The 51,909-nt window shown below is 74.2% G+C and carries 64 protein-coding genes and 3 tRNA genes (2 of these 67 cut by a window edge); 46 read left to right on the plus strand and 21 right to left on the minus strand.

Annotation, left to right across the window (positions count from 1 at the left end; translation table 11 throughout):
- Both GA0070622_RS00900 and GA0070622_RS00905 read left to right on the plus strand, forming a co-directional pair.
- On the plus strand, positions 1-199 hold the 3' portion of the coding sequence (locus GA0070622_RS00900) for a hypothetical protein (protein WP_091565469.1). It extends 95 nt beyond the left edge of the window; only the last 199 of its 294 coding nucleotides appear in the window; its start codon lies off the left edge, out of view; its stop codon occupies positions 197-199.
- A 120-nt stretch (positions 200-319) separates the two neighbouring features.
- Entirely contained in the window at positions 320-688 is a 369-nt protein-coding gene (locus GA0070622_RS00905) for a DUF5713 family protein (RefSeq protein WP_245666091.1), read from the plus strand.
- Positions 689-763: 75 nt separating this feature from the next.
- Here GA0070622_RS00905 and GA0070622_RS00910 read toward each other — a convergent pair whose 3' ends face one another.
- Positions 764-1,288 (minus strand): SMI1/KNR4 family protein, encoded by a 525-nt coding sequence (locus GA0070622_RS00910; RefSeq protein WP_091565474.1) that lies wholly within the window; start codon positions 1,286-1,288, stop codon positions 764-766.
- A gap of 71 nt (positions 1,289-1,359) precedes the next feature.
- Here GA0070622_RS00910 and GA0070622_RS00915 point away from each other — a divergent pair, with 71 nt between their 5' ends.
- From GA0070622_RS00915 to GA0070622_RS00935, 5 genes are all read left to right on the plus strand, one after another.
- The gene (locus GA0070622_RS00915; protein WP_091565477.1) at positions 1,360-1,725 is read left to right on the plus strand and encodes a hypothetical protein; all 366 of its coding nucleotides are present in this window, start codon (positions 1,360-1,362) and stop codon (positions 1,723-1,725) included.
- Between the two features lie 171 nt (positions 1,726-1,896).
- Positions 1,897-2,073, plus strand: a complete 177-nt coding sequence (locus GA0070622_RS32320) for a hypothetical protein (protein WP_176710400.1) — start codon at positions 1,897-1,899, stop codon at positions 2,071-2,073.
- Positions 2,073-3,617 (plus strand): multicopper oxidase family protein, encoded by a 1,545-nt coding sequence (locus GA0070622_RS00925; RefSeq protein WP_091565485.1) that lies wholly within the window; start codon positions 2,073-2,075, stop codon positions 3,615-3,617. The genes GA0070622_RS32320 and GA0070622_RS00925 overlap by 1 nt, the downstream gene beginning before the upstream one ends.
- Positions 3,610-4,794 (plus strand): sensor histidine kinase, encoded by a 1,185-nt coding sequence (locus GA0070622_RS00930; protein WP_091565489.1) that lies wholly within the window; start codon positions 3,610-3,612, stop codon positions 4,792-4,794. Before GA0070622_RS00925 ends, GA0070622_RS00930 begins: the two co-directional genes overlap by 8 nt.
- The gene (locus GA0070622_RS00935) at positions 4,794-5,471 is read left to right on the plus strand and encodes a response regulator (RefSeq protein WP_091565492.1); all 678 of its coding nucleotides are present in this window, start codon (positions 4,794-4,796) and stop codon (positions 5,469-5,471) included. The genes GA0070622_RS00930 and GA0070622_RS00935 overlap by 1 nt, the downstream gene beginning before the upstream one ends.
- A gap of 91 nt (positions 5,472-5,562) precedes the next feature.
- Here GA0070622_RS00935 and GA0070622_RS00940 read toward each other — a convergent pair whose 3' ends face one another.
- From GA0070622_RS00940 to GA0070622_RS00965, 6 genes are all read right to left on the minus strand, one after another.
- Positions 5,563-7,026 (minus strand): endo-1,4-beta-xylanase, encoded by a 1,464-nt coding sequence (locus GA0070622_RS00940; RefSeq protein ID WP_091565499.1) that lies wholly within the window; start codon positions 7,024-7,026, stop codon positions 5,563-5,565.
- A 335-nt stretch (positions 7,027-7,361) separates the two neighbouring features.
- Positions 7,362-8,159: an ABC transporter permease subunit gene (locus tag GA0070622_RS00945; RefSeq protein ID WP_091565504.1), complete on the minus strand. Its 798-nt coding sequence runs from the start codon at positions 8,157-8,159 to the stop codon at positions 7,362-7,364.
- The gene (locus GA0070622_RS00950; RefSeq protein WP_091565508.1) at positions 8,156-9,055 is read right to left on the minus strand and encodes an ABC transporter ATP-binding protein; all 900 of its coding nucleotides are present in this window, start codon (positions 9,053-9,055) and stop codon (positions 8,156-8,158) included. The genes GA0070622_RS00945 and GA0070622_RS00950 overlap by 4 nt, the downstream gene beginning before the upstream one ends.
- On the minus strand, positions 9,052-9,423 hold the full coding sequence (locus tag GA0070622_RS00955; RefSeq protein WP_091565513.1) for a hypothetical protein: 372 nt from the start codon (positions 9,421-9,423) through the stop codon (positions 9,052-9,054). Before GA0070622_RS00955 ends, GA0070622_RS00950 begins: the two co-directional genes overlap by 4 nt.
- Complete coding sequence (locus tag GA0070622_RS00960; RefSeq protein ID WP_176558747.1) at positions 9,423-10,028, minus strand: helix-turn-helix domain-containing protein; 606 nt, start codon at positions 10,026-10,028, stop codon at positions 9,423-9,425. The genes GA0070622_RS00955 and GA0070622_RS00960 overlap by 1 nt, the downstream gene beginning before the upstream one ends.
- 40 nt (positions 10,029-10,068) lie before the next feature.
- Positions 10,069-10,521, minus strand: a complete 453-nt coding sequence (locus tag GA0070622_RS00965; RefSeq protein ID WP_091565517.1) for a MarR family winged helix-turn-helix transcriptional regulator — start codon at positions 10,519-10,521, stop codon at positions 10,069-10,071.
- 94 nt (positions 10,522-10,615) lie between these two features.
- On the opposite strand from GA0070622_RS00965, the gene GA0070622_RS00970 reads away from it, so the two are divergent.
- Positions 10,616-11,707: an epoxide hydrolase family protein gene (locus GA0070622_RS00970; protein ID WP_091565522.1), complete on the plus strand. Its 1,092-nt coding sequence runs from the start codon at positions 10,616-10,618 to the stop codon at positions 11,705-11,707.
- A gap of 50 nt (positions 11,708-11,757) precedes the next feature.
- On the opposite strand, the gene GA0070622_RS00975 is transcribed toward GA0070622_RS00970, so the two are convergent.
- Positions 11,758-12,243, minus strand: coding sequence for a carboxymuconolactone decarboxylase family protein (locus tag GA0070622_RS00975; RefSeq protein WP_091565527.1), 486 nt, complete (start codon positions 12,241-12,243; stop codon positions 11,758-11,760).
- 166 nt (positions 12,244-12,409) lie between these two features.
- On the opposite strand from GA0070622_RS00975, the gene GA0070622_RS00980 reads away from it, so the two are divergent.
- The 7 genes from GA0070622_RS00980 (at position 12,410) to GA0070622_RS01010 (ending at position 17,074) form a co-directional block, all read left to right on the plus strand.
- Positions 12,410-13,291, plus strand: a complete 882-nt coding sequence (locus tag GA0070622_RS00980) for an RNA polymerase sigma-70 factor (protein ID WP_091565531.1) — start codon at positions 12,410-12,412, stop codon at positions 13,289-13,291.
- Positions 13,292-13,317: 26 nt separating this feature from the next.
- Positions 13,318-13,611 carry a hypothetical protein gene (locus tag GA0070622_RS00985; protein WP_091565536.1) on the plus strand — a complete coding sequence of 98 codons (294 nt, stop codon included), beginning with the start codon at positions 13,318-13,320 and terminating at the stop codon, positions 13,609-13,611.
- Between the two features lie 109 nt (positions 13,612-13,720).
- On the plus strand, positions 13,721-14,149 hold the full coding sequence (locus tag GA0070622_RS00990; RefSeq protein WP_091565540.1) for a hypothetical protein: 429 nt from the start codon (positions 13,721-13,723) through the stop codon (positions 14,147-14,149).
- A gap of 11 nt (positions 14,150-14,160) precedes the next feature.
- Positions 14,161-14,583 carry a hypothetical protein gene (locus GA0070622_RS00995; protein ID WP_091565544.1) on the plus strand — a complete coding sequence of 141 codons (423 nt, stop codon included), beginning with the start codon at positions 14,161-14,163 and terminating at the stop codon, positions 14,581-14,583.
- 116 nt (positions 14,584-14,699) lie between these two features.
- Positions 14,700-16,268, plus strand: coding sequence for a serine/threonine-protein kinase (locus tag GA0070622_RS01000; protein ID WP_091565548.1), 1,569 nt, complete (start codon positions 14,700-14,702; stop codon positions 16,266-16,268).
- Between the two features lie 57 nt (positions 16,269-16,325).
- Entirely contained in the window at positions 16,326-16,496 is a 171-nt protein-coding gene (locus GA0070622_RS32325; RefSeq protein ID WP_176710401.1) for a hypothetical protein, read from the plus strand.
- Positions 16,493-17,074 carry an FHA domain-containing protein gene (locus GA0070622_RS01010; protein ID WP_091565554.1) on the plus strand — a complete coding sequence of 194 codons (582 nt, stop codon included), beginning with the start codon at positions 16,493-16,495 and terminating at the stop codon, positions 17,072-17,074. The genes GA0070622_RS32325 and GA0070622_RS01010 overlap by 4 nt, the downstream gene beginning before the upstream one ends.
- A gap of 82 nt (positions 17,075-17,156) precedes the next feature.
- Here the strand turns inward: GA0070622_RS01010 and GA0070622_RS01015 are convergent, their stop codons facing one another.
- On the minus strand, positions 17,157-17,930 hold the full coding sequence (locus tag GA0070622_RS01015; RefSeq protein WP_091565557.1) for an SAM-dependent methyltransferase: 774 nt from the start codon (positions 17,928-17,930) through the stop codon (positions 17,157-17,159).
- Positions 17,931-18,045: 115 nt separating this feature from the next.
- Between GA0070622_RS01015 and GA0070622_RS01020 the strand changes: the two genes are divergently transcribed.
- On the plus strand, positions 18,046-18,525 hold the full coding sequence (locus GA0070622_RS01020; RefSeq protein WP_091576698.1) for a hypothetical protein: 480 nt from the start codon (positions 18,046-18,048) through the stop codon (positions 18,523-18,525).
- Here the strand turns inward: GA0070622_RS01020 and GA0070622_RS01025 are convergent.
- Both GA0070622_RS01025 and GA0070622_RS01030 read right to left on the minus strand, forming a co-directional pair.
- Positions 18,501-20,867 (minus strand): glycoside hydrolase family 65 protein, encoded by a 2,367-nt coding sequence (locus tag GA0070622_RS01025; protein WP_091565562.1) that lies wholly within the window; start codon positions 20,865-20,867, stop codon positions 18,501-18,503. The genes GA0070622_RS01020 and GA0070622_RS01025 overlap by 25 nt on opposite strands.
- 118 nt (positions 20,868-20,985) lie before the next feature.
- Positions 20,986-21,759 carry a prepilin peptidase gene (locus tag GA0070622_RS01030; RefSeq protein WP_091565565.1) on the minus strand — a complete coding sequence of 258 codons (774 nt, stop codon included), beginning with the start codon at positions 21,757-21,759 and terminating at the stop codon, positions 20,986-20,988.
- A 590-nt stretch (positions 21,760-22,349) separates the two neighbouring features.
- Between GA0070622_RS01030 and GA0070622_RS01035 the strand changes: the two genes are divergently transcribed.
- From GA0070622_RS01035 to GA0070622_RS01090, 12 genes are read left to right on the plus strand one after another with little or no spacing between them, the layout of a single operon-like run.
- Complete coding sequence (locus tag GA0070622_RS01035) at positions 22,350-22,916, plus strand: hypothetical protein (RefSeq protein WP_091576700.1); 567 nt, start codon at positions 22,350-22,352, stop codon at positions 22,914-22,916.
- The gene (locus GA0070622_RS01040) at positions 22,910-23,860 is read left to right on the plus strand and encodes a hypothetical protein (protein ID WP_091565568.1); all 951 of its coding nucleotides are present in this window, start codon (positions 22,910-22,912) and stop codon (positions 23,858-23,860) included. Before GA0070622_RS01035 ends, GA0070622_RS01040 begins: the two co-directional genes overlap by 7 nt.
- Positions 23,857-24,522 (plus strand): SAF domain-containing protein, encoded by a 666-nt coding sequence (locus tag GA0070622_RS01045; protein ID WP_091565571.1) that lies wholly within the window; start codon positions 23,857-23,859, stop codon positions 24,520-24,522. Before GA0070622_RS01040 ends, GA0070622_RS01045 begins: the two co-directional genes overlap by 4 nt.
- Positions 24,522-25,355 carry a CpaE/TadZ family protein gene (locus tag GA0070622_RS01050; protein ID WP_091565576.1) on the plus strand — a complete coding sequence of 278 codons (834 nt, stop codon included), beginning with the start codon at positions 24,522-24,524 and terminating at the stop codon, positions 25,353-25,355. The genes GA0070622_RS01045 and GA0070622_RS01050 overlap by 1 nt, the downstream gene beginning before the upstream one ends.
- Entirely contained in the window at positions 25,345-26,883 is a 1,539-nt protein-coding gene (locus GA0070622_RS01055) for a TadA family conjugal transfer-associated ATPase (protein WP_091565579.1), read from the plus strand. Before GA0070622_RS01050 ends, GA0070622_RS01055 begins: the two co-directional genes overlap by 11 nt.
- A complete protein-coding gene (locus tag GA0070622_RS01060) occupies positions 26,826-27,782 on the plus strand; it encodes a type II secretion system F family protein (protein WP_369700193.1) in 957 nt (318 codons plus the stop codon). The genes GA0070622_RS01055 and GA0070622_RS01060 overlap by 58 nt, the downstream gene beginning before the upstream one ends.
- A gap of 17 nt (positions 27,783-27,799) precedes the next feature.
- Positions 27,800-28,645: a type II secretion system F family protein gene (locus GA0070622_RS01065; RefSeq protein WP_091576702.1), complete on the plus strand. Its 846-nt coding sequence runs from the start codon at positions 27,800-27,802 to the stop codon at positions 28,643-28,645.
- A gap of 24 nt (positions 28,646-28,669) precedes the next feature.
- Positions 28,670-28,879: a hypothetical protein gene (locus GA0070622_RS01070; RefSeq protein WP_091565586.1), complete on the plus strand. Its 210-nt coding sequence runs from the start codon at positions 28,670-28,672 to the stop codon at positions 28,877-28,879.
- Positions 28,879-29,367 (plus strand): TadE family protein, encoded by a 489-nt coding sequence (locus tag GA0070622_RS01075; RefSeq protein WP_091576705.1) that lies wholly within the window; start codon positions 28,879-28,881, stop codon positions 29,365-29,367. The genes GA0070622_RS01070 and GA0070622_RS01075 overlap by 1 nt, the downstream gene beginning before the upstream one ends.
- Positions 29,364-29,834 (plus strand): TadE/TadG family type IV pilus assembly protein, encoded by a 471-nt coding sequence (locus GA0070622_RS01080; RefSeq protein WP_425412751.1) that lies wholly within the window; start codon positions 29,364-29,366, stop codon positions 29,832-29,834. The genes GA0070622_RS01075 and GA0070622_RS01080 overlap by 4 nt, the downstream gene beginning before the upstream one ends.
- Entirely contained in the window at positions 29,831-30,265 is a 435-nt protein-coding gene (locus GA0070622_RS01085; RefSeq protein WP_091565594.1) for a pilus assembly protein TadG-related protein, read from the plus strand. The genes GA0070622_RS01080 and GA0070622_RS01085 overlap by 4 nt, the downstream gene beginning before the upstream one ends.
- 14 nt (positions 30,266-30,279) lie before the next feature.
- Positions 30,280-31,296 carry a LysM peptidoglycan-binding domain-containing protein gene (locus tag GA0070622_RS01090; protein WP_091565601.1) on the plus strand — a complete coding sequence of 339 codons (1,017 nt, stop codon included), beginning with the start codon at positions 30,280-30,282 and terminating at the stop codon, positions 31,294-31,296.
- 6 nt (positions 31,297-31,302) lie between these two features.
- Here GA0070622_RS01090 and GA0070622_RS01095 read toward each other — a convergent pair whose 3' ends face one another.
- A complete protein-coding gene (locus GA0070622_RS01095; RefSeq protein ID WP_091565606.1) occupies positions 31,303-32,154 on the minus strand; it encodes a Rieske (2Fe-2S) protein in 852 nt (283 codons plus the stop codon).
- A gap of 85 nt (positions 32,155-32,239) precedes the next feature.
- Here GA0070622_RS01095 and GA0070622_RS32330 point away from each other — a divergent pair, with 85 nt between their 5' ends.
- Together GA0070622_RS32330 and GA0070622_RS01100 are read left to right on the plus strand one after the other, a co-directional pair.
- Entirely contained in the window at positions 32,240-32,410 is a 171-nt protein-coding gene (locus GA0070622_RS32330) for a hypothetical protein (RefSeq protein WP_176558748.1), read from the plus strand.
- A gap of 85 nt (positions 32,411-32,495) precedes the next feature.
- Positions 32,496-33,260 carry a crotonase/enoyl-CoA hydratase family protein gene (locus GA0070622_RS01100; protein ID WP_091565609.1) on the plus strand — a complete coding sequence of 255 codons (765 nt, stop codon included), beginning with the start codon at positions 32,496-32,498 and terminating at the stop codon, positions 33,258-33,260.
- A 4-nt stretch (positions 33,261-33,264) separates the two neighbouring features.
- On the opposite strand, the gene GA0070622_RS01105 is transcribed toward GA0070622_RS01100, so the two are convergent.
- Complete coding sequence (locus tag GA0070622_RS01105; RefSeq protein WP_091565613.1) at positions 33,265-34,749, minus strand: dihydrolipoyl dehydrogenase family protein; 1,485 nt, start codon at positions 34,747-34,749, stop codon at positions 33,265-33,267.
- 92 nt (positions 34,750-34,841) lie between these two features.
- Between GA0070622_RS01105 and GA0070622_RS01110 the strand changes: the two genes are divergently transcribed.
- Positions 34,842-35,942 carry a serine hydrolase domain-containing protein gene (locus tag GA0070622_RS01110; protein ID WP_091576708.1) on the plus strand — a complete coding sequence of 367 codons (1,101 nt, stop codon included), beginning with the start codon at positions 34,842-34,844 and terminating at the stop codon, positions 35,940-35,942.
- 41 nt (positions 35,943-35,983) lie between these two features.
- Here the strand turns inward: GA0070622_RS01110 and GA0070622_RS01115 are convergent, their stop codons facing one another.
- Positions 35,984-37,306 (minus strand): cryptochrome/photolyase family protein, encoded by a 1,323-nt coding sequence (locus GA0070622_RS01115; protein ID WP_091565616.1) that lies wholly within the window; start codon positions 37,304-37,306, stop codon positions 35,984-35,986.
- Positions 37,303-38,229 (minus strand): phytoene/squalene synthase family protein, encoded by a 927-nt coding sequence (locus tag GA0070622_RS01120; RefSeq protein WP_091565620.1) that lies wholly within the window; start codon positions 38,227-38,229, stop codon positions 37,303-37,305. Before GA0070622_RS01120 ends, GA0070622_RS01115 begins: the two co-directional genes overlap by 4 nt.
- A 65-nt stretch (positions 38,230-38,294) precedes the next feature.
- Between GA0070622_RS01120 and GA0070622_RS01125 the strand changes: the two genes are divergently transcribed.
- The 8 genes from GA0070622_RS01125 to GA0070622_RS01160 all read left to right on the plus strand — a co-directional run bounded on the left by GA0070622_RS01125 (position 38,295) and on the right by GA0070622_RS01160 (position 43,848).
- Positions 38,295-39,449 (plus strand): polyprenyl synthetase family protein, encoded by a 1,155-nt coding sequence (locus GA0070622_RS01125; RefSeq protein WP_091565625.1) that lies wholly within the window; start codon positions 38,295-38,297, stop codon positions 39,447-39,449.
- 35 nt (positions 39,450-39,484) lie between these two features.
- Positions 39,485-40,963, plus strand: coding sequence for a phytoene desaturase family protein (gene crtI, locus GA0070622_RS01130; RefSeq protein WP_091565629.1), 1,479 nt, complete (start codon positions 39,485-39,487; stop codon positions 40,961-40,963).
- Positions 40,960-41,553, plus strand: coding sequence for an isopentenyl-diphosphate Delta-isomerase (gene idi / locus GA0070622_RS01135; RefSeq protein WP_091576711.1), 594 nt, complete (start codon positions 40,960-40,962; stop codon positions 41,551-41,553). Before crtI ends, idi begins: the two co-directional genes overlap by 4 nt.
- Positions 41,543-42,490, plus strand: coding sequence for a MerR family transcriptional regulator (locus GA0070622_RS01140; RefSeq protein WP_091565632.1), 948 nt, complete (start codon positions 41,543-41,545; stop codon positions 42,488-42,490). The genes idi and GA0070622_RS01140 overlap by 11 nt, the downstream gene beginning before the upstream one ends.
- A 76-nt stretch (positions 42,491-42,566) precedes the next feature.
- Positions 42,567-43,364 (plus strand): polysaccharide deacetylase family protein, encoded by a 798-nt coding sequence (locus tag GA0070622_RS01145; protein ID WP_091565635.1) that lies wholly within the window; start codon positions 42,567-42,569, stop codon positions 43,362-43,364.
- A gap of 155 nt (positions 43,365-43,519) precedes the next feature.
- A tRNA-Glu gene (locus GA0070622_RS01150) sits at positions 43,520-43,592 on the plus strand.
- 33 nt (positions 43,593-43,625) lie between these two features.
- Positions 43,626-43,699: transfer RNA gene (locus GA0070622_RS01155), tRNA-Asp, on the plus strand.
- A 75-nt stretch (positions 43,700-43,774) separates the two neighbouring features.
- Positions 43,775-43,848 (plus strand) — tRNA-Phe (locus tag GA0070622_RS01160).
- An 83-nt stretch (positions 43,849-43,931) separates the two neighbouring features.
- On the opposite strand, the gene GA0070622_RS01165 is transcribed toward GA0070622_RS01160, so the two are convergent.
- On the minus strand, positions 43,932-44,339 hold the full coding sequence (locus tag GA0070622_RS01165) for an ArsI/CadI family heavy metal resistance metalloenzyme (RefSeq protein WP_091565640.1): 408 nt from the start codon (positions 44,337-44,339) through the stop codon (positions 43,932-43,934).
- 76 nt (positions 44,340-44,415) lie between these two features.
- On the opposite strand from GA0070622_RS01165, the gene GA0070622_RS01170 reads away from it, so the two are divergent.
- From GA0070622_RS01170 to GA0070622_RS01180, 3 genes are read left to right on the plus strand one after another with little or no spacing between them, the layout of a single operon-like run.
- Positions 44,416-44,781, plus strand: a complete 366-nt coding sequence (locus GA0070622_RS01170) for an ArsR/SmtB family transcription factor (protein ID WP_091565644.1) — start codon at positions 44,416-44,418, stop codon at positions 44,779-44,781.
- Positions 44,778-45,515, plus strand: coding sequence for an aquaporin (locus GA0070622_RS01175; RefSeq protein ID WP_091565649.1), 738 nt, complete (start codon positions 44,778-44,780; stop codon positions 45,513-45,515). Before GA0070622_RS01170 ends, GA0070622_RS01175 begins: the two co-directional genes overlap by 4 nt.
- A complete protein-coding gene (locus GA0070622_RS01180; RefSeq protein ID WP_091565652.1) occupies positions 45,512-45,913 on the plus strand; it encodes an arsenate reductase ArsC in 402 nt (133 codons plus the stop codon). Before GA0070622_RS01175 ends, GA0070622_RS01180 begins: the two co-directional genes overlap by 4 nt.
- A 6-nt stretch (positions 45,914-45,919) precedes the next feature.
- Here GA0070622_RS01180 and GA0070622_RS01185 read toward each other — a convergent pair whose 3' ends face one another.
- The gene (locus GA0070622_RS01185) at positions 45,920-46,126 is read right to left on the minus strand and encodes a hypothetical protein (protein ID WP_091565655.1); all 207 of its coding nucleotides are present in this window, start codon (positions 46,124-46,126) and stop codon (positions 45,920-45,922) included.
- Between the two features lie 98 nt (positions 46,127-46,224).
- Here GA0070622_RS01185 and GA0070622_RS01190 point away from each other — a divergent pair, with 98 nt between their 5' ends.
- Positions 46,225-46,980, plus strand: a complete 756-nt coding sequence (locus tag GA0070622_RS01190) for a hypothetical protein (protein WP_091565659.1) — start codon at positions 46,225-46,227, stop codon at positions 46,978-46,980.
- On the plus strand, positions 46,977-47,333 hold the full coding sequence (locus GA0070622_RS01195) for a winged helix-turn-helix domain-containing protein (protein ID WP_091565662.1): 357 nt from the start codon (positions 46,977-46,979) through the stop codon (positions 47,331-47,333). Before GA0070622_RS01190 ends, GA0070622_RS01195 begins: the two co-directional genes overlap by 4 nt.
- Positions 47,334-47,346: 13 nt before the next feature.
- On the opposite strand, the gene GA0070622_RS01200 is transcribed toward GA0070622_RS01195, so the two are convergent.
- Positions 47,347-48,171, minus strand: coding sequence for a hypothetical protein (locus GA0070622_RS01200; protein ID WP_091565667.1), 825 nt, complete (start codon positions 48,169-48,171; stop codon positions 47,347-47,349).
- 207 nt (positions 48,172-48,378) lie between these two features.
- Between GA0070622_RS01200 and GA0070622_RS01205 the strand changes: the two genes are divergently transcribed.
- On the plus strand, positions 48,379-48,894 hold the full coding sequence (locus GA0070622_RS01205) for an SRPBCC family protein (protein WP_172967872.1): 516 nt from the start codon (positions 48,379-48,381) through the stop codon (positions 48,892-48,894).
- Positions 48,895-48,911: 17 nt separating this feature from the next.
- Here GA0070622_RS01205 and GA0070622_RS01210 read toward each other — a convergent pair whose 3' ends face one another.
- Entirely contained in the window at positions 48,912-49,634 is a 723-nt protein-coding gene (locus GA0070622_RS01210; protein WP_091565670.1) for a DUF2786 domain-containing protein, read from the minus strand.
- A gap of 37 nt (positions 49,635-49,671) precedes the next feature.
- On the minus strand, positions 49,672-50,061 hold the full coding sequence (locus GA0070622_RS01215) for a hypothetical protein (RefSeq protein WP_091565673.1): 390 nt from the start codon (positions 50,059-50,061) through the stop codon (positions 49,672-49,674).
- A gap of 166 nt (positions 50,062-50,227) precedes the next feature.
- On the opposite strand from GA0070622_RS01215, the gene GA0070622_RS01220 reads away from it, so the two are divergent.
- Entirely contained in the window at positions 50,228-51,565 is a 1,338-nt protein-coding gene (locus tag GA0070622_RS01220; RefSeq protein WP_091565677.1) for an ABC transporter substrate-binding protein, read from the plus strand.
- 53 nt (positions 51,566-51,618) lie between these two features.
- Here the strand turns inward: GA0070622_RS01220 and GA0070622_RS01225 are convergent, their stop codons facing one another.
- Positions 51,619-51,909 carry the end of an enoyl-CoA hydratase/isomerase family protein gene (locus GA0070622_RS01225; protein WP_091565682.1) on the minus strand. 453 nt of this gene lie beyond the right edge of the window, so only the last 291 of its 744 coding nucleotides appear in the window; the start codon falls outside the window, past its right edge; its stop codon occupies positions 51,619-51,621.

Consider the following 51,909-nt stretch of genomic DNA (forward strand, 5'->3'; position numbering starts at 1 on the left):
CGCGGCGATGGTCGAGCGGCGCTACTTCGGCGCCGGCCCCGACGCGTACGCGGACGCCATCGTCCAGGCGCTGCGGTACGACGGCCCGTTGACCGACGAGATCGACACGCCGCACGGCGAGGCGGGGTTCCGTGACTTCCTCGGCCGGCTCGGCACCCGGCTGGAGGCGCTGCGGCCCTGGCCGCAGACTCCGGCCTGACACTCCCCGACTCCGGCTCCGAGTCCGCCGTGCGGCGCGGTGGCGGAGCCGCGCCCGCCGGTCCGCAGCGGCCGCCTTCAGGCGATGAGAAGTGTCGGTCACGTGTCGCAGGATCGGTTCGTGGAATCCCTGAAGGAACAGATGACCGCGCCCCTCGCGAACCAGCAGATGGCCCGCCACGCCTTCCTGGAGGAGTTGTACGCGGACGGCTACTTCCCGGACCACGTCGTCGACAAGGGCCGGGCGATCCTGCTGCGGTTGTGTCAGCGCATCGAGGCGGAGCGCCCGCAGGACCTGACGGCCCTCTACGCGTTGACCGATGCGGCGACCGATGAGTTCAACCTGTTGGAGGCGGAGTTCGAGGCGGCCGGCAGCGAGATCGAGACGGTGGCGCGCGAAGCGATAGGCGAGGATTTCTGGGTCGTCGCGACGAGCTACGGGTTCGCGGACGCGGACACCGAACGGCTGATCGCCAATCGGAACTGGTGAGCGGATGGGGGACCCCACTCGTACGCAACTCGCGCCTTCGGGGGTGTGGTCCCGCTCCTGGTCAGGTGGGGCCACCTAGCGGCAGAGCCCGCCGATCATGTCGTCGAAGTCGGGGAACTCCGCCCTCGCCGCCGCGATGACCTCCTCGGCGGAGGCGCGGCGGTTGGCCGCCCACCGCTGGGCGATCGCGGCGAGGCGGGCGTCCGCGCGGGGCTGATGCTCGTGATCGGGGTACGCCGTTGCCTCCCAGGGGCCGAAGCCGTCGGCGAGCAGCCACAGGTAGGCAGACAGGTCCCGCGCCACGACGGACGTCTCGCCCTCCGAGCCGAGGAACACCACCGGCTGGCGTTCGATCGGCTCGCCGGCACGCACCAGCCAGAACGCGGCCAGGCCACCGGTGCCGTCCTGCCCGAACACCCGGAACTCGGATCCGTCCTGGGCCGCGTTCCCGGTCCAGGCCCGCCACCACTCGGCGGTCTCGCCGGGGTCCAGGAACCGGTCGTACGGCTCGAAGTCGACGCCGTCCCCGTCCCGGTAGTCGAAGCCGACCTCGTGAGCTTCCGTCAGCGCGACCGGCAGGGCGCGACCATCGTCTTCCACGGGCAGCAGCCTAGCGACGGCGACCGACACGGCGAACCGGTGATGCGCCGCGTCGGGTCTAGGGTGTCGCCGTGGACGATCACGCAGTCGAGTCGTACGAGCACGACGACCAGCACGAGGTGTTCCGGTCCCTGCCCTTCCCCTTCACCGACGACCGGTTCCCGGACCAGCTCGGTGCGGTCGTGCAACGCACCGTGCTGGAGGGCGTGGAACCGGCTCGGGAGGTCATCCACACGGACGACAACGCGTGGATCGTCGGCGACGGCGTGAACGATCCGAACGAGCCGGATGCCGTGGTCGTCACGTGCATCCAGCACGTCGCCGAGCGGGACGCGGCCGTGGCCGGGCTGGCCGACCTCCCGCTCGGCCAGGTGGCCTACCGGGAGGACCCCGGCCAGCCGTGGTCGGTCGAGCCCCACTCGTGGCTGACGGAGTGACGGTCCGGACCGTGGTGTCACCCGGGTGGCGGAACCACAGCGTCCCTGGCGGGCGACCCGGATCGCTCTGCGGAGCGATGCGACGCGGGGCGGTGCCGGCATAGCGTCGATCTCATGACGCAACGTCGATCTCGGGCTGTTCCGGTGCGCCGCCTGGCCGGGGTGGCGGTCATGCTGTTCGGTGTCTTCTCGCTGTTCGGGGGCTTGTTCGTACCGATCCGGGTGATCCTGCGAGATCCGCGGGTGGTGCCTGCGCCGGAATCCTGGCTGGCGATCTGGATCATCGCGATGGGTCTGCTGATCGCGGTCTGGCCGACTCGACGGCGGTCCGCCGGCAGCGGTGGGTGATGGGCCTCTCTCGCCGGGCGCTCCTGCGGGGTGCGGCCGTCGTCGGGGCGACGGTGGGGCTGCCCGCCGCCGGCCTGGCCGGCTACGTGTGGACCACCACGCGCCGCAGCAACGTCGGCCGGGTGTCGTTCGACCGGCCGTTGGCCATTCCGCCGCTGGCTGCCGGCGTGCGCGCAGCGGACGGCCGGCTCCTGGTGGACCTACGGTTGCAGAGCGGCCGGACCGAGCTGCTACCGGGCAGGCAGGCGGACACCTGGGGAATCAACGGCAGCTACCTGGGCCCCACGGTCCGGGTGAACCGGGGCGACGTGCTGGCCCCTCGGGTGCGCAACGACCTCCCGGAGGCGACCACCCTGCACTGGCACGGCATGGAGTTGCCGGCCGAGTGCGACGGTGGACCGCACCAGATGATCCGCCCCGGCGCGCTGTGGCAGCCGGCCTGGCGGGTGGACCAGCCGGCGGCGACGTTGTGGTATCACCCGCACCCGCACGGGCGCACCAAGGAGCACGTCTACCGTGGCGTCGCCGGCCTGCTGTACGTGGACGACGGCGAGGCCGACGGTCTGCTCCCCGACGACTACGGGGTCGACGACATCCCGGTGATCGTGCAGGACCGGAACTTCACCCGGCAGGGCCGGCTCGACGAGGACGGCATCGCCTTCGGCGGACTGTCGGTCACCGGCCTGCTGGGCTCGGAGATCCTGGTCAACGGGGTCTGGGGGCCGGTGCTCGACGTGCGTACCGAGCGGGTGCGGCTACGGGTGCTCAATGCCTCGAACGCGCGAATCTACGACCTCGTCCTCGACCACGGGCGGGGCTTCCACGTCGTGGCCGGCGACAACGGTCTGCTGCCGGCGCCGGTCCCGGTCGACCACCTGCGGCTCAGCCCCGGGGAGCGGGCCGAGCTGCTGGTGGAGTTGCGTCCCGACGAGCGGGTCCGGCTGCGGAGCCGCCCGCCGGATCTCGGTGCCAACCTGGCCGTCGACCGACTGGCCGGCGGCGCCGACGAGTTCGACGTCCTGGAGTTGCGCGCCACGCCGTCCCTACGTCCGGCTCCACCGCTACCGGTCGCCCTGCCTGCGCCGCCTCGGCTGGCCCCGCCGCTCGCCGGGCGTCGCGAGCGCGTGCTGCGCTTCGGTGATTTCCTCATCGACGGCCGGACCATGGACCTGTCCCGCATCGACGCGGTGGTGCCGTTGGGGAGCACCGAGATCTGGCGGCTGCGCAACGACGTCGGCACGCCGCACAACTTCCACATCCACAACGCCGCGTTCGAGGTGCTGGATGTCGCGGGTCGGCCGCCCGGAGCGGCGTGGTGGGGACGCAAGGACACCGTGTACGTGCCACCCGACACCGAGGTCCGGCTTCTCGTACAGTTCGGGGCGTACCCGTCGCCCACGCGGCCGTTCATGTTCCACTGCCATCTGTTGGCGCACGAGGACGCCGGAATGATGGGACAGTTCGTCCTCGTCCCGCCAGGCACGGACCCGAGGGTGGTCGCGCCGTCCCCGGTCGTCGACCACAATTCTCCTCACCATGACTGAGCAGACCCGCCGACGCGCCCGGGACGCGGCTCTGGCGGCAGCCGTCGCGGTGTCGGTGTGGGCGGTCACGGCGCTGGCGGAGGAACCCGCGTCGCTTCCGCTCGGCCCGGCCGGCTGGCTTGTCGGAGCGGTCCTCGGCGGACTCCAGCTCGCCCGCCGACGGCGTCCGCTGGCCGTGCTGCTGGTGTCCACCACCGTCGTCGTCGCGTACCACGTGCTCGGATACCCGGCGGTCGGGACGGCGTGGCCGCTGTTGCTGCCGTTCCTGGGTGCGGCCGCCGGGGGCCACCTGCGGTACGCGGTGCCGCTGGTGGCGGCGTTGTCGGTGGCCAACGTCGGGTGGCGGGTGCTGGTCGAGCGGGAGTGGCCGCTCGGGGTGCTCGTCGGTGAAGCGCGGGATCTCGTGGTGCTCGGCCTGGCTCTGGCGGTCGGGGAGGCGGTCTGGCAACGGCGCCGCTGGGCGGAGGAGGTGCGCCGACGCGTGGCCCGGGCCGACGAGGAGGCGCGCCGGGAGGCCGAGCGCAGGCTGGCCGAGCAGCGGCTGTCGGTGGCGGCCGACCTGCACGACGTGGTGGCGCACAGCCTGGTGGTGATCGGCCTCCAGCTGCGGCTCGCCGAGGAGACCGTGGACACGGAACCGGAGGCATGCCGGGCGGCCATCGCCGCGGCGCTGGCCGTACATGACGAGGCTGTCCGCGAGACGTCACGGACGGTTCACCTGCTGCGCGACCCCACTCCGGCCCCGCTGCGGCCCGCGCCCACGCTCGCCGACCTGCATCTGTTGCCGGAGGTGGCCCGGCGGGCCGGGCTGGAGCTGCGGGTGGACATCGACGGGGGGCGCGACGTTCCGGCGTCGGTGGCTCAGGCGGCGTACCGGATCGCCCAGGAGGCGCTGACCAACACGCTGAAGCACGCCGGTGCCGCCCAGGCGTCGCTCACACTGCGCCGGGAGGGCAGGGCGTTGCACCTCCGGTTCGCCGATCCGGGCGGCGTGGGTGTCGTGTCGACGGGTTCGGTCAGGTGCACCTCGGCACCTGGCGACGGCGGGCGGCCGCCGGGCGGTCACGGCATCGTCGGGATGCGGGAACGCGCGCGCGGCGTGGGCGGTCGGTTGGAGGCGGGCCCGGACGGCGGCGGGTTCCGCGTGGACGCCTGGCTGCCGGTGGGGGACGCCTGATGGTGCGCGTGGTGATCGCCGACGACCATCCGGAGGTGCGCGCCGGAATCCGGGCCCTGCTGGAACGGACCGACGACATCGTGGTGGTCGGCGAAGCGACCGACGGGCATGCGGCGGTCCGGCTGGCGGCGGACCTACGGCCGGATGTCGTCCTCATGGACGTGCGGATGCCCGGTCGGGACGGCATCGCGGCCACCCGCCGGATCGTGGCGTCGGATTCGGCGGGCCGGGCGCCGCGGGTCATCGTGCTCACCACCTTCGACCACGACGAGTACGTCTTCGGTGCGTTGCGGGAGAGTGCCAGCGGCTTCCTGACCAAGAACGTGGCCCCCGACGATCTGCGTCGGGCGATCCGGCTGGTCGCCGAGGGTCAGGCGTTGCTCGACCCGGCGGTGACCCGCCGGGTCATCGAACGGTTCGCGGCCCCGGCGGCCGTCACCGAGCCGACGGCGGGTGCCGGGACCACCGCCGTGCGCGCCGTCGACCTGTTGACCCCCCGCGAGCGGCAGATCGCCCGGCTGGTCGGCCGCGGGCTGACCAATGAGGAGATCAGCGTCGCGCTCTTCCTCAGCATCTGGACCGTGAAGACCCACGTGAGCCGGGTTCTCGCCAAGCTCGGGGCTCGAGAACGGGCACAGATCGTGATCGCGATGTACGAGTCCGGCGATCTCCGGTGACGCGCGGGTCGGCTCGGACAGCGGCTCACCGTCGCGGCCTCGGCCACGACGGTGAGCCACCACCTGTCCGTCACCCCACCAAGGACGAGGATCAGGAGACGGGTACGAGCTGGAACCGCTGGTTGGCCTGTCCGTTGCAGTCGTAGAGCTGGACCTGCTGCCCGTTTCCGGTGCCCCAGACGTCGAGGCAGCGGCCGGACTGCACGCCGCTGATGGTGCCGTTGGAGTTGACGTTCCACTGCTGGTTGCTCTGGCCGTTGCAGCTGTAGATCTGGACGGCCGCGCCGTTGCCGGAGCCGGCGGCGTCCAGGCAACGGCTGCCGCCGTACACCGTCAGTTGCCTGCTCGCGGTGTAGGTCCACTGCTGGTTGGTCTGGCCGTGGCAGTCGTAGAGCTGCACCCGGGTGCCGTTGGTCTGCGACGCGTTGGGCACGTCGACGCACCGGCCGGACTGGTTGCCGAGGATCCGGTTGGCGCCGCCGGACGGCGGCGGCGTGGTCGGCGTGGAGGTCGGCGTCGCCGTCGGGGTGCCGGTCGGTGCCGGGCCGGCGGCGTTGAGGGCGTTGAGGACCGAGGTGTACGCGGCCTTCTTGTTGCCCCCGCCGTCGAACAGCAGCGGGTTCTCGTTGGAACGCCAGGAGTCGCTGTCGCGCACGCCCCACACGGTGATGCCGATGCAGCGCGGCACGTTCAGGCACGCCTGGGTCAACCCGGCGTACTGGGACGTGGAGGCGTTGGTGACGTCGACCTCGGTCAACGCCACGTCCACGCCGAGCGCGGCGAAGCTCGACAGCGTGGTCTGGAAGTTGCCCGGCAGGGAACTGCCGCCGGTGAAGTGGGTCTGCAACCCCACACAGTCGATCGGCACGCCACGGGACTTGAAGTCCTGGACCATCCGGTAGACACCCTGCGTCTTGCCGTACGACCAGTTCTCGATGTTGTAGTCGTTGTAGCACAGCTTCGCCGACGGGTCGGCCGCCCGCGCGGTGCGGAACGCCACCTCGATCCAGTCGTTGCCGGTGCCCTGCAGGTTGGAGTTCCGGCGGCTGCCGTCCTCGTTGAACGCCTCGTTGACCACGTCCCACGCGGCGAGTTTGCCCTTGTAGTGGGCCATCACCCCGTTGATGTGGTTGATCATCGCGTTGCGCAGCGTGCTGCCCTGCATGTTCTGCATCCAGCCCGGCTGCTGCGCGTGCCACGCGAGGGTGTGACCGCGAACCTTCAGGCCACGCTGGGTCGCCCAGTTGTAGATCTGGTCCCCGGCGGAGAAGTTGAACTGACCCTGGTTGGGCTGCGTCGCATCCGGCTTCATCTCGTTCTCAGCCGTGATCATGTTGAACTCACGCGCCGCGATCGTGCTGTAGGTCGAATCGTTCAACCGGCTCGCCGCGATCGCGGTGCCGAAGTAGCGGCCCGACTGCGCCGCCGCCGCACCCAGCGTGCTCGCCGCCTGGGCCGGACCCGGCACGATCAGCGCCGCGCCGGCCAGGGTCAGAGCGCCGGCGGCGGCGGCCGCAGCCAGACGGTAACGGCCGTGCTTCAGTAGACGTTTCATGACACTCCTGTGCATATCGGGGGATGTGCAAGGTCATGAGGAAACGCGGGCCCGCGTACCTGCCGTGCGGGAGCCGGTGCCGCGAGGATTCTCGGACCCCGGCTCCGAAACTTTTCGGAAACGTACCGGTAACTTGCCCAGCAAGATACTCGCGAGTCCGTGATCGGTCAACGTCGATGGCCACCCGGATCACGGCGAGAAGGGCCCCGGGCAGCACCGGAACCCGGTTCGAGAAGTGGCTCCGAAACTTTCGGAGGTCGGCCCCCGAGCGCCACCGCTCGGTGCGCGTCGGAGGCGTCGTACCGCTCGCGGTTCGCGTGCCCCGGCACGGTTGGTCAGGTGACGTCCCGGCGCATCGGGACGATCACCGCCACCGCCGCGGCAACCAGCGCGTACGCGGTCAGCAGCAGCGCTCCCCCGGCCGGCGGGAGGAGGTGGACGGCGTCGCCGCCGGTCTGGTCGGACATGGCGTCGGCGAGGTAGGTGAAGTCGGTCAGCGCGGCGGTCGCCCCACCGGGCAGGACCGGATAGAGCGCGCTGACCCCGGGGATCATCATGAGCACCGGCTCGCCGAGGTAGAGGTAGCCGACCACGACGGCGAGGGCGGCGACCTGGTTGCGCAGGAGCGCGCCCACGCCGACGCCGACGAGCAGGTAGACCGTCATCGCGAGCCCGATCCGGGCGAGCAGCGCCAGCACGGTCGGCGCGGGCAGCCCGAGCGGTACGCCACGGGCGGCCGTGACGGCGAACAGCGCCACCGCGGCGGAGCCGGCGAGAACGATTCCGTAGGCGAGGCCGACGACCGCGTGGGTGGCGAGTTTGGCGGCGAGCACGCGCCCGCGGCGCGGCGCGAACAGGAACGTGACGGCGGCGGTGCCGTGCCGGTACTCGGACGTGACCGCGAGCGTGCCGGCGGCGGCCGGCACGAACGCGGTGTAGCCGAGGATGCCGAGGACCGCGCGGAGGCCGACCTCGGTGTCCAGCCCGGGCAGGGGCGGGTCGAAGTTCTCCGGACCCACCAGCGCCATGAGGCCGACCAGTCCACCGCCGAGCAGTACGGCGGCGAGCAGCAGCCCGCGCCACATCCGGGTCGCCAGCAACCGGCGGGACTCCGCTCTGATCAGGGGGGTCATGGGGCGGCCACCGGGTCGCTGGTCAGGTCCAGGAAGAGGCGTTCGAGGTCGGCGTGCGCGGTGACCAGCTCGTGGACGCGGAGACGGTGGGCGGCCGCGAGGTCGGCGACGGCCGGCGCGTCCAGTCCGCGTACCCGGAGCTGTCCGGGCCCGGCGGGTTCGACGGCGCCGGCGGGCAGGGCGGCGGCGAGCGCAGCGGCGTCGGGCGAGGTGACCAGCACGGTCGGCGGGCCGGCGAGCCGGGACAGCGGCCCGGCGGCGACGAGTTCACCCCGCCGGATCACCACCAGATCGTCGACGAGCTGCTGGACCTCGCTGAGCACGTGGCTGGAGATCAGGACGGTGCGCCCCTCGTCGGCGAGTCGGCGCAGCAGGTCGCGCAGCCACGACATGCCCGCCGGATCCAGCCCGTTGCCCGGTTCGTCGAGCAGCAGGACCCGGGGGTCGCCGAGCAGCGCGGTGGCGAGGTTGAGCCGCTGCCGCATGCCGGTGGAGAACCCACGGGTACGGCGGTCGGCGGCCCCGGTGAAGCCGAGCAGGTCCAGCAGCTCGGTGACCCGACCGTCCGGGCAGCCGCTCATCGCGGCGTAGACCCGCAGGTGGTCGCGGGCGGTGTGGCCGGGGTGGAAGGCGTTGGCGTCGAACATCGCGCCGACGGTGCGCGCCGGCTCGGCCAGTCGCGCGTACGGCAGCCCGCCGATCGTGGCGGTGCCGCTGCTGGGCGACACCAGCCCGGTCATCATCCGCATGGTGGTGGTCTTGCCGGCGCCGTTCGGACCGAGGAATCCGGTCACCACGCCGGGTGCCACGGTGAACGTCAGGTCCCGCACGACGGTCGCGTCGCCGTAGCGCTTCGTCAGGCGCGACACCTCGATCGCCAGCCGTTCGCCGGTCACGGTCGCGCCGCCGTCCCACGCGCGATCGCGGCGGCGAGCGCCGGTGCGTCCGGAGTGGAGAGCACGACCTCGTCGAACTCGCCGCCGGCCGCCGCGCGGTCGAGCACGAGGTGCAACCCGGGTTCGCCGCGGCGGGCCGCCACGAGCTGTCGGGGACCGCCGAACAGGCCCCAGACACCGATCTTGGCAAGGCCGGACACCACGAAGCCGCGCCGGGCGCCGCGGGCCAGCCGGACCGGTTCACCCACCGGGGCGGCGTGCCGGACCGCGCCGACGGGCAGCACGAACCGCTCCCGCCCGGTCCAGACCCGCTCCCATCCGGTGAACCGGACGTCGATCACCTCGCCGGTGAGCATGACGGTGGCCATCAGCTGTCCCCCTTCGTCGGGTCGGAGTCGTTCGCCGACTCCGGTGCGTCTTCGGTGCCGGTCGGCGGCAGGTCGGCGGGCATGAGGACGGTCGCCAGCAGGCGCGGTTTCCGCCCGTCGCCGGGCCGGTTGCCGAGCAGCGGGCCGACCAGCGCGTTGAACCCGGCCGCGAACTCACCCAGCTCGGCGTCGGTCAGGTGGAGCACGATCTGCTGGTAGCCGGCGCCGTCCGCGGCGAGGTCCACCCGGTCCCGGGCCAGGTAGCGGGAGAACTCCGAGAGCAGGCTCGACACGAACGCGGTGAAGTAGCGCTCGTGGTCCTCGGGCGTGGCGGCGGCCAGGGCGTCGGCGTCGAGCGTGGCGCCGTGCGCGGGCAGCGCGTAGACCCGTTCGACGGCTCCGCGCACCCTGCGCCCCTCGACCACGTCGAGCAGCCCGGCCTTGACCAGCGTCGCCAGGTGCCGGTAGAGCGTGGCCTGCGGCACGTCGGGCAGCAATTCGACCAGGGCGCGCGTGGTCAGCCGGGTGCCGGCGACCGCCCGCAGGATCCGGATCCGCACCGGATGCAGGGCCAGTTCGGCCCACCGCTCCCTCGACATCGCCATGGCCGAACGTTATCACTCTTGATAGTGATAACGGCAGGGATCAGGCCGAGTGGTGGCGCAACACCCGGGTGAGCAGCCGGGACAACTGCGCGCGCTCCTCCGGCGAGAGCGGTGCCAGCAGTTCGTCCTGCACCACCGCGAGCTGTTTCTCCAACCGCCGCAGCTGCCGCCGCCCGGCCGGGGTGATGGTGACGACGTTGCGGCGCCGGTCGGCCGGATCCGGCTCGCGGGTCACGTAGTCGCGGTCGGCGAGTTCGTTGAGCGCCGCGACCACGTCGCTGACGTGGATGCCGCTGCGGCGGCCGAGCGCCGCCTGACTGGCCGCCCCGAACTCGTCCAGCGTGGCGAGCAGGCGGAAGTGGTAACCGCGCGCGTCCACCGCGGCGAGCCCGTCGCTCACCATCCGTCCGGCGCGGACGGCGGTCTGGCTGATCAGCCAACTCGGCAGGCCGGCCAGGCGGGCCGGTACGACGTCCTGATCCGGAGTGTCCATGTGAGCAGCCTAACCAGAAACGTTGGTGCGACCAACGAAGCGGACCCATACTGTTGGTCGCACCAACGTTAGGACGACCAACGAAGGGCAGATCATGATCAAGCCGTTCCGAGTCGACATCCCCCAGCGCGATCTCGACGACCTCGCCGACCGCCTGGCCCGGACCCGCTGGCCCGACGAACTGCCGGACGCCGGCACCGACTACGGCATCCCGCTGGCCCGGGTACGCGAGCTGGCCGAGCACTGGCGCACCGGGTACGACTGGCGAGCACACGAGGCCGAACTGAACCGGTACCCGCAGTTCACCACCGAGATCGACGGGCAGAACGTGCACTTCCTGCACGTCCGCTCCGCCGACCCGGACGCGCTGCCGCTGATCCTCACCCACGGCTGGCCCGGCTCGGTGGTGGAGTTCCTCGACGTGATCGGGCCGCTGTCGGAGCAGTTCCACGTGGTCGTCCCGTCGATCCCGGGCTTCGGCTTCTCCGGCCCCACCCGGGAACGCGGCTGGGACGTCACCCGCGTCGCCCGCGCCTGGGCCGAGCTGATGCGCCGGCTCGGCTACCGGCGGTACGGCGCCCAGGGCGGCGACTGGGGCTCGGTGATCTCCACCCGCCTGGGCGGGATCGCCCCGGACAACGTCGTCGGCGTGCACCTCACCTACCTGCCCACACCCCCACCGCCGGGCTGGACGGGCGAGGGCGACCTGTCCGAACAGGACCGGGGCCGGCTGGCGCGGATCCGGCACCTCATGACGCACCGGCACCCGCACCAGATCCTCTACGCCAGCCGCCCGCAGACCGTGTCGTACGCGCTGAACGACTCACCCGCCGGCCAACTCGCCTGGATCGCCGAGAAGTTCACCGAGTGGGCCGACCCGCGTTCCACCATCAGCGCGGACCGCATCCTCACCGACGTGTCGCTCTACTGGCTCACCGGCACCGCGGCGTCCTCGGCCCGACTGGTCCGGGAGAGCGCGCTCGGCGGACCGCCCGCGCCCTGCCCGCCGCCGGTGGGCGTCGCCGTCCTCCCGCACGACATCACCCGGTCCGTCCGCCCGCTCGCCGAACTGACGTACCGGATCCGGCACTGGAGCGAGTTCGACCGTGGAGGCCACTTCGCCGCCCTGGAGGTGCCGGACCTGTTCGTCGCGGACGTCCGCGCCTTCTTCGACGACCTGCGGTGAGCGCGCGGCAGGCCGGCCCGGGGACCTCCCGGGCCGGCCGATCCCGCCGCTCAGGCCAGGGCGGCGGCGAACATCCCCGCCTCGTACGCCCCGCCGCGCTGGTGCACGATCACCGCGAACCGGTTCGCCGCGTTGATCAGGCCGACCAGGCAGACCAGCACCGCGATCTGGTCGTCGTCGTAGTGCTCGCGCACCCGGGCCCAGGTCTCGTCGGACACCCCCTGGTGGGCGTCGGCGAGCCGGGTGCCCTCCTCGGCGAACGCCAGCGCCGCGCGCTCCGCCTCGGTGAAGACGGTCGACTCGCGCCAGGCGGCGACCAGGTGCAGCCGGACCGCGCTCTCCCCGGCGGCCGCCGCCTCCTTGACGTGCATGTCGATGCACCAGCCACAGCCGTTGATCTGGCTGGCCCGCAGCGACACCAGTTCCTGGACGGCGTGCGGCAGCGGCGACTGCTGGAGCACCAGGCCCGCGTTGGCGAACCGCTTCATGAACTTTGCCGCGGTCGCGTTCTCGAACAGGTTGATTCGGGTCTCCATCGTTCCGACCTCTCTGCTGGGGTGGTGTCGGACGACCACGAGATGCCGGTCGCCGCGCCGGCGTGACAGCCTGGCCCGGTGACCACCGACACAGCGACGGGACGTCACACCGCGCCTTCGGTCGGCGTCTGGTGGGGAACGCAGCCGAGCAGCGAAGGAGCCAGCCATGGCGGAGCCGGCCACCGAGGACTTCCTCGCCCACCGGAACCTGCTCTTCACCGTCGCGTACGAGATGCTCGGCTCGGCCGCCGACGCCGAGGACGTGGTGCAGGAGACCTGGCTGCGGTGGGCCGGCGTCGACCTCGACGAGGTACGGGACCGGCGCGCCTACCTGGTGCGGATCACCACCCGCCAGGCGCTGTCCCGGTTGCGCGCGCTGGGCCGCCGCAAGGAGTCGTACGTCGGGTCGTGGCTGCCCGAGCCGCTGCTCACCACGCCCGACGTGGCCGACGACGTGGCCCTGGCCGACAGCGTGTCGATGGCGATGCTGCTCGTGCTGGAGACGCTCACCCCGACCGAGCGGGCCGTGTTCGTGCTGCGGGAGGTCTTCGACGTCGGGTACGACGAGATCGCCGCGACGGTCGACCGGAGCCCGGCCACGGTCCGGCAGATCGCCCACCGGGCCCGGGCCCACGTCGCGGCGCGCCGGCCCCGCCAGTCCGTGTCCGCGGCCGAGACCCGCGACGCGCTCGACGCGTTCCGGCGGGCGGTCGAGACGGGTGACCTCCGGTCGCTGCTCGCCGTGCTCGCCGAGGACGTGGTGCTGGTCGGCGACGGCGGCGGGATCAAGCAGGCCGTCCCGCGCCCGGTCACCGGCGTGGACAAGGTGGCCCGGCTGCTGGCCGGCGGCTGGGGCCGGGTCGCACCCGTGGCCTCGATGGAACCCGCGCAGGTCAACGGCTATCCGGCGCTCGTCGTCCGGCTCCACGGCGAGCTGGACACGGTCGTGGCGGTCCGCCTCGACGACGGCCGGATCAGCGGGCTCTACGCGGTGCGCAACCCGGAGAAGCTGTCGCACATGACCCGGGAGAACACCCTGCGCCGGTGAGCGGCGGGCCGTGCGACGATGCCCGGATGAGCAGCGACGTCCCGCCCGACGTGAGCGCCCTGGCCATCAACGTGACCGTCCCGGAGGCGTTGCGTTGGACCGACACCCGGCGCGGCGAGGAGTTCACGCTGACCACGCTCAACGTCCGGCTGCTGGCGGACGGAAGCCTCGCGGCGAAGGCGTACGGCCGGCCCACGGCGGGCGGGCGCGGCGCGTACGTGTCGTTCCGGGTGCCCGACCGGCCGGAGCTGGCCGCGCTGGTCGCGGCGGCGGCCGACCGGGCCGCCGCGCTCTGGGCCGCACACCGCGGCCTCGGCTGACCGGGACACCGCAGGGGAGGAAACCCTCCCCGCTTCGTCACCTGTCGGCCGCGCGCCCACCCTGGTTGTCTCGGTCGAGGAACTGATCTCGACCAGAAAGCAGGGTGTCATGTCGATGCTCCGCCGTACCCTCGCCACCGCCTCCGTGGCCCTCGCCGCCGGCGCCGTCGCCCTGGTCGACGCGTCACCGGCGCTGGCCAGTACGCCGTCGAGCTGCTCCAGCGTCCGCCAGATCGGCACCACCCGGGTGCTCACCGTCGGCGGCATGCAGGCGGCGTCGGTGAAGCAGTACTACGGCTGCGGCTACAACTACGCCTACATCTACGTCTGGGAGCAGTACCGGGCCAGCCACTCGAACTGGGACCTGTACGTGCACGTCGTCGACGAGTCGGACAGCGGCACCGACTACGGCGTGGGCGAGCTGAACAACACCACCCGGGCGGAGCTGTGGGGCCGGGCGGCGAACACCGCCGCGCACTGCACCCACGTCACCGGCTACCTGAACTCGACCGGCGGGTCCACCAGCACCGTCTGCTGAAGGGGAACCACATGCGACTCAAGCGCACCGCGCTGACCATCGGCGCGGCGGCGGCCGCGCTGGTCGTCGGCCTGCAGAGCCCGGCCATGGCGTCGGACTCGTACCACGTGATGAACACCGGCGACGCGTTCGGCGGCGGCATCTTCGACTACAGCGGCGAGGCGTACTTCACCGAGCACGGCGACATCCTGAAGATCTGCGACACGGACGCCGACGGCTACGCGGTGAAGATGTACGTCAGCCTGGACGACGCGTACGGGGCGACCCGGTACAGCTTCACCCGGGGCGGCGAGGGCAACTGCGCCACCCACCGGGCCAGCGAGGGCGGCGCGTACAACCTGCCGGAGAACCGCTACATCGGCTTCCTCTTCTGCCGCTACAAGGACGGCCACGAGAGCGAGTGCCGCGCCTACCGGTTCTACAACGACTACTGATCCGCCGAAGGGGGGCGGGGCCGGCCGGCGTGACCGGCCGGCCCCGGGGCACCCCCCGACGTCGCACGCCGAGCGCCGCGGGCCGCGTCCGGGCCCATCGGTAGCATTCGACGGCGATGGTCCACAGCGAGCAGCCGGTGACGCCCGGCCCGGAGGTCGACCTGGGGATCGCCGGCTGCGCCGACGCGATCGAGGTCGGCCGGGGCGGCTTCGGTGTGGTCTACCGGGCCTGGCAGGCCGACTACTCCCGCTGGGTCGCGGTGAAGGTGCTCGCCGCCGACTGGGCCGGACCGTCCCGCGCCCGCTTCGAACGGGAGCTGCGCACCCTCGGCCGGCTCTCCGGCCACCCGCACATCGTCACCCTGCACCAGGCCGGCCGCACCGCCGCCGGGAACCCGTACCTGCTGATGGCGTACGAGGAGGGCGGCTCGCTCGGCGACCGGTTGCGCGCCGGGACGGCCGGTGACTGGCGGACGGCCGTCGCCGGCGGGATCGCGGTGGCCGGCGCGCTGGAGACCGCGCACCGGGCCGGCGTGCTGCACCGCGACGTGAAACCGGAGAACATCCTGGTCTCCGGCTACGGCGAGCCGAAGCTCGCCGACTTCGGCCAGGCCCGCCCGGACGCCGAGCGCGCCGGCTCCCGCGCCACGGTCACCGCCAGCGTGCTGCACACGGCCCCGGAGGTGCTGCGCGGCGAGCCGGCTTCGGTCGCCTCCGACGTCTACGCGCTGGCCTCGACCGTGCTGCACTGGATCCGTGGCGCGCCGCCGTTCGCCCCGGCCGACGGCGAGCCCACCCCGTCCCTGCTGCGCCGGATCGCCGTCGACCCGCCCCCGGACACGCGCCCGCTCGGCGTACCCGACGAGGTGTGCGCGGCGCTGGACCGCGCGCTGGCCAAGAAGCCCGCGCGGCGACCGGGATCGGTGGCGGAGTTCGCCGCCGACCTGCGTGCGGCGCAGGCGGCGGCCGGCCTGCCGGTGACCTCGTTCGTCCTGGGTGACGTGTCCGCCGACCCGGCGCCGCCGCCGGCCGCGCCGGCCGACCGGCCCCGGTCGCTGTCGGCCCGCCGCCGCGCGGCCCTCGCGCTCTCCGCCACCGTGACCAGTCCCACCGGGGTACGCGGGCGCGCGCTGCGCCGGTCGGCCGGGCTGGCGGTCGCGGTGGCGGCCGTGCTGGCCACCGGGTACGCGCAGGCGCCGCCGACGCCCGCGCCGGTGGCCCTGCCGGACCGGCTGGCGCTCGGAGAGCTGACCATGCACGCGCAGTCGGACGAGCGGATGGTGCAGGTCCGCAACCGCAGCGACCACCCGGTGACGCTCGGCCCGGTGGCGGTGACCGGCCCGTCCCGGGGCGCGCTGCGGATTACCTCGGACGGGTGCGGGACGAGCCGACTCGCCCCCGGCGAGGGGTGTGCGGTCGGGCTGGTCGCGGTGCCCCGGGAGGCGGGGCCGCTGCGGGCGGTGCTGGAGGTGACCGTGGCCGATCGACGGTTCGGCACCCCCATCTCCGGCACGGCCGCGCCGCGCCGGGCCGTCCAGGACGACGCCCCGCCGGGCCGCTGCTACGCCGACGCCCACCAGGTCGGCGCGTCGGCCTACGGCTACGCCGGGGGCCTGCGGGCCATCTCGGTCAAGCAGTACTGGTCGCCGAGTTGCCGGACCGCGATGGCGTACGTGTGGGTGTGAAAGCAGTACCGGGACAACATCTCCACCGGCGGCGGCACCTGGACCGTGGACGTGGCGGTGCGCGGGGACGGCCCGGGCACCCGGCAGCGCGCCGCCGGCCAGGCGTACGAGCTGTGGACGGAGCCGTCGCCGTCGACCGGGCGCTGCGTCACCGCCACTGCCACCGTGACGGTGACCCGCTCCGGCGAGGCGACGTCGGCGGCCACCGCGCCGTGGTGCGACCGATGACCGGCGGCTGGTTCGAGGTGCACGGGACCGGTCCGGTCCGGCTGGTCCCGCTCAGCCCGGACGCGCTGACCATCGGTCGCGCGCCGGACAACGAGCTGCCCATCGACGACCGCCAGGTGTCCCGGCTGCACGCGTTGGTCGAGCGTTTCCCCTCCGGCTGGATCATCCGTGACCTGGGCAGCACCAACGGCACCACGGTCAACGGCGCCCCGCTGCGCGACGCGCGCACCCTGCACGACGGGGACCGGGTGGGGATCGGGCCGGCGCGGCTGGTGTTCCGCGCGCCGGCGAAGCACGGCACGAACACGCTCGCGGTCGAGCCACCGCCCGCGCCACCGGCCCTGACCCGCCGGGAGCGGGAGCTGCTCGACGTGCTCTGCCGCCCGTATTCGGACGGTGGCCTGGCGTTCACCGAGCCGCCGTCGGTGCGGGTGCTGGCCGGCGCGCTGGGCGTGAGCGAGAGCGCGGTCAAGAAGCACCTGACCCGCCTCTACGACAAGTTCGACCTGGTCAGCAACGACGACCGACGGCGGGCCCGGCTGGCCGCGGAGGCGGTGCGCCGGGGCGCGACCGGTTGACCGGTCTGCTCGGCGGCCGGGTGCGCCGGGCCGGCGGGCGGCCGGGCGTCGTGCGGCTCTCCAGCGCGTCCGACCGGACGGCTCAGCGGCGGACGCCGACGCCGCCGTAGCCGTGCGACACGGCGGCCCGGGGCTCGCCGTCCGGCCGCCAGTCGGCCAACCGGACCAGGCCGGGCTCGACCACGTCGTAGCCGTCGAGGAAGCGGGCCACCTCGGCGTGGGTGCGGGGGACCAGCGGCGCGCTGCTGCGCCGGTAGACCGCCGTGCCGGCCTGGGCGGGCAGCGGCGGCGCGCCGTCCAGGGTCAGGTGGGAGACCGCGAGCATGCTGCCCCGGGCGGTGGCGTCCCGCAGTCGCGCCACGGCCGCCCACGGGTCGTCCGCGTCCGGCACGAAGTGCAGCACCGCCACCAGCAGCAGTGCCACCGGCTCGGTCAGGTCGACGGTGGCGCGCAGCAGCGGGTCGGCCAGCATCTCGTCCGGCCGCCGCAGGTCGCCCCGTAGCACCACGGTGCGGCCGTCGGTGGGCAGCAGCCGCCGGGCGTACGCCACGGCCACCTCGTCGTGGTCGACGTAGACCACCCGGGCGTCGGGGGCGACCGCACGGACCACCTCGTGCACGTTGCCCTGGGTGGGCAGGCCGGCCCCGACGTCGAGGAACTGGCGTATCCCCTGCTCGGCCGCCCAGCGCACGGCCCGGCGCAGGAACGCGCGGTTGGTCTGGGCCGCCACGCCGGTGTCCGGGAAGATCTTCAGGACCTCCTCGGCGGCGGCCCGGTCGGCGGCGAAGTTGTGGCAGCCACCCAGGTAGTAGTCGTACATCCGGGCGACGTTGGGTCGCGTCTCGGCCTCCGTCACGCCCTGATGTCTAGCACTCTGGGCGACACACCGCTGACCCGACGTGTCCGTGATCCGCTTGCCCACGCGGTTGACCTGGTACGACGGTGGGACCAGCCGACTCGAGGAGGTACCGATGACCGGTGGACGGAAGACCATGGAGGTCGACCCGGTGGTGTTCCGCGCCGTCTACGACTCGCCCGCCTCGCTGCCGGGGCGGCACCGGTGGACCACGCCGGAGGCGGACGTGCGGCGACTGGAGAAGCTGCTGAACATCCCGGCGCGCAGCGTCGGCGCGCCGCTGTGGGTCAGCGGCGACGAGCCGGACTGCCCGAAGTGCGGGCGGCGGGTGACCTGGTACGACATCGTCTCCTCGGCGCTGCACGAGGTGCACGACCGGGCGATGATCGCCCGGGTGGTGCTCGGCGAGCGGAAGTACGTCAACACCGAGGTGCCGGAGGCGATCCCCGGTGTCCACTGTGCCGACTGCCGCACCCCGATCACCGGCCTGCGCAGCTTCAAGTGCCACAACTGGGCGTACGCGTTCGAGGCGCTGGAGGAGATCGTCGAGCGGATGTCCGGCGTGCCCGCTCAGTCGCCGCCCGCCGCCTCCTGAGCGCGCCGGGCGGGGCGACGGCCGGGCGGGGAGGACGGCTCGGGGCCGGGGTCCGGCACCGGCGGCATCGGGCGGGTGACCGGCGTGCCGCCGGTGACGCGCAGCCGCTCGCCGTGGTGCCACAACTCGACCGCGTCGCCCGGGCCGGCGTCGGGCAGCGCGTAGCCGGCCGTGTCCGGGGTGAGCGTGACCCGCAGCCGGTGCCCGTGCCAGCGCAGGTGGAACACCAGCCGGGTGATCCGGCGGGGCAGCCGCGGGTCGAAGGAGAGCACGCCCCGGTCGTCGCGCAGCCCGCCGAAGCCCTGCGCCACCACCAGCCACGCCCCGGCCAGGGACGCCAGGTGCAGCCCGTCGGCGGTCTTGTCGCCCAGGTCGGCCAGGTCCTGGAACGCCGTCTCGGCGAGCAGGTCGTACGCCAGGTCGAGGTGGCCGACCTCGGCGGCGAGGATCGCCTGCGCGGACGCGGACAGCGACGAGTCGCGGACCGTGCGGGCCTCGTAGTAGGCCAGGTTGCGGGCCTTCTCCTCGGCGGTGAAGTCGCCGGGGCAGCGCAGCATGGCCAGGACCAGGTCGGCCTGCTTGACCACCTGCCTGCGGTACAGCTCCAGGTAGGGGAAGTGCAGCAGCAGCGGGTAGTCGTCCTCGCCGGTGCCGGCGAAGTCCCACTCCGGCTGCTCGGTGAAGCCGGCCGACTGCTGGTGCACGCCGCGCTTGCCGTCGTACGGGACGTGGACCGCGTCGGCGGCGGCCCGCCAGCCGGCCACCTCGGCCGGGTCGACGCCGAGCCGGTCGGCCACCTCCGGGCACCGCTGGACGGCGTCGGCGGCGCCGCGCAGGTTCCGCCGGGCCATCAGGTTGGTGAAGATGTTGTCGTCGACCAGGGCCGAGTACTCGTCCGGTCCGGTGACGCCGGTCAGGTGGAAGGCGCCGGCGTCGTCCCAGTGGCCGTAGCCGTGCCACAGCCGGGCGGTCTCGACGAGCACCTCGGCGCCGCACTCGGCGAGGAACGCGGTGTCCCCGGTGGCCGCGACGTAGCGCAGCACCGCGTCCGCGACGTCCGCGTTGACGTGCAGGCCGGCGCTGCCGGCCGGCCAGTACCCGGAGCACTCACGGCCGCCGAGCGTCCGCCACGGGAAGGTCGCCCCGGTCAGCCGCAACTCGGCCGCGCGCTCCCGGGCCTCGGGCAGGTGGGCGTGCCGCCACCGCAGCGCCGAGCGGGTCAGCTCGGGCGCCAGGTACGTCAGCACCGGCAGCACGTACCCCTCGGTGTCCCAGAGCACGTGCCCGTCGTAGCCGTTGCCGGTCAGGCCCTTCGCCGGGATGGTGCGGTCGCCGTCGGCCCGGCCGGACTGGATCAGGTGGAACACCGCGAAGCGGACCGCCTGCTCCAGTTCCGGGTCGCCGGCCAGCTCGACGTCGGCGGTGGCCCAGGCCGCGTCGAGGGCGGCCCGTTGCGCGTCGAGCAGGGCGTCGAACCCGTCGGCCCGGGCCGCATCCGCCTCCGCGACGACCAGGTCGGCCAGTTCGTCGGCCGGGGTGCCGTCCACGTCCGCGCACTCGTACGCGGCGAACTTGGTGACCCGGATCCGCTCACCCGGGCGCAGCGGACCGGTGAGCGCCAGCCGGAACCGGTCACCGGTCAGCTCGGCGTCGGTGGCCGTGTCGTCGGGGGCCGCGACCCGGTGCGCGACCGCCACCGCGACCCGCTGGCCGCTGTGTTCGGTCCGGTGCACCAGCACGCCGTCGGTGCCGTCGTGCCGGCCGGTCTCGGCGGTGAGCGGGTCGTGGATCACCGAGGCCGCCCGGGGGTCGTCGGCACGTTCCGGCACCCGCTCGTTGGCGAGCAGGTCGGAGCAGATCCGCACCGGGACCGGGCCGTCCAGCGGCTCGACCGTCCAGTCGACGGCGGCGACCGGTCGGCGGGGCAGCGAGACCAGCCGGGTGCTGACGACCCGGACGCCGCGGCCGCCCGGTGAGACCCACTCGGTCTCCCGGCGCACCACCCCAGCCCGCAGGTCCAGCTCCCGGTGGTGCCGCCGGATCGTGCCGGTGCGCAGGTCCAGCGGCTCCCCGTCGACCCAGAGCCGGACCAGCGCGGCGTTGGGGGCACTGATCACGGTGTCGCTGCGTTCGGGGAAGGCGTACCCGCCCTCGGGGTAGCTCAGCTCGTGCTGCTCGTGGAACCCGTTGAGATAGCTGCCGGGCATGCCGTACGGCTGGCCCTCGTCGAGCGTGCCGCGCCAGCCCACCCAGCCGTTGGCCAGCGCGAACACCGACTCGGTCTCGCCGAGCCGGTCCAGGTCCGCGCTGGTGCGCCGGATCCGCCAACCGCCGTGCGACACGTGTCCTCCCGGGTTCGGTGCGTGGACCGCCACCGAACCAGACCCGGCTGAGAGGTGGCTGGGATCCCGGTACCCGCGGCGGGCCGCGCGGCCACCCGAGGGTGTCCGAGCACACGGCTCAGGTGGTCAGCACCAGCGTGACCGCGGTGGCCAGGACGAGGAACGGCCCGAACGGCAGGTGGGCCGACCAGCGGACCCGGCGGAGGACGAGCAGCACCACCCCGGCCACGCCGGAGAGGGTCACCGCGAGGACCAGGCCGGCCACCAGCACCGGCCAGCCGTACCAGCCGAGCAGCGCGCCGGCGCCCAGCGCCAGCTTGGCGTCGCCGAGGCCGAAGCCGCGCCGGCCGAGCAGCAGGGTGGTCGCCGCGAAGCCGGCGCCGAGGGTCAGCCCGGCCGCGGTGGCCCGCAGCCACGGCGACGGACCGGGCCCGGCCAGCGCGGCCACCCCGAGAAGCACCCAGGTGCCGGCCGCGGCGGGCCAGGTCAGCCGGTCCGGCAGGCGGTGGGCGGCGGCGTCCACGAGCGCCATCGGCACCGCCCAGCCGAGCCACCAGGCCAGGGCCAGGCGGGTCGCGGGCGGCCCGCCGGCCAGGACCAGCGCCGCCACGGCGGCCAGCAGCGCCACCTCCACCAGCGCGGGTGGCGCGCCGACCCGGGATCGGCACCCCGGGCAGCGGGCGGTGGGGCCGAGCGCCTGCAGGGGCCGGTCCAGACCGATCGGGGTGCCGCAGGCGTCGCAGCCCGCGCGGTCGGGGGCGTCCGGCGGTACGGCGTAGCGGGCCACCGCCAGGCGGACCGGCGGCACGACCGTGAGGACGGCGAGCAGCCGGACGACCGGGCGGGACGGGACGGCCGCCGGGGCGGCGCGGTGCACCCGTTCGGTGGTCATGTCCGTGCTCCCGTCCGGTCGCCGACCGTTTCATTCTGGAGCACGCAGAGTGAAGTTCGGCCGGACACCGGCGGGCGGACGGCGGGACGAACAGCCTCCGCCACGCCTCCCGCACCACCGGGGCGGCCTGCGACGGCGGCGCGTCCCGGGCCGGCCGGAGCGGCAGGACGGATCGGACTCCCGGGTCGGAGCCCACCCATACCGGCGGCCGCCGGTCTGACCTCCGGGGACACGGCGACGGGTGCGGGTGCGCGCACTCCCGCCCCCGGGAAGGCCGGCGGTCGCCCGCCGGTCACCGTCCGGCCATCCACCGGTCGCCACCACCCGTCTTCACTCACCGTGTTCACGTGAATTGCCTCTGTTGCATCGGCTGACGTCAGCCTATGCTCGCCCCTTGGGTACGACGCAACCCCCCGATCAATAGGCGTCGGAGGCCGACCGAAGACATCAGTTCCCCATTCTTGAAGATCAGCACAGGTAAATGCACGCGGTGGCGGTCGAGGCCCGGCCGGACAGATCCGGGCGCGCTTCCGCATGCCCGGAGCGGGTCGGATCGACCGCACCGGGCCGGCACCGAGGAGGGCTTGGCGTTGCGCACACGGCAATCCCGTCGATGGGAAATCTGCCTGCTCAGCCTCGCGCTGACGGTCGGCGCGGCCGGCTGCGGCAGCGGGCCGGAGGCGACGACCGGTCCGCTGACCGGGCGCGCCGCCGCACCCGTCGCCCATTCCGACGCCGAGGAGAACGCCGCCGCAAAGGCCGCGCTCGCCGCCTATTCCGGCTATCTCGACGCGTCCCGGACGGCGAGCGCGCGCAGCGATCCCGGGCATCCCGCACTGCCCCGTTTTCTGGCCGATCCACTGCTGACCCGGGTACGGCTGGCAATTCGTGACGCGAAGGAGCACGGCGCGATGCGTACCGGAAAACTGGTTTCCGACCCCACCGTCGTCTCGGTCGACCTGGCCGCCGACCCGCCCACCGTCGAGATCCAGGACTGCCTCGACGCGCGCGACTACCGGCTCGTCACCGTCAAGGACCGCAAGACCGTGCCCGGCACCCGCGGCGGTCGCTACCTGGCCACCGCGACCGCGGCCCGCTACCCCGACGGCCGGTGGCTGGTCAACACCGGCGCCGCGCACCAGGACCAGCCGTGTTGACCTGGGGAGGTGGGGGTGCCCCGGCCCGCCGGACCCGGGCCGGGGCGTCCCGACGGCTGCTGCTGGCCGCCGGCCTGGCAGCGCTGGTGACGTTGACCGGCGCGCCCGCGCGTGCCGCCGACCCGGGCGGCTCCTGCCCGCCCGACCAGACCGACTGCGACGTGTGGGACGACGACCCGGGTGTCCCGGGCGGCGGCGGCGGACCGGGCGGCGGCGGGAACGACGGTGGCGGGGGCAACGGCGGTGGCACCGCGAAGTGCCAGTGGAACGGCCAGGTCGTCAAGTGCTACGACGACCTGCTCGGCTGGTTCAACAACAGCGACGGGTGCTACTACAAGCTGACCGAGCCGCAGCTGCCGGCGCCGGCCGGCCAGCAGTGGTACACCGCCAGTTGCGTCGGGGGCGCCACCGGCCAGCAGGGCAACGTCCTGCTCGCCGCCCCGCCGCCCGGCTTCGGCACGCCGCCCGACCCGGAGGAACTGGCCCGCCGCGCGCTGGCCTCGATCTCGCTGCTGCCGCCCCGGGTCGCGGTCGCACCCCGGCGCAGCAAGGGACCCGGCCTGGTCGGCCTGCCGGTCTGGATGTGGGCCAGCCCCGGCGCGTCGTACTTCGGGCCGTTGTCCGCCTCCGCCTCCGACCGGGGGCTGACCGTCGAGATCACCGCGAAGGTGGACCGGATCGTCTGGCACATGTCCGACGACATCGACGTCACGTGCTACGGGCCGGGCACCCCCTACGACGCCGACGGCCCGGACGCCGGCGCGGCCTCGCCCGACTGCGGCCTCCCCCACGGATACCCGACGGCGGCCACCTACCAGGTCAGCGCCACCACCTTCTGGACCGTGGAGTGGTCCGGCGGCGGGGAGAGCGGCGTGATCCCCCAGAGCCGGGTCAGCGGTGTGGTCCCGGTGCAGATCAACGAACTTCAGGTGGTGACCCGATGAGTGTGGTGGCGTCCCGGAACGGGACCCCGGTGGAGGCGCCGGTGGCGCCCCCCAAGGTGGTCCGGCAGCGGCGGATCCGGCCCGGCCTGCTGGGCCTGGCGATCCTGCTGATCGCGGTCGGCGGGCTGGGCGCGGCGTTCGCGGTCACCTCGGTGCGGTCCACCGGCAGCTACCTGGCGGTGGCCCGGCCGGTCGAGGTCGGCCAGCAGGTCACCGCCGACGACCTGGTGCCGGTCCGCGTCTCCGGCGGGCGCGAGCTGCGGCCGGTGCCGGCCGACCGGGTCAAGGACGTGCTGGGCCTGCGGGCCGCCGTCCGGCTCACCCCGGGCACGCTGCTCACCCCGGCCCAGCTCACCGACGCCCCACTGCTCGGCCCCGGCCAGCAGCAGATCGCGCTCGGGCTGGAGCCCGACCAGGTGCCGGCCCGCAAGCTGCACCCCGGCGACAAGGTGCTGCTGGTCAGCACGCCGGACAGCAGCGCCAACGGCAGCACGGCGGCGCGCGGCGGCGGCACCCGCTTCGAGGGCACCGTGATCGACACCGCGACGCCGCAGAACGACGACACGGTCGTCTACCTGGCGCTGGCCGTCCGGGACGTGCCGGCCGTGGTGGCGCTGGCCGCGGACGACCGGATCGCGCTCGTGCTCACCGAGGCCGCCTGATGGCGATCATCGCCCTGGTCTCGGCGAAGGGCTCGCCGGGCGTCACCACCACCGCGCTGGCCGCGGCGCTGAGCTGGCACCGCCGGCTGGTGCTGGCCGAGTGCGACCCCGCCGGGGGCTCGATCCTCGCCGGCTACCTGGGCGGGGCGCTGGACGGTCCGCGCGGCATCGGCGAGCTGGCCGTCGGCGAACTGCGCGACGGCAGCCTGGAGAGCGCGTTCTGGTCGCAGCTGGTCGACCTGGACGCGCCGCGCCGGGAGCGGCTGCTGCTGCCCGGCGTGGTCGACCCGGCCCAGGCCGGCAGCGTGATCCCGCTCTGGCAGCGGTTCGCCGACTACTTCACCGGCCTGGAGCGGGGCGTGCCGCCCTACGACGTGCTGGTCGACTGCGGCCGGCTGGCGGTCGGCGGTCCACCGTGGCCGCTGCTCCGGGCCGCCGCGGTGGTGCTGCTCGTGACCCGCGCGCACCTGCCCGACCTCTCCGCCACCCGGGCCACGGTCCGGGCGATCGAACGCGACCTCGGCGAACACCGGGTCCCCCCGGGCACCCTGCGCCTGCTGGTGGTCGGGGACGGGCACGGCACCAGCGAGATCAGCAAGGCGCTGCGGCTGCCGGTGATCGCCCGACTGCCGCACGACCCCCGTACCGCCGAGGTGCTCGGCCACGGCGGCACCGTGCGCGGCAACCGGCCGCTGATGCGCGCGGCCGGCGCGTTGGAGGTGCCGATCCGGGCGCTGCTGGACCGGCGCCGGGCCCGGCTCGCCTGGCCCGGCACCACCGCCGCGCGCCCGGTGGCCGAACCGACCGCACCGGGGGTGCCCGGTGCGGTTTGAGCCGGTCTCCCACGACCCGCGCGGGCAGCAGCCCGGCGTCGTCTCCACGGTCCCGCCGCTGGCCCCGCCGAACGGTCGGCACCAGGTCACCGCGCCCGCGCCGGCCGCGCCGCCGGTGCCGCCGCGCCCCCGGGTCGACTTCGCGGTGGTCCGCGAACTGCGCCGGGAGCTGAGCGAACGACTCACCCACTGGCAGCGGGGGCGGGAGTTCGACGCCGACGCCGAGGAGGTCGAGCGGGCCCGGCTGGCCGTCGCGGTCGTCTCCGCGTACGCGGACTCGGTCCGCCGGGGCGGCACGCCGATGCCCGCCGACGAGGAACGGCTGCTGCTCGACCAGGTGACCGCCGAGCTGGTCGGCCTGGGCCGGCTGCAGACGCTGCTGGTCGACGACACCATCGAGGAGGTGCACATCCTCGGCTGCGACCAGGTGCGCATCACCCGGCACGGCGGCGGCGTCGACTGGGCCGAGCCGATCGCCGAGACCGACGACGAGCTGGTGGAGATCCTCCAGGCGGCGGCCCGGCGGGCCGGGGCGACCGAACGGTCGCTCTCCACCTCCAAGCCCACCCTCGACCTGCAACTGCCCGACGGCAGCCGGCTGGCCGCCGTGTTCCTGGTCAGCCACCGCCCGTACGCGGTGATCCGCAAGCACAACACGCTCGCGGTGAGCCTGGAGGACATCGCGGGCGGCCGAGCCGACCTGGACGAGATGATCGACCCGCTGCTGCGCGACTTCCTCCGCGCGTCCATGCGGGCCGGGCTGAACATCATGGTCGCCGGGCTGGCCGGGGCCGGGAAGACCACTGTCATCCGGGCGCTCATGGACGAGATCCCGGCCGACGAGCCGTACGTGCTGCTGGAGGAGAGCCGGGAGCTGCTGCCGGCGCGGCGCGGGCACAAGCACCGGGCGGTGATGAGCTTCGAGTCCCGCGAGGGGCACGGGGAGCGCGGGGCCGACGGGCGACCCGCCGGTGAGGTCAGCATCGCCGACCTGATCCCGGTCTCGCTGCGGATGGGCGTGCTGCGGATCATCGTCGGCGAGGTGCGGTCCCGGGAGATCGTGCCGATGCTCCAGGCGATGACGACCAGTCGCGGGTCGATGTGCACCATCCACGCGCGTACCCCGGCGGGGGTGAGCGAACGGATCATCGAGCTGGCGCTCTCCCACGGCCGGGAGATGACCGTCGACCAGGCCCGCCGGATGGCCGGCAACGCGCTCGACCTGATCGTCTACGTCACGGTCGACGACGAGACCGCGATCGGTGGGCGCAAGCACCGGTTCGTCTCGCACGTCGAGGAGGTCATCGGCGTGGGCGAGGGCAACCGGATCACCACCACCACGGTCTTCGGCCCGGGACCGGACGGCCGGGCGGTCCCCCGCCACCTGCCCGAACGGATCCGCGACCAGTTGCTGCGGGTGGGCTACGACGCCCGGCTGCTCACCCGGTTCGTCGAGGCCGGGATGGGCGCCTGGCGGCGGCCCCGGCACACCCGCCTCGGGCGGCGACCGAACGGGGGCCCGGCGTGACCCGGATCGAGCTGATCGCGCTGGTCTCCGGCGCGGCCTGCGTGGCCGGGCTGGTGCTGACCGTGGTCGCGCTGGTCGGCACCCGCCGGCCACCGAGGTCGACGCCGGGCGGCGCCGGGCCGGGCCTGAGCCGGCTCTGGAACGGCTCCGGGGCGAGCCGCGCCGACCGGCAGCGGCACCAGCTCCTGCTCGGCGCCGCCGTGGTGGCCGGAGCGGCGGCGTTCCTGCTCACCGGCCTGCCGGTGGTCGGCCTGCTGGTGGCGCTCGCGGTGCCCGGCGTGCCGTGGCTGTTCGCGGTCGGCCGGGCCGAGCAGCGGGCCATCGCCCGGGTGGAGGCGGTCGGCGAGTGGACCCGGCGGCTCAAGGACATCTCCGCGACCGGGCAGGGGCTCCAGCAGGCCATCATCGGCACGATCGCGACCGCGCCGGAGGAGATCCAGGAGGAGGTACGCACGCTCGCCGCCCGCCTCCAGGCCGGCTGGCTGGCGCGCTCCGCGCTGCTCGCCTTCGCCGACGAGATCGCCGACCCGGTCGGCGACCAGGTGGTGGCCGCGCTCATCCTGCACCTCACCGACCGGGGCGAGCGCCTCGGCGACGTGCTCGGGTCGATCGCCGGCGCCGCGTCGGCCGAGGTGGCCACCCGACGCGAGGTCGAGGCGAAGCGGACCCAGCCCCGGTTCGCGGTCCGCTTCCTCACCGGCATGACCCTGGCGACGCTCGCGTACGGGCTGGTGAACAGCGACTACATCCGCCCCTACGGGACCCTCACCGGGCAGCTCGTGATGGCGGTGCTCGGTGCGGCCTTCATCGGGCTGCTGGTCTGGGTGCGTTCGATGAGCCAGCCGCCGCGTCCGGCGCGCTTCCTGCCGGCGCCCGACCTGGAGGAGGCGATCGCGTAGTGGTCCTCAACTGGCAGATGGCGATCGCCGTGCTCGGCGGGTGTGCGGTCGGGCTCGGGCTGTTCCTGGTCGTCCGCGAGGCGTTGCCGGCCACCCCGGCGCTCGGCCCGGCCCTGCGTCGGCTGCACCAGCCGCCCGGCCAGGCCCCGGCGGCCGGCGCCGGGCCGGACTGGTTGGGCGGCTTCGCCCGCTGGCTGCGCCCGCCGCACCGCCAGCTCGCGCTGCTCGACCGGACCCCCGAGCAGTACGCCCTGTCCGTGCTGCTCTCCGCGCTGGTCGGCTTCGCCACCCCGGCGGTCGCCTCGGCCGTGCTCTTCCTGGGCGGGGTGGCGCTCCCGGTGGCCGTACCGGTGCTGGCCAGCCTGGGCCTGGCGCTGGTCGCCGGCCTGCTCGCGCACCGCTCGGTGCTGGCCCGGGCCGACGCGGCCCGGGACGAGTTCCGCCAGGCGGTCTGCACCTACCTCGACCTGGTGGCGTTGCAGCTCTCCGCCGCGCACGGCCCGGTGCAGTCGCTGGAACGCGCGGCGGCGGTCTGCGACGGCTGGGTGTTCGACCGGATCCGGGAGGCGCTGCGGCTCGCCCAGCTCCAGATGCACTCGCCCTGGGACGAGTTGCAGGAGCTGGCCGACCGGATCGGCATCCCGGAGCTGGGCGACGTGGGCGCGATCATGCGCTCCTCCGGCAGCGAGGGCGCCCAGGTGCACGAGACGTTGCGGTCCCGCGCCGACTCGCTGCGCGACCAGATCCGCACCGACAACCTGACCCGGGCCGAGGGGGTGACCAGCAAGTTGGACATCCCCGGCTCGCTGCTGGTCTTCGTCCTGCTCGGCTTCGCCGTCTACCCGTTCATCGCCCGTCTGTGATCCCACCCCGAGAAGGAGAACACCATGCACCTCTACGCCTATCTCTACGCGACGGTGAGCACCCGCCTCGCCGAGCTGCGCCGGGACTCCGAGCGCGGCGACAGCCCGGTGCCGACCGCCGTGATCATCTTCGGGCTGGTCGCGGTGGCCATGGCGGTCACCGGGCTCGCCCTGGCCAAGGCGAACAACTGGATGAACGCCATCCCGAACAACACGGCGCCGAAGGCACCGTGATGTCCCGCCCCGCCCGTACGGTCCGGAGCCGGCCGGCACCCGCCGGCCGGCCCGCCGGCCCGCGCGGTCCGGGGCGGATCGCCGCCGCCCTGCGCGCCCGCCTCGACGCGGGCGGGCGTGAGCGGGGCGCCAACCCGGTCGAGCTGGCGGTGATGATGCCGGTGATCCTGGTGCTGCTCTTCGGCTCGATCCAGGTCGCCGTCTGGTTCGTCGCCCGGTCCACCGCGCTCAACGCGGCGCAGACCGGGGTCAATGCCCAGCGCACGTTCGACGCCGCCCCGGACGCCGGCCGGGACCGGGCCACGAACTTCCTCCGCCGCTCCGGGGACTGGCTGGTCGGCTGGGAGAGGACCGGGCCGACCTGCGCGGAGATCGGCGACGGCGTCACCTGCACGGTGCGGGGCCGCTCCCTGTCGGTCATCCCGGGGGTCTCGTTCGAGGTCACACAGACCGCGCACGGCCCCGCCGAACGCTGGACCGTGGGGTGAGGCCGGTGCCACGGGACCGGGGATCCGTCTCGATCGAGGTGGCGGTGCTCGCCCCCGCCTTCATCGGGCTGATGGTGCTCGCCGGGGCCGCCGGGCGGACGGCCGTCGCCGACGAGGCGGTGGAGTCCGCCGCGCACGACGCCGCCCGGGCCGCCTCGCTGGCCCGCACCGCCGACGACGGCGAGGAGGCCGCCGAGAACGCGGCCCGCACCCAGCTCGACTGGTCCGGTCTGCGCTGCACCGCGCCGCCCCGGCTCGAACTGGCCGGTTCGGTGGCCGGGAAGCCGACCAGCTTCGCCGCCGCGTACCGCAGCGCGCCCGGTGTGCCGGCGACCGTCACGGTGACGGTGACCTGCACCGTGTCCTTCGACGACCTGAGCGCGCCCGGGCTGCCCGGGGTGCCGGGCGGCAAGACCGTGGCGGCGAGCTTCACCTCGCCGCTGGACACCTACCGGAGTCGCGGATGACCGGGCGACGCGGGGCGGAGAGCGGCCGGGTGAGTCTCTTCCTGGCCGTGGCGATGACCGGCGTGCTCGCCGTCATCGGTCTCGCCTACGACGGCGCCGGGCAGCTGCGCACCCTGCAACGGGCGGACAACCTGGCCGCCGAGGCGGCCCGCAGCGGCGGCCAGATGATCGACCGCGCGGGCGCCATCGAGGGCGGCCCGACCCGGATCGACCAGGTCGCCGCCCGCGGGGCCGTCGCCGACTACCTCGCCGCCGCCGGCGGGGTGGGCGGTCACGAGGTCGACTTCCCCGTGGTCGGCGCCGAGACCCAGATCCGGGTACGCGTGCGGATCACCTACCGCCGGGACCTGCTCGGTCTCTTCGGCGCGCCGCAGACCGCCACCGTCACCGGTGAGGCCACCGCTCGGGCGCTCACCGCGCCACCACCGTAGGAAGGAAGGCCACCATGGGTGCACCCCGACGCTCCGCCGTCCACCGCACCGGCCAGGTCCTCACCGGCCTCGGCGCCCTCGTCGTGCTCGTCGGGGTGCTGGCCGGCGGGCCGGTCGCGCTGCTGGCCTTCGCCGGCAACCCGCTCCCCGACCATCTGCCCACCCTGGCCGAGGTGGGTACCGCGTTGACCAGCCGCGACGACGGGCAGCTCTTCCTGCGGGCGCTGGCCGTGGTGGGTTGGTTCGGCTGGGCCACGTTCGCGTTCTCCGTCCTGGTGGAGCTGTCCGCGTCGGCGCTGCGCCGGCCCGCGCCGAAGCTGCCCGGCATGCACCGCCAGCAGCGGGCCGCCGCCGCGCTGGTCGGTTCGGTGGCGCTGATCCTGGCCGCGAGCCCGGCCGCGGCGAGCGCCGCCGCGCTGTCCGCACCGCAGGCCGTGGCCGCCGCCCCGGCCGCCACCGTGACGCAGACCGCGGCACCGGCGCGGACCGCCTCGGTGACCACCGACCCGGCGGTGTACCGGGTGGCGAAGGGCGACTACCTGGGCGAGGTGGCCGACCGCTATCTGGACGACTTCGACCGCTATCGGGAGCTGGCCCGGCTGAACCGGCTCGCCGACCCGGACCGGATCCGCCCCGGCCAGCTCATCCGGTTGCCCGAGGGCGCGGTGGACTCCGGCGCCCAGCGGCACGCCGCCGGACGCCTGGTGGTGACGTCGGCCCAGCCGGCGCCCGCGAAGCCGGGTGGGGGTGGCGCGTCGTCGACGGCGTCGAAGCCGAAGCCGAAGCCCGCGCCGCACACCACGGCCCGGGACACGACGCCGACCGTGGCGGCCCCGGACGGGCAGCCGCCGGCCATGTCGGCGGGCGCGTCCCGGGCGACGGCCGAGGAGGGCATCAACCGCCCGCTGGCCATCTCGGCGGTGCTGGCGGTGGCGAGCATCGTGGGCGCGCAGATCGGCGCGGTCCTCGGCCTGCGCCGGCGGCCGGTCCCGGCCCGTGCGCTGGGCAGCGGTCGGCACCGCCGAGACTGACCCGGGTCAGGGCAGCCGGGCCTCGACCCGGCCGGAGACCACGCGGGTGGGCAGCACGACCTGGTCGTTGGCGGCCGGGCCGTGCACCACCTCGCCGCCGTTGAGCCGGAACGCGCTGCCGTGCCACGGGCAGACCACGCAGGCGTGGCCGTCGATCTGCCGCACCTCGCCCTCCCCGAGCGGGCCGCTCTGGTGCGGGCAGCGCTCGAGCATCACGGTGACGTCGTCGCCGTGCCGGTAGAGGATCACCGAGACGTCGTCGATCTCCCGGGTTACCAGCTCCCGCTGCGGCAGGCTGCCCAGGTCGCCCACGGCGTGCCAGCCGTCGCTGATCAGGTGCATCTCCGAGACGCTCTGGCTGACCTGGGCGCCCTGCTTGTAGGCCAGGTGCCCGCCCAGGTACGCCCCGCCGCTCGCCGCGGACAGGCCCAGGTAGGCCAGCGCCCGGCCGAGGCCGTGCCGCCCGTTCAGCCGGGCCGCGAGCGAGCCGGCGTAGAGGGTCAGGCCGAGGATGTTCGCCCCCGCGTGCACCAGCCCGACCCGGCGCTGGTCGCGGGACAGACTCGCCCAGTCGTTCCACCCGGCCACGGCGGCGGGCAGCGCGCTGACCGTGCCGAGCCCGACCAGGGCGGTGGCGGCCCGGCGCTGGCCGGGCAGCAGGTCCACCACGGCGGCGGAGATCCACGCGCCGACCGGAACCTGCACCATCGCCGGGTGCAGCGGGTGCCCCAGCCAGACGCCGTGCAGCGCGTCCCGGACCCGTTGCGAGCGCAGCGTCCCCTGGACGGCGCGTTGCAGGCGGTCACCCACCCGGTCGAGTCCGGAGGCCTGTTCGAGCTTCGTCATCAGTTCGCGCACCTGTTCCGACTTCCCGGCCGGAGAGCGACCAAACCGGACGGCCGGGAAATCCCTCGCAGGTGGGCCGGGGCGTACCGTCGGAGGCATGGCACGCCGTCGCATCCCCCGCTGGCTCGCCCGCCTTCCCCTGGTCCGCCTGGACCTGCGGGATGGCACCGCTCGCCCGCGCCGCGCCCGAGCTCTGGCCGAACTGGCTGAACGCGGGCGGGCCGGTGACTTCGACGAGTTGCTCGACAAGCGCAACTACCGTTCGTGAAGGTTGGGTGAGATGCCCCGACCGGATCTCCGAACGCGGCTTGTGTGCGCTGGCCCCCGGGCGACGTCGGGGGCATGCTGACCCCATGGGTGTACGCGTCGAGCACGCCGACGGCGTGACCACGGTGATCCTGGACCGGCCGGAGGCCCGTAACGCCGTGGACGGACCGACCGCCCGGGCCCTGGCCGACGCGTTCCGCGCCTTCGACGCCGATCCGGACGCGTCGGTGGCCGTGCTCTGGGGCGCGGGCGGCACGTTCTGCTCCGGCGCCGACCTCAAGGCGATCGGCACCCCGCGCGGCAACCGGGTCGAGCCCGAGGGCGACGGGCCGATGGGCCCGACCCGGATGCGGCTGTCCAAGCCGGTGATCGCCGCGATCTCCGGGTACGCGGTGGCCGGCGGCCTGGAGCTGGCGCTCTGGTGCGACCTGCGGGTCGCCGAGTCGGACGCGACGCTGGGCGTGTTCTGCCGGCGGTGGGGCGTACCGCTGATCGACGGCGGGACGGTGCGGCTGCCCCGGCTGATCGGGGAGAGCCGCGCGATGGACCTGATCCTCACCGGCCGCCCGGTGCCCGCCGACGAGGCGTACGCGATGGGGTTGGTGAACCGTCTGGTCGCGCCCGGTGCGGCCCGGGCGGAGGCCGAGCGGCTGGCGGCCGGGATCGCCCGGCATCCGCAGACCTGCCTGCGCAACGACCGGGCGGCGTTGCTCGCCGGCGCCGGCCGGCCCGAGCCGGAGGCGCTCGCCACCGAGCTGGCCTACGGCATGGAGTCGCTGGCGGTGGACGGGGTCCACGGCGCGGGCCGGTTCGCCGCCGGGGCCGGCCGGCACGGCGCGCCGGCCGGCTGAGGCGTCACTTCAGGTTGCGCAGCGCGTCCTCGACGGCCCGGTGGAACGTCGGGTACGCGTAGATCATGTGCCGGAGCTGGCTGATCGGCACCGCCGCGTGCACGGCCACCACCAGCGCGGAGAGCACCTCGCCGCCGGTCGGGCCGGCCGAGGTGGCGCCCACCAGCACGCCCTGGTCGGCGTCGGCGACCAGTTTGATGAAGCCGGCGTTGCCGGTCTTGTGGATCCAGCCGCGGGCCGACGAGGTCAGGTCGGTGTACCCGACCTGAACGTTCACGCCGCGCTCGCGGGCCTGCTGCTCGGTGAGGCCGACCGCGCCCACCTCCGGGTCGGTGAAGGTGACCCGGGGCAGCGCCCGGTAGTCGGCGACCGGGACGCTGCCCGGCGCGACCGTCGAGCCGCCCGCGCTCATCGCGCCGCCGACCGCGCTGACCACCCCGGCCGCGCCGCCGACCACGCTGGCGGTGCCGCTGGCGTCCGGGCCGCCCTTGGCGCGCCGCATGTGGTCGAGCACGTCCGCCACCACGATGCCGGCCTGGTACATGGCGATGTGGGTGAACGCGCCCTCGCCGGTGAGGTCGCCGACCGCCCAGATTCCCTCGGTGACGTGCATCCGGTCGTCGACCGGCAGGTAGCGCTGCCCGGCGTCGACGCCGACCGTGTCCAGCCCCAGCTCCTCCAGGTGGGCCTTGCGGCCGGTCACCACGAGCAGCTTCTCGCCGGTGAACGTGGCGTCGTCGGCGTGCACGGTGAACGCGCTGCCGTCGTGGCTGACCCGGCCCGCCTTGACCCCGGTGTGGATCTCCACCCCGTCGGCGCGCAGCGCCTCGGCGGCGAGCGCGGACGCCTCCGGCTCCTCGACGGCGAGCACCCGGTCGGCCGCCTCGACGACCGTGACCCGGACGCCGAACCGGGCGAACACCTGGGCCAGTTCCAGCCCGATCGCGCCGCCACCGAGCACCAGCAGCGACGCGGGCAGCTCCTCCACCTCGATGGCCTGGTGGTTGGTCCAGTAGGGGGTGTCGGCGAGCCCGTCGATCGGCGGGACCGAGGGGCGGGTGCCGGTGCCGAGGACCACGCCGTACCGCGCCTGGAACACCTGGTCGCCGACGCGGACCCGGTTCGGGCCGTCGAGCCGGCCGCTGCCCCGGAGGAACCGGCCGCCCTTGCCGGTGAACCGGTCCACCGCCGCCGTGTCGTCCCAGGTGTCGGTGGCCTCCTCGCGGATCCGCTTCGCCACCGGCGCCCAGTCGGGTCGCACCTGGGCGGATCCGGCCAGCTCGTTCACCCGGTGCGCCTCGGCCAGCGCGTTGGCCGCCCGGATCATCATCTTGCTCGGCACGCACCCCCAGTAGGGGCACTCGCCGCCGACCAGGTCCCGTTCGACGCCGACCACGGTGAGGCCGGCCTCGGCGAGCCGCCCGGCCACCTCCTCGCCGCCGACCCCGAGCCCGACCACGACCACGTCCACCAGTTCCGGCTCCGCCATTCCGCCAGCATTCCGCACCGTCGGGTCGCCGGCCACCGGACCCGGCCGGATTTCCCGTGCCGGTGACGAACCCGACGTCCTACAGTCGCCGGATGCACACGCGCTTCGCCCCGGTCCGGGACTGCTTCCACGACCTCTTCGCCGCCGGCCGGGAGACCGGCGCCGCGCTGACCGTGTGGCACGACGGCGTACCGGTGATCGAACTGGTGGGCGGCACCTCGGCGGCGGTCCCGCCGGGCGTGGTGGTGCCGGCCGCCGGCGCGGACCGGCCGTGGCGGCCGGACACGCTCGTCGACGTCTACTCGGTGGGCAAGCCGGTGGTGGCGCTCTGCCTGCTGCTGCTGGTCGACCGGGGGCGGGTGGATCTGGACGCGCCGGTGGCCGCGTACTGGCCGGGGTTCCGCGCCCCGGCGACCGTACGGCAGGTGCTCGCCCACACCGCCGGGCTGCCCGCCTTCCCGCTGCCCCGGCCCGCCGCCGCGATCACCGACTGGGACCTGCTCTGCGCCGACCTGGCCGCCGCCGAACCCGAGTGGACGCCGGGCGCCGTCGCGGGCGAGCACGCCTGGACGTACGGGCACCTGGTGGGCGAGGTGGTCCGCCGGGTCGACGGGCGGTCGGTGGGCCGTTTCCTGGCCGAGGAGATCGCCGGTCCGTGGCGGCTGGACCTGGCTTTCGGCCTGGGACCGGCGGACCGGCGGCGCTGCGCCGACCTGTCCTACGGCGACCCCGGCTGGCCGGACCTGGTGCGTGGCGAGCCGGGCTCGCTGCGCGCCCGGGCGCTGGACAACCCGCCGGGCGGGCGGGACGTCGCCGTGGTGAACGGCGACCGCTGGCGGGCCGCCGAGATCCCGGCGGTGAACCTGCACGCCACCGCGTCCGCGCTGGCCCGGCTCTACGCCGGGCTGCTGGCCGGCGGCACCCTCGACGGGGTACGCCTGTTCGGCCCCGACCTGGTCGCCGAGGCGACCCGGGTGCAGTACGCCGGCCCGGACCTGGTGCTGGACCGGACGGCGCACTGGACGCTGGGCATGCAGTGGGAGCCGGACGGCAGCTGGGGCATGGGTGGGATCGGCGGCAGCAGCGCCTGGGCGGACCCGGATCGGGGTTACACCTTCGCCTACGTGACGGCGCGGCTGGCCGACCACGACCGGGTGGACGAGCTGGTCGAGGCGTTGCACCCCTGCCTCTGACCTGTCGTCACCGGCGGTGCCGCCCGCCCGCTACGCCCCGGTCAGCGCAACCAGACCGGGTCGGCGCCGGGCACCTCCAGCGGCGGCGGATAGTCGAGCGCCCGACGCGTCTCGTCGGGCAGCCGCCACGGCTGGTGCACGGCCTTGCCCGGCACCGACTCCAGCTCGGGGACCCAGCGCCGCACGTACGCGCCGTCCGGGTCGTAGCGCTCGGCCTGCCGCACCGGGTTGAAGCCGCGGTACGGCCGGGTGTCGTTGCCGGTGCCGGCCACCCACTGCCAGTTGCCCGAGTTGTTGACCCGGTCGCCGTCGAGCAGCCAGCGGAAGAAGACCTCCAGCCCGGGCCGCCAGTCCAGCCCGAGGTGCTTGGTCAGGTAGCCGGCGGTGATGAGCCGGGCCCGGTTGTGCATCCAGCCCTCGGCGCGCAGCTGCCGCACGCCGGCGTCGACGATCGGCATGCCGGTCCGCCCCTCGGTCCAGGCCTCCAGCGCGTGCGGGTCGTCGCGCCAGTCCTCCCGGGCGCCCCGCCGGTAGGCGGTGGTGGACAGGTCGGGGAAGCCGGCGACCACCTGGTGGTAGAAGTCGCGCCAGCAGAGCTGCCGGACGAACGGGCCGTCGCGGTCGCCGGCCCGGTTCGCCACCGCCAGCGGCGAGACGCAACCCCACCGGAGGTACGGGCTGAGCCGGGAGGTGTCGTCACCGGCCATGTCGTCGTGGATGTCGTCGTACCGGTCGAGGGTGGGCAGCCACGTCGTGAGGCGGCGCCGGGCGACGCTCTCCCCGCCCTCGGCGGCGTCCGGGCTGTCGCCCTTCGGCGGGTCGGGCAGCCGGCCCGGGTCGACGCCCTCGGGCAGCCGGATCCGCTTCGGCGCGGCCAGCTCCTCCCGGAGCCGCACACCCTGCCAGGCCCGGAAGTAGGGGCTGAACACCCGGTAGTGGTCGCCCCCGGCGGGCCGCAGCGCGCCCGGCTCGACAATTGTCAGGCCGGGGAAGAGGCGCAGGAACATCCGGTGTCGGTCGCACTCGGCGCGCAGGCGGCGTTCCCGGCGGTGGGCGTGGCGGCTGACGTCGGCGGAGAGCCCGATCCCCTCGGCACCCACCTTGCGGGCCAGCTTCACGGTCTCGGCCACCGGGTCGCCGCGCCGGACCACCAGGTCGCCGCCGCGCCTGCGGAGCGCCTCGCGCAGGTCGGCGAGGCTCTGGTGGAGGAACCGGGTCCGGTTCGGGGAGAGCTTCTGCAGCGCCGGGTCGAGCACGTAGAGCGGCACCACCCGGTCGAACGCCGAGACGGCCGCGGCCAGCGCCGGGTGGTCGTGCACCCGCAGGTCGCGGGTGAACAGCACGACCGCCGTGCGCTCGGTCATCCGGCCAGGGCCGGCTGGAGCGCCGGGCCGGGCACCCGCACCGGCGTGCCGGTCGGGGTGAGCAGCGCCCGGGCGGCCACCGACATCCGCCGGCGCTGCGGCACCAGGGCCCGCCGGACGAAGACGTCGAAGCCCTGCCCGGCCACCTCGTCGAGGATCCCGCCGTAGAGCGCGTACGCCGTGCGCATGCACGCCTGCGACGCGGGGTTGAGCAGCGGGATGCCCGGCGCGGCGGCGAGGTAGTGCGCCTGGGCGCGGGTCACCTCGTACTCGATCAGTTCGCGGATCCGGGGCGTGGTGCGTCCGGCGGCCTTGGCGGCGAGCAGGTCGTCGCGGGTGACGTCGAACTTGGCCAGGTCCTCGTCGGGCAGGTAGGTCCGACCCCGGTCGAGGTCCTCGGCGACGTCCCGGATGAAGTTGGTGAGCTGGAACGCGAAGCCGAGCTGGCGGGCGGGCTCGCGGGCGGCGGCCGGGTCGGAGCTGCCCAGGATCGGCAGCATCATGGTGCCGATGACGGCGGCCGAGCCCTCCATGTAGTCGAGCAGGTCGTCATAGGTCGGGTACGACATGACCGTCAGGTCCATCGCCATGCTGCGCAGAAACGACGCGAAGTCGTCGCGGTCCAGGTCGAACACGGCGATGGTGTGCAGCACCGCCGGCAGCAGCGGGTCGTCGACCGACGCACCGTGCAGGCCGGCGACGAACCGGTCCGACCACTCGCGCAGCCGGGCGGCCCGCTCGGCCGGCGGCAGGTCCTCGGTGCGGTCGACGATCTCGTCCGCGTAGCGGGTGAATCCGTACAACGCGTGCACATGCCGTCGTTTCCAAGCGGGGAGCAGCCGGGTGGCGAGATAGTAGGTACGGCCGTGACGCCGGTGCAGCTCGCGGCAACGGTCATAGGCAGCGGTGAGATCGGTGTCCACCGGCCCTCCTCGGTTTTCGACGCAGCAATCGACGCAACTCGTAACCCTAGGGTACGCTCCCCCACATGGCCAACGACGCAGTTGCGGGTAATGCGCTCCGCGTCGCGCCGGCACAGCCGGAAGCGACGGACGATCCGGTCCGCGGCGTACTGGCCGCGTTCACGAAAGACCTGGTCAAGGGAGTTGACGACACCCTGGCGGCGTTCCTGGCCACCGAGGTCGACTCACTCACCGAGATCGACGCAGCGATGGGTGGCTTCGCCGCGACGGCACGCGACGCCGTGCTGGCCGGCGGCAAGCGGGTCCGCCCGACGTTCGCGTACTGGGGCTGGCGCGGGGTGATCGGCGGCGAGGCGGCGGTGCAGGACGTGCTGCCCGCCCTGTCCGCGCTGGAGCTGCTGCACACGTTCGCGCTGGTGCACGACGACGTGATGGACGCCTCCGACACCCGGCGCGGCCTGCCCACCGCGCACCGGGCCGCCGCCGCGCGGCACCGGGCCGCCGGGCACGCCGGCGACCCCGACCGCTACGGCGAGGCGGTCGCCGTGCTCATCGGGGACCTCTGCATGGTCTGGGCCGACCGGTTGATGGCGCACGCCGCCGTGCCGGCGGACCGGCTGCTCGACGTGCGCCGCTGCTACGACCAGATGCGGGTGGAGACGGTCGCCGGGCAGTTCCTCGACATACTGGGCGAGCACGACGCGGCCAACTGGTCGGTCGACCGGGCGCTGCGGGTGGCCCGCTACAAGACCGCCAGCTACACCGTCCAGCGTCCGCTGCTCTTCGGCGCCTGCCTGGCCGGCGCCGACGCGGACGGTCCGCTGATCGCCGCGTACACCCGCTACGGGCTGGCCGTCGGCGAGGCGTTCCAGCTCCGCGACGACCTGCTCGGCGTCTACGGCGACCCGGAGACCACCGGCAAGCCGGCCGGGGACGACCTGCGTACCGGCAAGCCGACCGCGCTGCTGATGCTGGCCCGGCAGCTCGCCGACCCGACCCAGCGCCGGGCCCTGGACCGGGCCGGCACGGTCACCGGCGACCGCGAGGTGGCCCGGCTGGCCGACCTGGTCCGGGACACCGGGGCCGCCACCCGGGTGGAACGGATGATCTCCGAGCGGGTCGCCGAGGCGTTGGCCGCGCTCGACACCGCACCGATCGACGAGACGGCGCGCACCGCGCTGACCGGCCTCGCCACCGCCGCCACCGCGCGGCGGTCCTGATGAGCACCTTCGTGAGCACGAGCAAGGGAGCCGGAATGCGCACCGTGAACGGACGGACCGACCGGGTGGTCGTGGTCGGGGCCGGGCTGGGTGGGCTGGCGTGCGCGCTGCACTTGGCCGGCAGCGGCCGGCAGGTGACCGTGCTGGAACGCGAGCCGGTGCCGGGCGGGCGCGCCGGCCGGCTCAGCGTCGACGGGTACGAGTTCGACACCGGCCCGACCGTCCTCACCATGCCCGACCTGATCGCCGAGGCGCTGGGCGCGGTGGGCGAGGAGCTGACCGACTGGCTCGACCTGACCCCGCTCGACCCGGCCTACCGCGCCTACTACCCGGACGGGTCGACGCTGGACGTCATCACCGACACCACCCGGATGGCCGCCGAGATCGCCAAGGTCTGCGGCCCCCGGGAGGCGGACGGCTACCTGCGCTTCGTCGACTACGCCCGCAACCTGTGGAAGTGGGAACGCGCCGACTTCATCGAGCGCAACCTCGACGCGCCGACCGACCTGCTCACCGGGAACCTGCTGAAGCTGTTCGCCAACGGCGCGTTCCGGCGACTCCAGACGAAGATCAACCAGTTCTTCCGCGACCCGCGTACCCAGCGGATCTTCTCCTTCCAGGCGATGTACGTCGGACTGTCGCCACACGACGCGCTGGCCATCTACACGGTCATCGCGTACCTCGACTCGGTGGCCGGGGTGAGCTTCCCGCGCGGCGGCATCCACGCGGTCTCCCGGGGCATGGCCGGCGCGGCGGAGAAGCACGGCGTGCAGATCCGGTACGGCACCACGGTGAGCCGGGTGGAGACGGCACACGGCCGCGCCACCGGGGTGGTCACCTCCGACGGCGAGTTCGTGCCCGCCGACGTGGTGGTGCTCAACCCCGACCTGCCGGTCGCCTACCAGGAGCTGCTGCCCGAGAGCCGGCAGCGCAGGCTCACCTACTCGCCGTCGTGCGTGGTGCTGCACGTCGGTTCGACGCAGGGCTATGGCAAGATCGCCCACCACAACATCCACTTCGGACGCGCCTGGAAGGGCACGTTCGACGAGGTGATCCGGCGAGGCGAGCTGATGACCGACCCGTCGCTGCTGGTGACGAACCCGAGCCGCACCGACCCGTCGGTGGCGCCGGCCGGCAGGCACACCTACTACGTGCTGGCCCCGGTGCCCAACCTCGACCGGGCGCCGTTCGACTGGTCCGGCGACCTCACCGACCGCTACGCGCAGCAGCTCGTGGCGACGCTGGAGGAACGCGGCTACGTCGGTTTCGGCGACGGCATCGAGGTGCTGCGCGCGGTCACCCCGGCCGACTGGGCGGCGCAGGGCATGGCCGCCGGCACCCCGTTCGCCGCCGCGCACAGCCTCTTCCAGACCGGCCCGTTCCGCCCGTCGAACCTGCACAAGACGTTGGGCAACGTGGTCTTCGTCGGCTCCGGCACCCAGCCCGGGGTGGGCGTGCCGATGGTGCTGATCAGCGGCAAGCTGGCCGCCGCGCGCATCACCGGGGACTCCTGATGGGCCGGGAGGAGCACCTGGTCGAGCTGGTGGACGACGACGGCCGGGTGCTCGGCGAGACCACCGTGGCCGCCGCCCACCAGCCGCCCGGCCGGCTGCACCGGGCCTTCTCGGTGCTGCTGGTCGACCCGGACGGCCGGGTGCTGCTCCAGCAGCGGGCCGCGGTCAAGACCCGGTTCCCGCTCCGCTGGGCCAACTCCTGCTGCGGGCACCCGTTGCCCGGCCAGTCGTTGACCGACGCCGCCAACCGCCGGCTCGCCGAGGAACTCGGCCTCGGCGCGGTGGACCTCACCGAGGTGGGCGTCTACCTCTACTACGCCGAGGATCCGGCCACCGGCCGGGTCGAGTTCGAGTACGACCACGTGCTGCGCGCCGAGGTGCCCGCCGACCTGCCGACCCGGCCCGACCCGGACGAGGTGGCCGACCTGCGCTGGGTGGACCCGGTGGCGGTGCTGGCCGACCTCGACACCGACCCGCGGGCGTACGCCCCCTGGTTGGGCGGCGTGGTGAACCGGCTCCTGCACCCGGTCGGCGTGGCCCGGTCCGGCGCGCCGGCCGACGAGGCACCGGAGCGGTCGGGTGGCCGATGAGGCACTGAGCGCGGGGGCGGTCGCGCGCCGGCTGGGCGTGGCGGTCACCACCCTGCGCACCTGGCACCAGCGCTACGGCCTCGGCCCGAGCGAACACGTGCCCGGCCACCACCGGCGCTACACGCCGGCCGACCTCGCCCGCCTGGAGATCATGCGACGGCTCACCGGGGAGGGCGTCGCGCCGGCCGAGGCGGCCCGCTGGGCCCGCCAGGCGCCGGCCGTGCTCCCACCGGACCGGCTCGGCCTGAAGGCCCGTACCTCCACGGTCCGCGACGGCGGCGGCACCACCATCCCGGTCGGCCGGGCCGGGCCGGTCGCCCGCGGCCTGGCCCGGGCCGCCATGCGCCTGGACTCGGTCACCATCGGCCGCACCATCGGCGACTCGCTCGCCACCGACGGGGTGGTGGCGACCTGGGAGGGCCTGCTGCGCCCGGTGCTCGCCGGAATCGGGGAGCGGCACGCGGCCACGGCCGGGCTGATCGAGGTGGAGCACCTGATGTCCCGGTGCGTCTCCGAGGCGCTCGCCTCGGTGGCCCGGGCGCACCCGACCGTCGGACCGCCCCGGATCCTGCTCTCCTGCGCGGACGAGGAGCAGCACTCGCTGCCACTGGAGGCGCTGGCCGCCGCGCTGGCGGAGGCCGGTGTGAGTTACCGCATGCTCGGCGCCCGGGTGCCGGTGGCCGCCCTGGTCGAGGCGGTCAACCGGACCGGGCCGGCGGCCGTGGTGCTCTGGTCGCACACCCGTGCCACGGCCGGCCCGCACCAGCTCTCCGCGCTGCTGGCGGTCCCGCGCCGGCCCCTGCTGGTGCTCGCCGCCGGGCCGGGGTGGCGGGCCGACTCGCTGCCGGCCGGGGTGGTCCGACCGGTGGATCTGGCCGAGGCGCTCTCGCTGGCCGTGGCGGTACGGGACTCGCTGGACCAGTCGGCGGCGGGCTGAGGGCCTTTCCGCTCCGGGGCGGCGTCCACTACGGTCGGAAAGTCCGTCTGACCCCGACCCCCTCCGGGAGCGACAGATGCGTCCCCGCACCCTGTTGGCGTTCGCCCTCGGCCTGGTGCTCCTCGTCACCGGCTGCGGCGATCCGGGCAACACCCCGGAGAAGGTCACCGCCCAGCCGTCGGCCTCAGCCACGGCGGAGCCGAGCCCGACCCCGAGCCCGAAGCCGCGGCCGACCCGCACCACCCCACCGCCGAAGCCGAAGCTGCGGCCGGTGCCGAAGAAGCTGCCGCCGGGCCTGCACCGGGCCAGTGGGAGCCCCGGGGTGGCGTTGACCTTCGACGACGGTCCGGACCCCCGCTACACGCCGCAGATCCTGGCCCAGCTCCGGGCGGCCCGCGTCACCGCGACGTTCTGCGTGGTGGGCCGGCAGGCCAGGCGCTACCCGCAGCTGGTCGCACAGATCGTCCGCGAGGGTCACCAGCTCTGCAACCACAGCTGGCACCACGACGTCGACCTCGGCCGGCGTCCGGTGGCGGAGATCCGGGCCGACCTGGAGCGGACCAACCGGGCCATCCACGCCGCCGCCCCCGGCGCGCCGATCACCTGGTTCCGACAGCCCGGCGGCCGCTGGACCGCCGAGGAGCTCACCGTCGTCCGGCAGCTCGGGCTGCGTCCGCTGCACTGGAGCGTCGACCCGCAGGACTGGGACCACCCGCCGGCGAAGACGATCATCAAGCGGGTGGAGTCGGCGACCCACCACGGCTCGGTCGTGCTGATGCACGACGCGGGCGGCGACCGGACCCAGACGATGGCGGCCTGCCGGCACCTGATTCCGGACCTCAAGCGGCGGTACGGGATCGTCCGGCTCCGGTGAAACCACGCCTGACCTGCGCTCTTGTCCGCCGGTGTGCCGGCGGCCATACCGGTTTGGTCGTCCGAGGAGGCATGGCATATGCTTCTCATGCCTCCGGCGGGGCCGGATGGGAGCAAGTCCGCTTGAAGTTGCGAGTGTGCAATGATGGCGGGGCCGCCCTCATCGTCTAGCGGCCCAGGACGCCGCCCTTTCAAGGCGGTAGCACGGGTTCGAATCCCGTTGGGGGCACGGTCCGGCTCGCGCCGGATGCAACACCAGCCAGGTCCTGTGGAGCAGTTGGAGTGCTCGCCGCCCTGTCAAGGCGGAGGTCGCGGGTTCAAGTCCCGTCAGGACCGCAAGCGCTGACGCCGCGCACCTCATGCGCGGCGTTCTGCGTATCGGCCCATGCGGTAGCATGTGCCGAGCACCACGGCCAGGTAGCTCAGTTGGTACGAGCGTCCGACTGAAAATCGGAAGGTCGGCGGTTCGACCCCGCCCCTGGCCACATAGCCTTTCGCCGGGCTACAGAGATCCCCACCAGCGGAAACGCCGGTGGGGATCTTGCTGTATGCCCGGCGACCCCGCCGCTCAGGCGCAGCAGGTGCTCTCGGCCGCCTTGGCCAGCTGCGGGGAGTCGGCCTTGACGGTGTAGACCTCCCACGGCTCGTCGCCCGGGCCGCGCACCCAGACCTTGTCCTGGAGCGCGTAGCAGCACTCGGTGTCGTTCTCCTCCAGCGTGACCAGCCCGGCGTCGGTGAGGCGGCCGGTGGCGGCGGCGACCTCGTCGGTGCTGGCCACCTCGACCCCGAGGTGGTCCATCACGGTGGGCCGGCCGGCCTCCCCTTCGAGCAGGACGAGCTTCAGCGGGGGGTTCTCGACGGCGAAGTTGGCGTAGCCGGGGCGGCGCTTGGCCGGCTCGACGCCGAACAGCTTGCTGTAGAAGGCCACGGAGCCTTCGAGGTCGGCCACGCGCAGGGCGAGCTGGACACGGGACATGACGCCTCCTTGTCTAGATGTTTTTCGAAGCAGCACCCACCTTGCCTACTGTTTTGAAATCTGTCAACCTAGAGGAATGTCGAAACAGTCGCTGCCGGTCGTCGACCTGAACGCGGTCGCCTGCTGCCCGCCCATCGCCGTGCGCCCGATGGAGGCGGACCAGGCGGCGGTGGTGGCGCCGATGTTCAAGGCGCTCGGCGACCCGGTCCGGCTGCGGTTGATGTCGATGATCGCCTCGGTGCCGGAGATGTGCGTGTGCGACCTGACCCCGGCGTTCGACCTGTCCGGGCCGACCATCTCGCACCACCTCAAGGTGCTGCGGGAGGCCGGCCTGGTCGACTCGGAGCGGCGCGGCACCTGGGTCTGGTACCGGGTACGACCCGACGCGTTCCGGCAACTCGGCGCGCTGCTGGAGATCTCCACCGGGGACGGCGGCGCGTGAGCCTCGCCCTGGCCCGGCGGGCGTCCGCGGAGTTCGCCGGCACCGCGCTGCTGGTCGCCGCCGTCGTCGGCTCCGGGATCGCGGCCACCCGTCTCTCACCCGACGACGTCGGCCTGCAACTCCTGGAGAACGCCGTCGCCACCGCGCTCGCCCTGGGTGCGTTGATCCTCATGTTCGGGCCGGTGTCCGGCGCCCACTTCAACCCGGTCGTGTCGGCGGTCGACTGGTGGCTCGGCCGCCGCGCCGGCACCGGCCTCACCGGGCGGGACCTCGCCGCCTACGCGGCCGCCCAGACCGGCGGCGCGGCTGCCGGAACGGTCCTGGCCCACCTCATGTTCGGCCTGCCGGCCGTGACCTGGTCCCGCACCGGACGCGCCGAAGGGCACCTCTGGCTCGCCGAGGTGGTCGCCACCGCCGGCCTGGTCGTCCTGGTCTTCGCGCTCGCCCGCTCCGGCCGGACCGCCGCCGCGCCGGCGGCCGTGGGCGCCTGGATCGGCGCGGCCTACTGGTTCACCTCGTCCACCTCGTTCGCCAATCCCGCGGTCACCGTCGGACGAGCCCTCACCGACACGTTCGCCGGCATCGCCCCGGCCTCGGTGCCCGGTTTCGTCGCCGCCCAACTCGTCGGCGGCGTGGTCGCCGTCGCCGCCCTCGCCGTCTGGTACCCGCACGCCGCCGACACGGCCGACGCCGTGGTCCTGCCCCACCTCACCAGGGAGAACGAAGCCCGATGACCACGCCCAGCGTGCTGTTCGTCTGCGTCCACAACGCCGGCCGCTCCCAGATGGCCGCCGGCTGGCTCCGCCACCTCGCCGGCGACGCCGTGGAGGTGCGCTCCGCCGGCAGCGAGCCCGCCGACCGGATCAACCCGGTGGCGGTCGAGGCCATGCGCGAGGTCGGCATCGACATCACCGGCCAGACCCCCGCCCGGCTCACCTGGGACGCGGCGCAGGCCAGCGACATCATCGTGACCATGGGCTGCGGGGACGCCTGCCCGGTCTTCCCGGGGAAACGGTACGAGGACTGGAAGCTCACCGACCCCGCCGGGCAACCCCTCGACGTGGTGCGGCAGGTGCGCGACGAGATCAGGGCGAAGGTCGCGGCGCTGGTCGCCGACCTCCGACGCGACTGACGCGACTCACTGCGGCGTCTGGCCGCGACGCCACACCTCGCCCTGGACGCCGTGCCGCTCGGCCGCGTGCCGTTCCTGCTCGGATCGGGCGTCGCGCGCGGCGGTCGAGTCCTCCGGCCCGGACAGCCGCGCCCGGTCCCGCCGGGCCACCAGGACGACCGCCCCGATCATCAGCACCGCCATGACCACCAGCAAGCCGACCAGCGCTCTCATGACGTCGAGCGTAGGAAGACCTGTCAATCCTCTTGCGCCTCAAAGTTTGTAATGCAAACCTATTTGGGTCACAGTAGCTCGATGCCCCGGGAGGAACCATGTCGTCCGCACCGTCACCTCGCGAGGAGAGCCCGGAGGAACTGCTCGACTCGGTGACCACCCTGCGCCGCAGAGCGCGGGCGGCCCGCCAGGCGTACTGGTTCCCGCTGGTGCTGTTCGGCGTGCTGACCGTCGCGGCCGCGCCGCTGTACGTCGAGTCGACGGAACCCGCCGCCCTGCGCGCCGTCCAGGACAACCCGCCGCTCACCGGCCTCGGCGGCGACTTCCTGGAACGGTCGGCCGCGCTCGGCTGGTACTGGCTGGCCGCGCTCGTCGGCGGCTACCTGCTCAGCCTCGCCTGGTACCGGCGGCACGGCCGGCGCTCCGGCGTGCAGACCCCGACCCGGGCGTACGTCGTCGCCGGCATCGCCGGCACGCTCGTCGGCCTCGTCCTCCCCGTCGTGCTGGAGTTCCTGCTGTTCAACACCGCGGCGCCGGTGTCGGACGGCACCCGGTGGCTGACCGGCCCGCTGCTCGGCGCCGCCAACCGCGGCATGCTGCCGCACCTCGTGATCGCCCTCGGCCTGGCGGTCCTCGCCCACCTGGAACGCAGCCGACGCCTGTGGCTCGTGGTCGGTCTCTACACCGCCGTGCTCGTCGCGGTGAACGCCTGGTTCCAGGTCGCCGACCTGCAACCGGGCGACCTCCACCGGTTCAGCTTCATGCTGGCGGCCCTGCTTCCCGTGCCGGTCCTGCTGATCGGCGGGGGTGTCGCGCTCGCCGCCGCCAAGCAGCAGCACAATGGGTACGCGTGAGCACCGAGGACGGCCCCCGCAGCGCGCCGGCGTACCCGACGAACGGCCTCGACGACACCGTCCACCAACGGCACCGGCTCGGCATCCTGACCATCGCCGCGGAGAGTGAGCGGGTGGAGGTCGTCTATCTCCGGGAGGCCCTCGAACTCACCGCGGGCAACCTGTCGAGGCACCTCACCGTGCTGGAGGACGCGGGCCTGATCCAGGTGGAGAAGGGTTACCACGGTCGTCGTCCGAGAACCTGGATCCGGATCACCCGGGAGGGCCGGCGGGCCCTGCTCGCCGAGATCAACGCCCTGCGGGCGCTGCTCACCCGCCACACGGCCCTCGACCCCGGCGCGGACCCCGCCTGAGATCGCGGGTACGTCAGCGGTCCCGGCGTGGGGGGCGGTTCTGGGCCATGCCGCCCTGGATCGCCTCCCACACGCTCCGGCCCGCCTGCCGCAACGTCTGCCCGGCCTGACCCGCCAGCTGCGCCGCGCCGGCGGCCGAACCCGGGCCGGAGCCGGCGTCGTCGCTCGTGCCACCCGCACCACCCGACCCGGCGTCGCCGCTTCGACCACCCTCGCCGCCCGGCCCCGCGTCGCGGCCGGAGCCCCCGTCTCCCGAGTCGGCGTCAGGAGCGGAGCCCGAGCCGGCTTCGGGCCCGGCTTCCGGGCCTTCGCTCTCGCGGGCGGGGCCCCTGCCGACCCCCGAGCCGGCGGCGAACTCGGCCGCGGTCTCCTCGGCCGGCCGGACCGCCGATGCGGTGACCTCGGCCGCCGCCCGGTCCACGACCGGCGCGCCGAGCTGACCGGCCGCGCGGTGCACGTCCTCGACCGTCGCCCCGACCGACCGGGCCAGCGCGTCGATCACCTGTGGGTTCCGGTCGATGGTGGTCAGCGCCCGGTCCAGGATCTGCACCAGCTTCTCCAACCGGACCTTGAGCAGCGCCTCGGCCCGGACGCCGGTGATGTCCAGCTCGACGCCCTCCAGGTGCACCCGGACGCCCGCGTCGAGCTGGAGCAGGTTGGCCAGCCGGGCCCGCAACGACAGGTCCGCGTCCAGCCCGTCGACCGTCAGCCGGATCTCGTCGACCGACAGCTCCGGCACGTCGAGCAGGACGTCCGGCTCCGGCCCGGCGCCGCCCCCCTGCTCCGGCCGCTCGTCGGCAGGCTCCGGCACGCGTTCGCTGGCTCGACTCTCGCTCATGCTCCCCGCTCCCCCGTCGGCCGGTCCGTCCGGTCCGGGTCAGCGGCGGTTACCCGCTTTGCGGTACGGCATCCGTCGGCCGCGACCGGGTCCCGTCGATCGACGATTCCGCCCGTCCCGGCTGTCGGAAACACGGGTTTCCCGCTGTCCGGAAGCGGGCGCGACGAAAGCTGCACAGCGAGACATGAGCCGGTATGGTCCGGGCCTATGGGACAGGAGATGGCCGATCCGGATGAGGTCCGGCAGGAATCCGACCGCTTCTCCCTCCGCAGCAGCCTCCTGGTCCCCGTGCCCGTGGAGCGGGCGTACGCCGTCTTCACCGGCGCGCTGTCCGACTGGTGGGTCCGCGAATACACCTGGTCCGGGCCGCAGGCGCTGGCCGGGCTCGGCATCGAGCCGCGGGCCGGCGGCATGCTCTACGAGATCGGCCCCTACGGCTTCCGGAACGACTGGGGCCGCGTGCTGACCTGGGACCCGCCCCGGCGGCTGGTCTTCACCTGGCAGATCGGGCCGGACCGGGTGCCGGTGCCGGATCCGGCGCGGGCCAGCGAGGTGGAGGTCCTCTTCCATCCCGAGGACGCCGGGTCGACCCGGGTGGACGTGGAGCACCGCTACTTCGACCGGCACGGCGCGGCGGCCGAGGGCTACCGCCAGGCGCTCACCGCGGGCTGGCACGAGCTGCTCTGCCGCTACCTGGCGACGGCGGCCCGCGCGGAGGACTGACCGGAGCCGAGAGGCGGTCAGCCGGTGATGCCCCGGCCCACGCCCGGGCCACCCAACCCCGTACCGCCCAGGTCGGCCCGGCGGCCGGCGTCCGCGCCCGAGCCGTAGCCACCTCCGGCGAGGCGGCGGCGCGGGGCGGTACGCAGCCGCGGGTACACCTCGGCGAGCCGCCGCTGCACGCGGTCGGAGCGGTCGGCGAGCACCAGCGCCATCGACGGCGCCCCGGCCTCGGCGACCGCCCCGGCCTCGGCGACCGCGCCGGCCTCCGCCGCGCGCAGCCGCTCGGCGACGACCTGGGCGAAACCGGCCAGCCAGGTGCGCCGGTACGCGGCCGGATGCTCGCCGTCCGGCACGACCGCCCCGGCCAACCCGTGGGCGGCCTGCACCAGCAACGAGGTGAAGAGCAGCTCGGCCCGTTCCAGGTCGCTGGCGAAGCCGAACAGGTGCATGGCGAACCCGGAGCCCTGCCGGCGGCGTACGCAGCGGCAGCGCAGCGGGTCGGCGACCGCCGCGAGCAGGCCGGCCTTGTCCCGGGCGTACGGGGCGACCACCTCGACCACTCGGTCGCCCACCGGGTCACGGGTCGGGTCGGCGGCGGCCAGCAGCGCGCGGTCGACGCCGTAGCGGGCGATCAGCTCGGTCGCCTTGGCCATGAAGGCGGCCGACTCGGCGGGGGTGCAGGCCGGGTCCTCGGCCTGGGCGAGCAGCTTGCGCACCTTGCTGAGCATCGCCTCGGACATGCCCCAGAGCTATCACAGCGCCGTCGGGCGCGAGCGTTCAGTCCTCGCGACTGCGCAACGTGGCGATGGTCGAGCCGGCCAGGGTGAGCAGGCAGTCGGGCAGCAGCCCGTCGGCCGCCGCCGCGCCGAACAGCGCCTCGCCGGTGTCGGCGTCGTCGTTGGCGCACGCGCTGACGAAGCGCGCCACCCAGCGGGTGTCGTAGTCGGCCTGGTCGATGCCGGGGAAGTCGAGCGCGGCGGCACCTGCGGGCGCGTCGTCGCCGAGCATGGTGGCGGCCAGGCACCAGGCCACCCCGTACGCCCCGGACAGCCCCGAGCGGTCGACGACCGCGTCGAAGGCGCCGACCACGCCGGCGCCGTCCCCGACCAGCGCCGAACGGAGCACGGCGGTCGCGTCGTCCAGCGTCTGCTGTGCTTCGTCGGTCACCTGCGGAACAGTAGCGCCGGGGGTCAAGCGGTGACCCCGGATCGGCCCGACGATCACGCACAGTGATTCCCGCAGTCGGGGTGCCGACGGAGCCCACTCCACAGTCCCGCCCGCCGCGCCGGCACGCTAATGTGCGCAGCGGACCTTCGCCCGAGGAAGGACGACCATGCTGAGAACACGCACGTCGCGCGCGGCCCTGTCCACGGCCTGCGCGGCGCTCCTGCTCGCCACCAGCGCCTGCGGGAGCGACGAGCCGAAGGACGCGACCACCACCCAGGTACGCCTCTACGGCACCGACGGCAACATGCTCAACTCCTACGCCGCGTCCCTCAAGGACCGGGCGGATCTCCTCAACGGCATGAAGGGCACCACCCCTCTCACGCCGCTGCCGGAGAGCTTCAAGGAGCGGCTACGCAACGTAGACCCGAAGCTGACCGACTATCTGTACTCGGCGGAGTCGTACGACGCCGTGGTGATCAGCGCGCTGGCCGCCCAGCTCGCCGGCACCACCGCGCCGGCCGAGATCGCCAAGCAGATCGTCGGGGTGACCACCGGCGGTCAGCGCTGCGACGAGGTGGCGGCCTGCCTCCAGCTCGCCCGCGCCGGGCAGGACATCGAGTACCGGGGCGTGTCGCTGACCCGGGCCGGGTTCACCGACACCGGCGAGCCGGCCACCGCGAGCTACGGCACGTTGCACTTCGACAACGAGAAGATCGACGACGCGAAGACCGAGTTCGTCGGCGCGGGTGAGGACTCGGGCGCGAGCAGCAAGGCTCCGCCGCGTGGTCGCAAGGTGCGCGACGGCAAGGCGAAGGACGCCCCGCTGGTGCTCGGCGGCCTGCTGCCGAAGACCGGTGACCTGGCGCTGGCGTACCCGCCGATGGCGGCCGCCGCGGCGCTCGCCCTCGCCGAGGTCAACGCGGCCGGCGGCGTGCTCGGCGAGCCGGTGAAGTGGGTCGACGGCGACGACGGCACCAACCCGGCGGTGGCGAAGGCGACGGTGGCCTCGCACGTCGCGCAGGGCGTCCAGGTCATCATCGGCGCCGGCGCCTCCGGCATCTCCCGCGCGGTGCTGCCGGACGTGGTGGCCGCCGGCCGGATCCTGTTCTCGCCGTCGAACACCGACGCGGGCCTGAGCACCGTGGACGACAAGGGGCTCTACTTCCGCACCGCGCCGCCGGACAGCCTCCAGGGCCGCGCCCTGGCCGACGTGATGCTGCGGGACGGGCCTCGCAAGATCGTGATCCTGGCCCGCAAGGACTCCTACGGCGAGGGTCTCCAGGAGAACGTCCGGGCCGAGCTGGAGAAGGCCGGGGTCGGTGCGGACCGGCTCAAGCTGCTCACCTACCTGCCGCCGGAGGACCCGAACACGCCTGTCGACTTCGGTGGCCTCGCCCAGGAGATCAAGGGCTTCGGTCCGGAGGCGGTGCTGCTGATCGGCTTCGGTGAGTCCATGCCGGCGATCACCGCGCTGGCCGACGCCGGGGTCCAGATCACCCGCTGAGACGCGCGTACGACGGGGGCCGCACCGGGACCACCGGTGCGGCCCCCGTCGTCTCAACGGGCCTTCCGGCGCTCCAGGAACTCGGTCATCCGCCGCCGCTTCTCCTCGTCCTCGAAGAGCACCGCCTGGCTGAGCAGGTCGAGCTGCGGGTGCGCGGCCGGCGGCGCGTCGACGGCAAGCTTGGTCAACCGCAACGCCAGGGCCGAGCCCTTGGCCATCTCGTCGAGCAGCCCGTGCGCGGTGGGCAGCAGCTCCGCCGGATCGGCCACCACCCGGTTGACCAGACCGATCCGCAGCGCCTCGTCGGCGTCCACCCGCCGGCCGGTGAAGAGCAGCTCCTTCGC

Origin of the sequence: Micromonospora sediminicola, assembly GCF_900089585.1 — a bacterium.
In the GTDB taxonomy this organism is placed as follows: Bacteria; Actinomycetota; Actinomycetes; order Mycobacteriales; family Micromonosporaceae; genus Micromonospora; species Micromonospora sediminicola.

What these genes read in the sequence shown, in the direction of transcription:
- GA0070622_RS32320 (WP_176710400.1), top strand. Translation starts at nt 1,897, where the DNA reads ATGCTGTTCGGTGTCTTCTCGCTGTTCGGGGGCTTGTTCGTACCGATC.
- GA0070622_RS00925 (WP_091565485.1), top strand. Translation starts at nt 2,073, where the DNA reads ATGGGCCTCTCTCGCCGGGCGCTCCTGCGGGGTGCGGCCGTCGTCGGG.
- GA0070622_RS00930 (WP_091565489.1), top strand. Translation starts at nt 3,610, where the DNA reads ATGACTGAGCAGACCCGCCGACGCGCCCGGGACGCGGCTCTGGCGGCA.
- GA0070622_RS00935 (WP_091565492.1), top strand. Translation starts at nt 4,794, where the DNA reads ATGGTGCGCGTGGTGATCGCCGACGACCATCCGGAGGTGCGCGCCGGA.
- GA0070622_RS00940 (WP_091565499.1), bottom strand. Translation starts at nt 7,026, where the DNA reads ATGAAACGTCTACTGAAGCACGGCCGTTACCGTCTGGCTGCGGCCGCC.
- GA0070622_RS00945 (WP_091565504.1), bottom strand. Translation starts at nt 8,159, where the DNA reads ATGACCCCCCTGATCAGAGCGGAGTCCCGCCGGTTGCTGGCGACCCGG.
- GA0070622_RS00955 (WP_091565513.1), bottom strand. Translation starts at nt 9,423, where the DNA reads ATGGCCACCGTCATGCTCACCGGCGAGGTGATCGACGTCCGGTTCACC.
- GA0070622_RS00960 (WP_176558747.1), bottom strand. Translation starts at nt 10,028, where the DNA reads ATGGCGATGTCGAGGGAGCGGTGGGCCGAACTGGCCCTGCATCCGGTG.
- GA0070622_RS00965 (WP_091565517.1), bottom strand. Translation starts at nt 10,521, where the DNA reads ATGGACACTCCGGATCAGGACGTCGTACCGGCCCGCCTGGCCGGCCTG.
- GA0070622_RS00970 (WP_091565522.1), top strand. Translation starts at nt 10,616, where the DNA reads ATGATCAAGCCGTTCCGAGTCGACATCCCCCAGCGCGATCTCGACGAC.
- GA0070622_RS00975 (WP_091565527.1), bottom strand. Translation starts at nt 12,243, where the DNA reads ATGGAGACCCGAATCAACCTGTTCGAGAACGCGACCGCGGCAAAGTTC.
- GA0070622_RS00980 (WP_091565531.1), top strand. Translation starts at nt 12,410, where the DNA reads ATGGCGGAGCCGGCCACCGAGGACTTCCTCGCCCACCGGAACCTGCTC.
- GA0070622_RS00985 (WP_091565536.1), top strand. Translation starts at nt 13,318, where the DNA reads ATGAGCAGCGACGTCCCGCCCGACGTGAGCGCCCTGGCCATCAACGTG.
- GA0070622_RS00990 (WP_091565540.1), top strand. Translation starts at nt 13,721, where the DNA reads ATGTCGATGCTCCGCCGTACCCTCGCCACCGCCTCCGTGGCCCTCGCC.
- GA0070622_RS00995 (WP_091565544.1), top strand. Translation starts at nt 14,161, where the DNA reads ATGCGACTCAAGCGCACCGCGCTGACCATCGGCGCGGCGGCGGCCGCG.
- GA0070622_RS01000 (WP_091565548.1), top strand. Translation starts at nt 14,700, where the DNA reads ATGGTCCACAGCGAGCAGCCGGTGACGCCCGGCCCGGAGGTCGACCTG.
- GA0070622_RS01010 (WP_091565554.1), top strand. Translation starts at nt 16,493, where the DNA reads ATGACCGGCGGCTGGTTCGAGGTGCACGGGACCGGTCCGGTCCGGCTG.
- GA0070622_RS01020 (WP_091576698.1), top strand. Translation starts at nt 18,046, where the DNA reads ATGACCGGTGGACGGAAGACCATGGAGGTCGACCCGGTGGTGTTCCGC.
- GA0070622_RS01030 (WP_091565565.1), bottom strand. Translation starts at nt 21,759, where the DNA reads ATGACCACCGAACGGGTGCACCGCGCCGCCCCGGCGGCCGTCCCGTCC.
- GA0070622_RS01045 (WP_091565571.1), top strand. Translation starts at nt 23,857, where the DNA reads ATGAGTGTGGTGGCGTCCCGGAACGGGACCCCGGTGGAGGCGCCGGTG.
- GA0070622_RS01050 (WP_091565576.1), top strand. Translation starts at nt 24,522, where the DNA reads ATGGCGATCATCGCCCTGGTCTCGGCGAAGGGCTCGCCGGGCGTCACC.
- GA0070622_RS01065 (WP_091576702.1), top strand. Translation starts at nt 27,800, where the DNA reads ATGGCGATCGCCGTGCTCGGCGGGTGTGCGGTCGGGCTCGGGCTGTTC.
- GA0070622_RS01070 (WP_091565586.1), top strand. Translation starts at nt 28,670, where the DNA reads ATGCACCTCTACGCCTATCTCTACGCGACGGTGAGCACCCGCCTCGCC.
- GA0070622_RS01075 (WP_091576705.1), top strand. Translation starts at nt 28,879, where the DNA reads ATGTCCCGCCCCGCCCGTACGGTCCGGAGCCGGCCGGCACCCGCCGGC.
- GA0070622_RS01085 (WP_091565594.1), top strand. Translation starts at nt 29,831, where the DNA reads ATGACCGGGCGACGCGGGGCGGAGAGCGGCCGGGTGAGTCTCTTCCTG.
- GA0070622_RS01090 (WP_091565601.1), top strand. Translation starts at nt 30,280, where the DNA reads ATGGGTGCACCCCGACGCTCCGCCGTCCACCGCACCGGCCAGGTCCTC.
- GA0070622_RS32330 (WP_176558748.1), top strand. Translation starts at nt 32,240, where the DNA reads ATGGCACGCCGTCGCATCCCCCGCTGGCTCGCCCGCCTTCCCCTGGTC.
- GA0070622_RS01100 (WP_091565609.1), top strand. Translation starts at nt 32,496, where the DNA reads ATGGGTGTACGCGTCGAGCACGCCGACGGCGTGACCACGGTGATCCTG.
- GA0070622_RS01105 (WP_091565613.1), bottom strand. Translation starts at nt 34,749, where the DNA reads ATGGCGGAGCCGGAACTGGTGGACGTGGTCGTGGTCGGGCTCGGGGTC.
- GA0070622_RS01110 (WP_091576708.1), top strand. Translation starts at nt 34,842, where the DNA reads ATGCACACGCGCTTCGCCCCGGTCCGGGACTGCTTCCACGACCTCTTC.
- GA0070622_RS01115 (WP_091565616.1), bottom strand. Translation starts at nt 37,306, where the DNA reads ATGACCGAGCGCACGGCGGTCGTGCTGTTCACCCGCGACCTGCGGGTG.
- GA0070622_RS01125 (WP_091565625.1), top strand. Translation starts at nt 38,295, where the DNA reads ATGGCCAACGACGCAGTTGCGGGTAATGCGCTCCGCGTCGCGCCGGCA.
- crtI (WP_091565629.1), top strand. Translation starts at nt 39,485, where the DNA reads ATGCGCACCGTGAACGGACGGACCGACCGGGTGGTCGTGGTCGGGGCC.
- GA0070622_RS01145 (WP_091565635.1), top strand. Translation starts at nt 42,567, where the DNA reads ATGCGTCCCCGCACCCTGTTGGCGTTCGCCCTCGGCCTGGTGCTCCTC.
- GA0070622_RS01165 (WP_091565640.1), bottom strand. Translation starts at nt 44,339, where the DNA reads ATGTCCCGTGTCCAGCTCGCCCTGCGCGTGGCCGACCTCGAAGGCTCC.
- GA0070622_RS01170 (WP_091565644.1), top strand. Translation starts at nt 44,416, where the DNA reads ATGTCGAAACAGTCGCTGCCGGTCGTCGACCTGAACGCGGTCGCCTGC.
- GA0070622_RS01180 (WP_091565652.1), top strand. Translation starts at nt 45,512, where the DNA reads ATGACCACGCCCAGCGTGCTGTTCGTCTGCGTCCACAACGCCGGCCGC.
- GA0070622_RS01185 (WP_091565655.1), bottom strand. Translation starts at nt 46,126, where the DNA reads ATGAGAGCGCTGGTCGGCTTGCTGGTGGTCATGGCGGTGCTGATGATC.
- GA0070622_RS01190 (WP_091565659.1), top strand. Translation starts at nt 46,225, where the DNA reads ATGTCGTCCGCACCGTCACCTCGCGAGGAGAGCCCGGAGGAACTGCTC.
- GA0070622_RS01200 (WP_091565667.1), bottom strand. Translation starts at nt 48,171, where the DNA reads ATGAGCGAGAGTCGAGCCAGCGAACGCGTGCCGGAGCCTGCCGACGAG.
- GA0070622_RS01205 (WP_172967872.1), top strand. Translation starts at nt 48,379, where the DNA reads ATGGGACAGGAGATGGCCGATCCGGATGAGGTCCGGCAGGAATCCGAC.
- GA0070622_RS01210 (WP_091565670.1), bottom strand. Translation starts at nt 49,634, where the DNA reads ATGTCCGAGGCGATGCTCAGCAAGGTGCGCAAGCTGCTCGCCCAGGCC.
- GA0070622_RS01220 (WP_091565677.1), top strand. Translation starts at nt 50,228, where the DNA reads ATGCTGAGAACACGCACGTCGCGCGCGGCCCTGTCCACGGCCTGCGCG.